The organism is Burkholderia sp. LK4 (assembly GCF_001043615.1).
GTDB classification, from domain to species: Bacteria; Pseudomonadota; Gammaproteobacteria; order Burkholderiales; family Burkholderiaceae; genus Burkholderia; species Burkholderia cepacia.
In genome coordinates this window covers 1-57,671 of record NZ_LDUL01000017.1, presented here as the reverse complement: position 1 = coordinate 57,671, position 57,671 = coordinate 1, and the positions used below count along the sequence as shown (strand labels likewise).

Annotated in this window: 47 protein-coding genes; 39 read left to right on the top strand and 8 right to left on the bottom strand. The window is 65.2% G+C overall.

Going from position 1 to position 57,671, the window contains the following annotated elements; translation table 11 throughout:
- The first annotated feature begins 276 nt into the window (after nt 1-276).
- The 16 genes from VK92_RS09730 to VK92_RS41620 all read left to right on the top strand — a co-directional run bounded on the left by VK92_RS09730 (nt 277) and on the right by VK92_RS41620 (nt 18,581).
- A complete protein-coding gene (locus tag VK92_RS09730; protein WP_021160319.1) occupies nt 277-573 on the top strand; it encodes a cupin domain-containing protein in 297 nt (98 codons plus the stop codon).
- Nucleotides 574-1,190: 617 nt separating this feature from the next.
- The gene (locus VK92_RS09725) at nt 1,191-2,786 is read left to right on the top strand and encodes a DUF2957 domain-containing protein (RefSeq protein WP_048026401.1); all 1,596 of its coding nucleotides are present in this window, start codon (nt 1,191-1,193) and stop codon (nt 2,784-2,786) included.
- A 71-nt stretch (nt 2,787-2,857) separates the two neighbouring features.
- Nucleotides 2,858-4,111 carry a DUF2957 domain-containing protein gene (locus VK92_RS09720; RefSeq protein ID WP_048026403.1) on the top strand — a complete coding sequence of 418 codons (1,254 nt, stop codon included), beginning with the start codon at nt 2,858-2,860 and terminating at the stop codon, nt 4,109-4,111.
- A 74-nt stretch (nt 4,112-4,185) separates the two neighbouring features.
- Nucleotides 4,186-5,010: an OmpW/AlkL family protein gene (locus tag VK92_RS09715; protein WP_048026405.1), complete on the top strand. Its 825-nt coding sequence runs from the start codon at nt 4,186-4,188 to the stop codon at nt 5,008-5,010.
- 121 nt (nt 5,011-5,131) lie between these two features.
- Complete coding sequence (locus VK92_RS09710; RefSeq protein ID WP_021160324.1) at nt 5,132-5,635, top strand: hypothetical protein; 504 nt, start codon at nt 5,132-5,134, stop codon at nt 5,633-5,635.
- Between the two features lie 180 nt (nt 5,636-5,815).
- A complete protein-coding gene (locus VK92_RS42855) occupies nt 5,816-6,322 on the top strand; it encodes a hypothetical protein (RefSeq protein ID WP_042975571.1) in 507 nt (168 codons plus the stop codon).
- A 234-nt stretch (nt 6,323-6,556) separates the two neighbouring features.
- The gene (locus VK92_RS09700; protein ID WP_048026408.1) at nt 6,557-7,639 is read left to right on the top strand and encodes a hypothetical protein; all 1,083 of its coding nucleotides are present in this window, start codon (nt 6,557-6,559) and stop codon (nt 7,637-7,639) included.
- Nucleotides 7,640-8,058: 419 nt separating this feature from the next.
- Nucleotides 8,059-9,201, top strand: a complete 1,143-nt coding sequence (locus tag VK92_RS09695) for a UDP-N-acetylglucosamine--LPS N-acetylglucosamine transferase (protein WP_021160327.1) — start codon at nt 8,059-8,061, stop codon at nt 9,199-9,201.
- On the top strand, nt 9,198-9,692 hold the full coding sequence (locus tag VK92_RS09690; RefSeq protein WP_048026409.1) for a hypothetical protein: 495 nt from the start codon (nt 9,198-9,200) through the stop codon (nt 9,690-9,692). Before VK92_RS09695 ends, VK92_RS09690 begins: the two co-directional genes overlap by 4 nt.
- A gap of 13 nt (nt 9,693-9,705) precedes the next feature.
- Nucleotides 9,706-10,296, top strand: a complete 591-nt coding sequence (locus VK92_RS09685) for a dual specificity protein phosphatase family protein (protein WP_021160329.1) — start codon at nt 9,706-9,708, stop codon at nt 10,294-10,296.
- Between the two features lie 414 nt (nt 10,297-10,710).
- A complete protein-coding gene (locus tag VK92_RS09680) occupies nt 10,711-11,028 on the top strand; it encodes a helix-turn-helix domain-containing protein (protein WP_048026410.1) in 318 nt (105 codons plus the stop codon).
- Between the two features lie 245 nt (nt 11,029-11,273).
- Entirely contained in the window at nt 11,274-12,308 is a 1,035-nt protein-coding gene (locus tag VK92_RS09675) for a type II toxin-antitoxin system HipA family toxin (RefSeq protein ID WP_231600745.1), read from the top strand.
- Between the two features lie 419 nt (nt 12,309-12,727).
- Nucleotides 12,728-13,654: a hypothetical protein gene (locus tag VK92_RS41625; protein ID WP_131723343.1), complete on the top strand. Its 927-nt coding sequence runs from the start codon at nt 12,728-12,730 to the stop codon at nt 13,652-13,654.
- 10 nt (nt 13,655-13,664) lie between these two features.
- Nucleotides 13,665-16,391, top strand: coding sequence for a toxin VasX (locus tag VK92_RS09665; RefSeq protein ID WP_131723344.1), 2,727 nt, complete (start codon nt 13,665-13,667; stop codon nt 16,389-16,391).
- Nucleotides 16,388-17,464 carry a hypothetical protein gene (locus VK92_RS09660; RefSeq protein ID WP_048026415.1) on the top strand — a complete coding sequence of 359 codons (1,077 nt, stop codon included), beginning with the start codon at nt 16,388-16,390 and terminating at the stop codon, nt 17,462-17,464. Before VK92_RS09665 ends, VK92_RS09660 begins: the two co-directional genes overlap by 4 nt.
- Before the next feature lie 28 nt (nt 17,465-17,492).
- Nucleotides 17,493-18,581: a hypothetical protein gene (locus VK92_RS41620; protein ID WP_131723345.1), complete on the top strand. Its 1,089-nt coding sequence runs from the start codon at nt 17,493-17,495 to the stop codon at nt 18,579-18,581.
- A 218-nt stretch (nt 18,582-18,799) separates the two neighbouring features.
- Here VK92_RS41620 and betA read toward each other — a convergent pair whose 3' ends face one another.
- Genes betA through betI form a run of 3 tightly spaced genes read right to left on the bottom strand, consistent with a single transcriptional unit; the run spans nt 18,800 to nt 22,612 of the window.
- A complete protein-coding gene (gene betA / locus VK92_RS09655) occupies nt 18,800-20,500 on the bottom strand; it encodes a choline dehydrogenase (protein ID WP_021160331.1) in 1,701 nt (566 codons plus the stop codon).
- Nucleotides 20,501-20,525: 25 nt separating this feature from the next.
- The gene (gene betB, locus VK92_RS09650) at nt 20,526-21,995 is read right to left on the bottom strand and encodes a betaine-aldehyde dehydrogenase (protein ID WP_048026417.1); all 1,470 of its coding nucleotides are present in this window, start codon (nt 21,993-21,995) and stop codon (nt 20,526-20,528) included.
- Between the two features lie 32 nt (nt 21,996-22,027).
- Nucleotides 22,028-22,612 (bottom strand): transcriptional regulator BetI, encoded by a 585-nt coding sequence (gene betI / locus VK92_RS09645; protein ID WP_021160333.1) that lies wholly within the window; start codon nt 22,610-22,612, stop codon nt 22,028-22,030.
- A 719-nt stretch (nt 22,613-23,331) separates the two neighbouring features.
- Here betI and VK92_RS09640 point away from each other — a divergent pair.
- From VK92_RS09640 to VK92_RS09600, 9 genes are all read left to right on the top strand, one after another.
- Entirely contained in the window at nt 23,332-24,234 is a 903-nt protein-coding gene (locus VK92_RS09640; protein WP_042975590.1) for an alpha/beta fold hydrolase, read from the top strand.
- Nucleotides 24,235-24,301: 67 nt separating this feature from the next.
- Nucleotides 24,302-24,871, top strand: coding sequence for a methyltransferase family protein (locus VK92_RS09635; protein ID WP_021160336.1), 570 nt, complete (start codon nt 24,302-24,304; stop codon nt 24,869-24,871).
- A gap of 17 nt (nt 24,872-24,888) precedes the next feature.
- Complete coding sequence (locus VK92_RS09630) at nt 24,889-26,172, top strand: glycosyltransferase (protein ID WP_048026420.1); 1,284 nt, start codon at nt 24,889-24,891, stop codon at nt 26,170-26,172.
- Entirely contained in the window at nt 26,169-27,770 is a 1,602-nt protein-coding gene (locus tag VK92_RS09625) for a DHA2 family efflux MFS transporter permease subunit (protein ID WP_048026422.1), read from the top strand. Before VK92_RS09630 ends, VK92_RS09625 begins: the two co-directional genes overlap by 4 nt.
- A gap of 10 nt (nt 27,771-27,780) precedes the next feature.
- Nucleotides 27,781-28,731 carry a glycosyltransferase family 2 protein gene (locus tag VK92_RS09620; protein WP_048026423.1) on the top strand — a complete coding sequence of 317 codons (951 nt, stop codon included), beginning with the start codon at nt 27,781-27,783 and terminating at the stop codon, nt 28,729-28,731.
- Between the two features lie 8 nt (nt 28,732-28,739).
- Nucleotides 28,740-30,617 carry an efflux transporter outer membrane subunit gene (locus VK92_RS09615; RefSeq protein ID WP_048026425.1) on the top strand — a complete coding sequence of 626 codons (1,878 nt, stop codon included), beginning with the start codon at nt 28,740-28,742 and terminating at the stop codon, nt 30,615-30,617.
- Nucleotides 30,617-31,807 carry an HlyD family secretion protein gene (locus VK92_RS09610; protein WP_021160621.1) on the top strand — a complete coding sequence of 397 codons (1,191 nt, stop codon included), beginning with the start codon at nt 30,617-30,619 and terminating at the stop codon, nt 31,805-31,807. The genes VK92_RS09615 and VK92_RS09610 overlap by 1 nt, the downstream gene beginning before the upstream one ends.
- Before the next feature lie 254 nt (nt 31,808-32,061).
- Nucleotides 32,062-33,258, top strand: coding sequence for a formaldehyde dehydrogenase, glutathione-independent (gene fdhA / locus VK92_RS09605; protein ID WP_027789739.1), 1,197 nt, complete (start codon nt 32,062-32,064; stop codon nt 33,256-33,258).
- Between the two features lie 221 nt (nt 33,259-33,479).
- The gene (locus VK92_RS09600; RefSeq protein WP_048026426.1) at nt 33,480-34,394 is read left to right on the top strand and encodes a LysR substrate-binding domain-containing protein; all 915 of its coding nucleotides are present in this window, start codon (nt 33,480-33,482) and stop codon (nt 34,392-34,394) included.
- Here the strand turns inward: VK92_RS09600 and VK92_RS09595 are convergent.
- The 3 genes from VK92_RS09595 to VK92_RS09585 all read right to left on the bottom strand — a co-directional run bounded on the left by VK92_RS09595 (nt 34,383) and on the right by VK92_RS09585 (nt 37,894).
- Entirely contained in the window at nt 34,383-35,270 is an 888-nt protein-coding gene (locus tag VK92_RS09595) for a DMT family transporter (protein ID WP_048026451.1), read from the bottom strand. The two genes, VK92_RS09600 and VK92_RS09595, sit on opposite strands and share 12 nt — an antisense overlap.
- Before the next feature lie 170 nt (nt 35,271-35,440).
- Nucleotides 35,441-36,211: a hypothetical protein gene (locus VK92_RS09590; RefSeq protein ID WP_048026428.1), complete on the bottom strand. Its 771-nt coding sequence runs from the start codon at nt 36,209-36,211 to the stop codon at nt 35,441-35,443.
- Nucleotides 36,212-36,475: 264 nt separating this feature from the next.
- Nucleotides 36,476-37,894, bottom strand: a complete 1,419-nt coding sequence (locus VK92_RS09585) for an aminotransferase-like domain-containing protein (protein WP_048026429.1) — start codon at nt 37,892-37,894, stop codon at nt 36,476-36,478.
- A gap of 270 nt (nt 37,895-38,164) precedes the next feature.
- Between VK92_RS09585 and VK92_RS09580 the strand changes: the two genes are divergently transcribed.
- Nucleotides 38,165-39,577, top strand: coding sequence for a discoidin domain-containing protein (locus VK92_RS09580; RefSeq protein ID WP_048026431.1), 1,413 nt, complete (start codon nt 38,165-38,167; stop codon nt 39,575-39,577).
- A gap of 60 nt (nt 39,578-39,637) precedes the next feature.
- On the opposite strand, the gene VK92_RS09575 is transcribed toward VK92_RS09580, so the two are convergent.
- The gene (locus VK92_RS09575) at nt 39,638-40,663 is read right to left on the bottom strand and encodes a GlxA family transcriptional regulator (RefSeq protein WP_048026432.1); all 1,026 of its coding nucleotides are present in this window, start codon (nt 40,661-40,663) and stop codon (nt 39,638-39,640) included.
- Nucleotides 40,664-41,108: 445 nt separating this feature from the next.
- On the opposite strand from VK92_RS09575, the gene VK92_RS09570 reads away from it, so the two are divergent.
- The 13 genes from VK92_RS09570 (at nt 41,109) to VK92_RS09510 (ending at nt 57,356) form a co-directional block, all read left to right on the top strand.
- Entirely contained in the window at nt 41,109-42,383 is a 1,275-nt protein-coding gene (locus VK92_RS09570; protein ID WP_048026434.1) for a serine hydroxymethyltransferase, read from the top strand.
- 31 nt (nt 42,384-42,414) lie between these two features.
- The gene (locus VK92_RS09565) at nt 42,415-43,386 is read left to right on the top strand and encodes a dipeptidase (RefSeq protein WP_021160631.1); all 972 of its coding nucleotides are present in this window, start codon (nt 42,415-42,417) and stop codon (nt 43,384-43,386) included.
- A gap of 142 nt (nt 43,387-43,528) precedes the next feature.
- On the top strand, nt 43,529-44,062 hold the full coding sequence (locus tag VK92_RS09560; RefSeq protein ID WP_021160632.1) for a DUF5943 domain-containing protein: 534 nt from the start codon (nt 43,529-43,531) through the stop codon (nt 44,060-44,062).
- Nucleotides 44,063-44,130: 68 nt separating this feature from the next.
- Nucleotides 44,131-46,194: an NADH:flavin oxidoreductase gene (locus VK92_RS09555; protein ID WP_021160633.1), complete on the top strand. Its 2,064-nt coding sequence runs from the start codon at nt 44,131-44,133 to the stop codon at nt 46,192-46,194.
- A 3-nt stretch (nt 46,195-46,197) separates the two neighbouring features.
- Nucleotides 46,198-48,123: a (Fe-S)-binding protein gene (locus VK92_RS09550; protein WP_048026435.1), complete on the top strand. Its 1,926-nt coding sequence runs from the start codon at nt 46,198-46,200 to the stop codon at nt 48,121-48,123.
- A gap of 4 nt (nt 48,124-48,127) precedes the next feature.
- Nucleotides 48,128-49,297 carry an electron transfer flavoprotein subunit alpha/FixB family protein gene (locus tag VK92_RS09545; RefSeq protein ID WP_048026436.1) on the top strand — a complete coding sequence of 390 codons (1,170 nt, stop codon included), beginning with the start codon at nt 48,128-48,130 and terminating at the stop codon, nt 49,295-49,297.
- Nucleotides 49,294-50,079, top strand: coding sequence for an electron transfer flavoprotein subunit beta/FixA family protein (locus VK92_RS09540; protein WP_048026438.1), 786 nt, complete (start codon nt 49,294-49,296; stop codon nt 50,077-50,079). Before VK92_RS09545 ends, VK92_RS09540 begins: the two co-directional genes overlap by 4 nt.
- Nucleotides 50,080-50,131: 52 nt before the next feature.
- Nucleotides 50,132-51,373 carry an aromatic ring-hydroxylating oxygenase subunit alpha gene (locus VK92_RS09535; RefSeq protein WP_021160637.1) on the top strand — a complete coding sequence of 414 codons (1,242 nt, stop codon included), beginning with the start codon at nt 50,132-50,134 and terminating at the stop codon, nt 51,371-51,373.
- A 26-nt stretch (nt 51,374-51,399) separates the two neighbouring features.
- Nucleotides 51,400-52,548 carry a hybrid-cluster NAD(P)-dependent oxidoreductase gene (locus VK92_RS09530; protein ID WP_021160638.1) on the top strand — a complete coding sequence of 383 codons (1,149 nt, stop codon included), beginning with the start codon at nt 51,400-51,402 and terminating at the stop codon, nt 52,546-52,548.
- Between the two features lie 134 nt (nt 52,549-52,682).
- A complete protein-coding gene (locus tag VK92_RS09525; protein WP_021160639.1) occupies nt 52,683-53,546 on the top strand; it encodes a glycine betaine ABC transporter substrate-binding protein in 864 nt (287 codons plus the stop codon).
- 178 nt (nt 53,547-53,724) lie between these two features.
- Nucleotides 53,725-55,380 carry an APC family permease gene (locus VK92_RS09520; RefSeq protein WP_021160640.1) on the top strand — a complete coding sequence of 552 codons (1,656 nt, stop codon included), beginning with the start codon at nt 53,725-53,727 and terminating at the stop codon, nt 55,378-55,380.
- Between the two features lie 205 nt (nt 55,381-55,585).
- Nucleotides 55,586-56,197: a TetR/AcrR family transcriptional regulator gene (locus VK92_RS09515; protein WP_048026439.1), complete on the top strand. Its 612-nt coding sequence runs from the start codon at nt 55,586-55,588 to the stop codon at nt 56,195-56,197.
- 166 nt (nt 56,198-56,363) lie between these two features.
- Entirely contained in the window at nt 56,364-57,356 is a 993-nt protein-coding gene (locus VK92_RS09510) for a DMT family transporter (RefSeq protein WP_048026440.1), read from the top strand.
- A 21-nt stretch (nt 57,357-57,377) separates the two neighbouring features.
- Here the strand turns inward: VK92_RS09510 and VK92_RS09505 are convergent.
- Nucleotides 57,378-57,671 (bottom strand): formyltransferase family protein (locus VK92_RS09505; RefSeq protein ID WP_048026441.1); only part of this gene is annotated, 294 nt, incomplete at its 5' end.

The following is a 57,671-nucleotide window of genomic DNA, read 5'->3' as shown; positions in this document are numbered from 1 at the left end:
CGACAGATGGAAATGCATTCTCGTGGAAAGGGCGAGCATTACCGGTGCCGGATTGGCGCGAATTGACGGCGCATTACCCAATAACGTGGTGATTTATTTGCGGCTTGCGAACAATGAGCGCCATTTTCCGCGAACAGGGAGGCGATCGCGTGTCCGGCCGGATGCGGCGCGGCCGGCCGGCCGACTGTGCCGCCCGAAGCCCGTCGCGCCGTACCGGGACGGCGTGTGCCGCGCTCGCGATAATGCGTTCCTTTCATCGTTTACGGAGCGAAACGCATGTCTTTGATCGATTTCAAATCCGTGGCGGCCGCACAGGCCGTCGCGTGGAAATCCACGATCGTCGGCGAGGTCGGGCCGGCCAGGATCAAGGTGCTGCGCATGGATGCGCAGGCTTACGAAGCGGAAGTGCACGACTACAACGAGGGGCTGCTGGTGCTCGACGGCCGGATGATGCTCGAGGTCGGGGGCGAGACGGTCGTCGTCGAGGCCGGGCAGATGTACCTGGCGCTCGCCGGCACGCCTCACGCGGTGCTGCCGGGCAGCCACGGCACGCTCGCCATCGTCGACGTATGAGGTTGCGCCGCAGCATGCGGGCGGAGCGTCGAGGGCCGGCCGGCAAGGCAGAGCGTGGGTCGGCCATGGTTATTCAAACGCGTGTTACACAGGCCATGTATTTGTCTGAGCAAATAAATTGAAGGCTGTTTGAAAATCTGTCAAATCCCCGGCACGCACTGCGATTGCGCGGTTTCGGCCGTTTGGAACTCTGCATCCATTTACTTGTAGGAATCGTCCGATCATAGTCTCGTCAAACGACGCATCACGATAACGAATCAAGCGTACGGATGGAGACCAATTGATGAGACGCCTATCCGCGGGGCCAGTCGGACTGCCGTTTCCCGTTTTTTCGCTGAACGCAGGCGCGATGCAGGTCGCGTACCTGCGTTGTCATATCGCCGTGTAGCGGCGAACCACATCCCGTTTCGATTGTTCTCACGGCGCCGTGCCGCATGACGGCGCCGCGGGAGAGCGCTTGCCTGCCGCCGCGGCGCATGCCGCATTTGCCTGACCGGCATCGCGGCAACCTGGCGCACACCGTCATGCGCCGCGCGTTCGTGCCGCGGCGCGATACCAACCGGCGGGCCATGCAGCCTGTCCGGACGAGACTTGTCGTACCTGAAAAGGAGGGGTTGATGATTTGCATTCCTGAATGGCGGAAAGCGATCCTGTCGTGCGCGGTCGTCGCTTTGCCGTTCGTCGCCGGTTGCGGCGGCGGCGACGATCCGGGGCCGATCAACGTGCCGCAGTGCTCGGGGAGCGCATGCGGGCCGAGCGGTTCCGTCACGACGCCGCCCGTCGTCACGAAGCTGTGCCCGGACGCGCTCGATTACACGACGACGTACACGGGTGGCGCAGGCAGCGGCGAGTACGTGAAGGTGAAGTTCGACACGACGAAGATGACTTACCAGATGCAGTTCATCGAATCGTCGGTGCCGACATCGGCAGGGCAGGTCAACAACACGCGCGCAGGCCTGACGATCAGCGGCGCGTTCCATCATCCGACCACGCTCCCGACCGCCGAGCAGAACCGCTGTGCGTTCGTGCTCGACAGCGGCGCGACGAGCGACGGCGCGTATTCGGTGACGATCAACCGTGCGGATCCGCCGATGCTGTTCGTCGGCAATGGCGTGGTGGGCGGCGGGATTCCGGGGGCGACGATTGCGTTCGCCGGTATCCCGCTGCTCCCGGGCATCACGCTCGGCGTCGTACCGTCGCGCACCTTCGATTTCTATCCGTTCATCGGCTTCACCGACACCGAAACCGACTTCACGAAAGTGGCGGGCAACTACAACGAGGTCGGCATCCATCTGTCGCCGATCGGCGGTGATGGTCAGAGCCCGACCGGGCCGGTCGGCTGGGAGCCCGACGTCGTCAACTGGAATCAGACGTTCAATGCGGACGGTTCGTGTTCCATCACGCAGGGCAGCGACTACTCGTGTCAGACGACCGGGACGCCGTGGGCGCAGCGCAAGAACGCGGACGGATCGGCAGACAATGTATTCGTGAGCAATCCGGTGGGACAGGGGTATCCGATCGCGGGGCAGGGCTCGACGCTGATCATTGCACCGAGTCAGGCGAAAGGCATCATGATCGTCGGCAGGCTGAACGGCGTACTTGTGCCGATCGTGATTCGTGTCGGCTATACGCACGTCGATACGGTCAATCTGTTCGCATCGGTCGCCGATGCCGAAGTCGGCATCTCGATGCTGGCGTCGACGAAAGCGATTGCCGCGAACTCCCTGAAGGGGGGATATATCGGTGCGACCAGCGCATCCGCATGCGGCGTTGTGACATCCAGCGGTCAGGCGAACAAGGTGACGTCGCCGGGGCCGAGCTTCAACCCGAACATGCCGCACCCAGACCTGCCCGGTGTCTTCACCAATAACACCTTCTATTCGGTAGCAGGCAGTTGCGATGACGGCACGGCCGTCTCGACGATGGCCGCGAACTATACGTCCACGCTGTTCCAGGGCAGTACCGCGGCGTTCATCGATCCGCAGACGTCGGGGGTGACCTCGCAGTTCGGGCTCGACTACACGCAGGCGACGCCCGGCAAGATCAAGGTCACGGCCACGCAGGACTTCAACGCGAAGGGCGCGAGCGGCAACGTGGCGATCTTCAAGAAGGGCGACACGGGCTGGCTCGTGACGGCCGGGAATGTCTACGCGATGGTCGTCAACAACAGCCAGGTCAACCCGTTCTTCACGGTCGGCGCGTTCGTCCAGTAACCCTGTATTGAACACGTAACACCGGCGGCGCATGCGTCGCCGCCGGCGAATCGAATTTCAAGAGGATTCCTATGAATTTGAAGCAATGGATGGCCGCGGCATCGCTCGCGCCCGTGCTGGCTGCGTGCGGCGGAGACGGCGACCCGCCGCCCGCGCCGGTGGTCCGGCTGTGCCCGCAGACGATCGACTACAACACGGTGTTCATCGGCGGCTCGGGATCGGGCGAACTCGTGAAGGTGCAGCTCGACACGACGAAGATGACGTACCGGATGACCTATCTCGCGTCGCCGGTGCCGACCACGACGGGCACCGTGCAGCCGACGCGCGATACTGCGCCCGCCAATGTGGTCGACGGCACGCTGGCCGACGAGACGGGGCTGCCGACGGTGAAGCTGAACCAGTGCACGTTCCGGATGCAGAACGCGAGCCTCGACCCGAGCCGGCCCGCGCGGCTGTTCCTCGGCGAAGGCGTGCTGGGCGGCGCGATCCCCGGCGCGACGATCCAGTTCGACGGCGTGATCGGCGTCGGCAAGATCCCGAAGACGACGTTCCCGTACTACCCGTTCATCAGCTTCTCGTCGCTGGAAACCGACCTGACGAAGATCGCCGGCAAGTACAACCAGCTCGGCTACCACCAGGTGCCGTCGCAAAGCTTCCAGCCGGTGGCGCTCGACCAGCAGGTGACGATCAACGCGGACGGCAGCTACGTCGAGACCGACAACTTCGGCAAAAAGAACGGCGGGCAGCCGCTCGCGTCGAGCGCGACCGTGAACCAGCCGTTCACGCTGCGTCCGGATGCGCCGGCATTCCAGTCGCTCAACTACCTGCCGCAGATTCCGCCGACGCTCGCGGCGGTCGATCCCGCGAAGGCCGGCAAGGGGATCCTGATCGTCGGCAAGCTGCGCAACCAGCTCGTGCCGATCTTCATCCGCACCGGTGCGGCGAATGCGGACCTGACGCAGGGCTCGCCGAGCGCGGACGACGAATCGGGCATCTCGTTCCTGAGCCCGCAGACGGCGATCACGCAAGGCTCGCAGAACGGCGAGTACACGGGTGTCGACAGCGCGTTCAACTACCGCGCGACCGCGCTCGTCGGCGCGCAGGCCACGCTGCTCGATCCGTTCAATGCGTCGCAGGCCGCGCTCACCCGCGCGCTGAACCTCGATTTCACGCAGAAGGTGCCGGGCGTCGTCACGACCGTGCATGCGGATGCGGCGTCGGGGCCCGCGACCGGCAAGTTCGTGTTCACCGGCGGCGTGTTCGGGTTCCTCGACATGAACGATACGAGCAATCCGTATTTCACGGTCGGCGCGTTCGTGCAGTAAGGCAAGCCCGGATGGAGACACGGCGGCGCCGCGCGAACGGGCGCGGCGCCCGGACAGAACGAGAAGGAGACTTCATGAAGAAGCTGATTGTCGCGGGTGTCGTCGCAGGCATATCGACGCTCGCATCGGCCCAGCAGGCGGGCGACAACGTCGCGACGCTGGGCTGGTTGCACATCATGCCGCAGGATTCGACCAACGGGCTCACGACGAATCTCGCCGGCATGCCGATCAACGGGCCGCTGCGCCTGCCCGGGTCGTTCACGTCGCCCGGCACGAGCCTGACCGTCAACAACGCCGATACGGTCGGCCTGACGCTCACGCACTTCTTCACCGACCACATCGCGGTGACGTCGGTGCTCGGCGTGCCGCCGGAGTTCACGCTGACCGGGCACGGCACGATCAGGCCGCCCGGGCCGTCCGGCGCGCTGGGCAGCGTCAACATGGACAACCCGGCCAACCAGCCGGCCGTGAAGAACGCAAGGCAGTGGAGCCCGACGATCATTCTGCAGTACTACTTCAATTCGCCGACGGCGAAGTTCCGCCCGTTCGTCGGGATCGGCGTGGCCTACAGCTGGTTCAGCAACATCGAACTGAACGGCAACTTTGCGAAGGACATCAACGAAAACCTCGGCAGCGTGCTCGCGGCGGGCGCCGGCAAGCCGGGGCCGACGTCGGTCGAGGGCAAGGCGTCGTCGTCGTTCACGCCGGTCTACAACGTGGGCGCGAGCTACGCGATCGACAAGCACTGGGGGCTGACGGCGACGCTGACGTACATGCCGCTGAAGACCTACTCGTCGCTCGTGATCAAGGCGGCCGACGGTTCGACGCTCGCCACCACGCGCACACGGTTGAAGGCGGATCCGCTGATTACGTTCGTCGGGATTTCCTACAAGTTCTGAGCCGTCCGGCGCGCATGACGTGCACCGGCGGCTTCCTGCGACCGTCGGGCCGGAACGATCCGGCCGGGCGGTCGCGTTCCTGGCGGCGTGCCGCCATTTGTGAAGAGAGGGGGCAGTTCAAATGAGCATTCGCAAAATCGTATCGCTTGTTGCTGCAGTGGCTTTCACCGCGGTTTCCGCCGCGCCTGCTTTCGCAGTCACCGTTTCGCGGGCTGATGGTCAGCCGATGAACCCGAATGGCGAGCCGTTCTCGGCGACCGGGCTCACGAACCTCAGCAAGGGCGCGATCAGCGCAGGCTGTACCGCGACGTTCAACGGCACGATCACGTCGACCGGCATCGTCAACATCACGTCGACGACGTTCTCGGGCGGCGCGACATGCTCGCTGATCAACGGCAGCGCGAGCAGCACGTCGCCGTGGACGGGGCAGGCCGACAGCACGACGCAATTGTCGATCAACAACGTGAAGGTGAACGTCACGCTGCTCGGCACCTGCGGGCCGAGCAAGGTTGTCACGACGTGGAGCGATACGAACTCTTCGCTGACGTTCAATAACGCCACGCTGACGCCGGATTGCACGGTGGGCGGCACGGTGCTGACGTCGCCGAAGTTCCACGTGCAGTAAGCGTCGCGGATCGAAGCGGGTACCCGCCGCGCGCGAGGGCCGTGTGACAGGTGCGGCGGGTATTCGCGGTTTCGATGGGTTTGTGCCGTCGCGTGCATGGGCGCGGCGGACGGATTCATTCGGCAGAGCGGTCGCGTTTCTCGTGTAAGGCCGCCAAATATCAAGAGAGAGGCCGTACAGATGAACATTCGTCAAATTGCATCGCTTGTTGCTGCAGTGGCATTCACCGCGGGTTCGGCCGCGCCTGCTTTTGCTGTGACCGTTTCGCGCGTGGACGGCCAGCCGATGAATCCGAACGGCGAGCCGTTTTCCGCGTCGGGGCTCACGTCGGTCCAGAAGGGAGCGTTCAGTCCGATCTCCTGTACGACGACGGTCAACGGCACGGTCACGCCGACCGGCATCATCAACATCACGTCGACCCAGTTCACCGGCGGCACATTGTGCGTGTTGTTCACCGGTAGCGCGAGCAGTGCGGCGCCATGGACGGGAAACGTGGACAGCACGACGCAAGTGTCGATCGACAACGTGAAGCTGGACATGCGGGTGCTCGGTACTTGTGGACCGAGCAAGGTCACGGTGGCGTGGAGTGATCCGGACTCGCGGCTGACGCTCAACAACGCCGTGCTGACGCCGGATTGCACGGTGAACGGCTGGATCATGACGTCGCCGAAGTTCCACGTGCAGTAAGCGTCGAGAGTCGAAGCGGGGAACTCGCCGTTCACGAAGGCCGTGCGGGATGTACACGGGTTGCCGCTTCGTCGATGCGCTCGAGCCGTCTTCCGTATCAGCGTGACGACAGGCTGGCCGCACGTATCGCGATCCGATGCGTGTGGCGTTGCAGGATCGGTACGGCGTACCGCGCCATCCGATTCGACTGAATTACCACTATTCCAAATTGGCCAGAACTATCCCGGAAGACCCATGCTTACCGATCCAGCAAAGTATGGCGATGCCCGCGGCGCGACGCCTGACCGGCTGCGCACGGCCGCGTGGCTGCAGTACCTGATCGAACATCTCGACGCTGCCGCTTGCGTAGCGATGGCGGCCGATGCCGGCGACACGACCGTCGCCGCGTCGCAGGCGATACGCATGCGGACAGGCGCGAATCTGTCGCGTGACGCAACGGCCGTGCTTCACGGGCTCGCGCCGTGGATCGCATCGGACGGCAGCGCCTGTGCATGCGACCTGACCGACCCGCACGGCGCATGCTCGCATATGCCTTCGATGCAGCAGCTCGCCGAAGCCGAACGCAGTTGTCCAGGCTCGCGTGCCGTGTTCGACACCGCGCACGGCGTGATCGATGCGTGCGCATTCGACGATCCCGATGTCGGCTGGGCCGCACTCGAGCGGATTGCCGGCGGTCTCGAATGCAGCGGGGGGGATGCCGGCACATGCACCGCACATGAGGACGGCGACACGCCGCCTGCGAAGAACCTGAGAGACAGGCTCGCCGTCATCGCGGCGGCGAGCGGAGAAACGTCTACCCGGCCGGGCGCCGTCATCGACGCGATCTTGCTGCGTGTATGCGGGCCGCGCGACGATGCATCGCGCATCGACGAGATGGCTGCGCTCGTGACGTTCTCGGCCGTGCTCGCTGCCGGCAACGGGATCTCCATTGCCGCGTATGGCGGTGAGCACAACCTCGTCGCGCGGGCGATCCGCACGCATCGCGCCGATCTCGCGTCGGTGGACGGGCTGCTCGCGGCGTTATCCGTATGCAGGCTGGATCAACTCGTCGGCGCGGGCAGCTTTTGGGCTTACTACCTGCTGGCGGGTATCGCGATCGCAGCGCCTGACGCCGTGCGGGAAATCGGTCGCCGCTTTCATGGCGACGAGTGGCAGGCGTGCCTCGATCACGTGCTCGCGTGGCCGGCGGTCAGCCGCTTCGGGCCGAAGGAGGACGTCGCGTTCGATCACCTGCGTGGCGCAATGAGCCTGACATCGCGATGGAATCCGATCGTCCGCGGGAAGCGGATGCGGAAGCCGGCCGGTGTAGCGCCCTGATTCCACGAGCAAGGGGGCAAGGCCGGCTGACGCGCCAGCTTTTCCGAAGCCTCTTTCGAGGTAATCCGCAAGGATGCCAAACGATTCGCGTACGCGCATCCTGATTCGCGCGCCATGCGGGACCCCGTTCGCACACGCGAACGGGCATCGGGCGGCAGCGCGCCGAGCCGTCATGCCGTCACCAGTCCACACTGGTCGCACACCGCACCATCCATCCCGCCTGCGCCCCCCGATTCCGGCGCCATCGCCCGAACGCAGTATGATTCCGCAGACGATGCCGGCGACCGCTTCGACGTCACTGCCCGCCCGCGTCGCCGAAGAATTGCCAAGCTTGCTGTAAGCCGGACGCAAACAGCCGCCGTGTGAGAGCGCCGCCGCGAACCCGCGTTCCGACCACCTTCATCGAAACGGTCAGTCAGATGTCAAAGCAAAACAAGAAGATCCTCCTCCTGAGCGTCAGCGCCGGCGCCGGCCATACCCGAGCGGCCGAGGCGATCCGCGCATTCGCCGACCATCATCCCGCCGGCATCGAAGCCACCCACCTTGACGTGATGGATTTCGTGTCCACCGGCTTCCGCAAGCTGTACACCGATCTCTACATCAAGCTCGTCAGCAGCCAGCCGGCGCTGTGGGGCTACCTGTACCAGAAGACGGACGAAGTCGATCCCGCCGCGCCGTCGCAGAAGATCCGGCGTGCGATCGAACGGCTCAATTGCCGGGCGCTGCTCGCGGAGATCGAACGCCAACGCCCGGACGCGATCATCTGCACGCACTTCCTGCCGGCCGAGCTGCTGTCGCGCGAGATCCGCAAGGCGCGCGTCGACACGCCGGTGTGGGTGCAGGTCACGGATTTCGACCTGCACAGCATGTGGGTCGTGCCGAACATGCGCGGTTATTTCGCGGCCAACGACGAGATCGCGTGGCGCATGCATGCGCGCGGCATGGCGCCTGAAACAGTGCACGTCAGCGGCATCCCGATCATGCCGGCGTTCGGCCAGCCGCTCGATCGCGCGGCCTGCGCGGCCGAGTACGGCCTCGATCCCGCGCGCCCGACCTTCCTGATGATGTCCGGCGGCGCGGGCCTCGGCGGGCTCGACGTGCTGGCGGCGCGCCTGCTCGGGATGGACGCCGACTTCCAGCTGATCGCGCTGGCCGGCAAGAACCAGGCGATGCTCGCGTCGCTGCAGGCGCTCGCCGCGCAGCATCCGGGCCGGTTGTTTCCGCAGGGCTTCACGCAGCAGGTCGAGCGCCTGATGGCCTGCGCCGACCTCGTCATCACGAAGCCGGGCGGCCTGACGACGTCCGAATGTCTCGCGATGCAGTTGCCGATGATCGTCAACTCGCCGATTCCGGGCCAGGAAGAGCGCAATGCGGATTTCCTGCTCGAACAGGGTGTCGCGCTGAAGGCGATCGACGACGACGCGCTCGTCTACCGGATCCGCGCGCTGCTGCAGGCGCCGGAGCGTCTCGCCGACATGCGCCGCCGCCTCGCGCCGCTCGGCCGGCCGCTCGCCGGCCGCTTCGTGCTCGATCGCGTGCTGGGCCTGGAGCCCGCCGCATGAGCGTCGCGCGCTTCGTGCCGACGCGCCATACGCTGTTTGTCGTTGCATGGGTCGTGTTGCTCGCGTATTTCTTCGCGAACGTGGAGATCCAGATCGAAGGCAGCGCGGGCTGGGCGGCCAACCTGCCGACGTGGCGCATCGAGCATCACTGGCTGCTCGACATCTTCTGGGGCGGGCGGCCGATGACCGGCTACCACGCGTGGGTGTTCCCGTTCGTCGCGCTGTTCTTTCACTGGCCGGCCGTGTTCAACCGACGGTGGTCGTGGCGCATCGAAGCGCGGATCGTCGCGTGCATCATGGTGTTCTGGCTGACCGAGGATTTCCTGTGGTTCGTGCTGAATCCGGCCTACGGTCTCGCCCGCTTCAATCCCGCCAACGTGCCGTGGCATATCCACTGGTTCGGCGTGGCACCGACCGACTACTGGACGATGAGCGCCGCAGCGATCGTGCTGTTCATTCTTTCCCGCGAGCGCAAGCGCGCGTTTTACTGATCCCCGACCCGACATGAAACTCGCCTTCATCGCCGCGCTCTCCGTCACGCTCGCCGGGCTCGTGCAGCCGGCCCATGCGGACCCGGCCTCCGAGGTGTCCGCCCGGCCGAGGCCGATCAAATGGGCGCAGGGCGTGACCGATGCGCATGTGAACAACCTGCATCGCATCACGCCGACGCTGTACCGCAGTGCGCAGCTGTCGCGCGCGGATGTGCCGGAACTGCAGAAGCTCGGCATTCGCAAGGTCATCAGCTTCCGTTCGTTTCACGCGGACGACAGCATCCTGGCCGGCACGCAGATCAAGATGCAGCGCATCCGGATCAACACCTGGGACATCCGCGACGAAGACATGGTCGCGGCGCTGAAGGCGCTGCGTACGGCCGACCAGGACGGCCCGGTGCTGATCCACTGCCAGCACGGCGCCGATCGTACCGGCCTCGTGTCGGCGTTGTACCGGATGGTGTACCAGGGCTGGACGCGCGAGCAGGCGCTCGACGAGTTGCAGCATGGCGGCTACGGGTTCCATCCGATCTGGCAGAACATCACGAACTACCTGAAGCGCGTGGATGTCGAGCGGTTGCGGCAGGAGGTCAATAGCGGCTGAGCCCGACCTGCGAGGACCAGCTCCCGACGTCACCGTAGCGCTCGGCGCTCGTCTTCGCTGCAGCAGCAGAAAGCCGACTTTCCCGGCATGCAGCCGGCTCTTCACCCACGAGCTGCAGCAAAGCCCAAGCAGCCGGTCGGCTCCGCCACGATCCTCGAAGAGGCGCGAACAAGGCCGTGCACCCGTGCAACACGGAATCCGGCCTTTGCACTGCCCCGGATCGGTCGCGCAGCCGCGGGGCGATCTGATCGACCGCATCTTTGAGGGGAAGCCACTTAAATCCAACATACTGTGGCTAAGCGGGTCATTCTGTCGATAAAACGCAGAATTAAAGAATTAGTCTCCTTGAGCCAAGGTGGCGTTAATTCCATAATTTTGGGTGTTAACCGGCTTGGACAGGGTGTAAGACACACTATGTTGGATTTAAGCTTCAGCAAGCCGAGCGAGGTCGTCAAGCGACTCTGCGAGCGTCTGCGCACCGAGCGTCTGGCTGCGGGCATGACGCAGTCGGATCTTGCCGGGCGTGCCGGCATCGCGACCAACACCGTGTCGAACCTGGAGGCCGGGCGCAATGTCGGCTTCGAGGCCGTGGTTCGGGTGGCGATGGCGCTCGGCCGGATCAAGGAGCTCGAAAGCCTGTTCCAGCCAAAGCTGGACAGCATCGAGGACATTCTGCGCTACGAGAAATCAGCCAAGCGCCTCCGTACGAGGAGGAAGTTCGGCGATGCCTGAACAAGTGAATGTTTTCTATGAGGGCTGGGGGGGAGCGGTGGCTTTGGGGCACGCTGGTCTCCACGACTGCCCTGACCGGTCGCCCGCTGATCGTGTTCGAGTACAGCAACGAGGCGAGGCAGAGGGGCCTGGAGCTGTCTTTGTACACATTGCCGCTGGAGGGCCCCCGGTTGCAGCGAGATTTCCCGGTTCATCAATTGCAACTGCCGGGGCCTGTCTATGACGCGTTGCCGAACGGGTAGGGCATGCTGCTGATGGACCGTATGTTCCGGCGCCGTGGGCTCAACACGGCGCGCATTGGCGCCCTGGAGCGGTTGGCGTATATCGGCAGCAACGCGATGGGGGCCATGGCGTTCGAACCCGTCGCACCCGAAGGGGAAGCGCCGGACGCCCACATCCCGCTGGAACAGCTTGCTGCCGAAATTCAGGACGTGCTCCATGGTGAAGGGGGTGAGTTCCTGCAGACGTTGCTGCGGGTGGGCGGCTCGCCCCAAGGTGCACGGCCCAAGGTCCTGATCTATCGCGATCCGCAAACCGGCGGGTTGACCACGGCCGCCACACCGGGCTTCGAAGCCTGGCTGGTCAAGTTCCCCGCAAGAGACGAGCACGCCGAGGTGTGCGCCATCGAGATGGTCTACGCCGAATGTCTGCGCAGATGTGGCATCGAGACTCCGGACACGCAGTACTTCAGTTTGCCCAATGGGCTGGCGGCGTTCGCCAGCAAGCGCTTTGATCGGCATGAGGGATCGCGTGTCCCCATGCAGAGTCTCGCGGCGTTTACGGGGGCCGATTACCGGCATGCGGGTTCGCTGGACTACCTCAACTTCTTGCGGGCGACCCGGATCTGTACCAACGACGTGCGAGAGATGAGGAGGGCCTTCGAGCGCGCCGTCTTCAACGTCGCGTTCAACAACCGCGACGACCATCCCAAGAACTTCGCCTACGTCATGGCGCCACATGGTCAGTGGAAACTGGCGCCGGCCTACGATGTGACCTTCTGCGAGGGGCCCGGAGGATATCACCAGATGGACGTGATGGGGGAGGCACTGGAGATTTCCCGCACGCACATGCTTCGGTTTGCCGAGGAAGCCGAAGTGCCCCAGGACGTTGCCGGCAGGATGATCGACGACATTTGCGAAGTGGCCGGTCAATTCTCGGGCATGGCCGAGAACATGTACCCGCGGATCATTACTCGAGATACCCTGCGCACGATCCAGGGCCGCATCAACGAGAACGTTGCCCTGCTTCGCCAGGCTCCGGTGGGTCGCGCTCACCGGTGAGGATGCACGTAAAAACGCCGCCGACAATCCCTGTCGGCGGCGCTTCGTCAGTATATTGATGAGCGGGCAGCATGCCCGCCGTCGTCAAACCGTCTCCGGCTGCCGCACGGCCTTCGCGACATTTCTTGCCATCGCCCCGTTCGCGACGAAATAAGGCACGTCGACACGCGCGAGCGGTTGCAAACCTTGTCAAAGATATCGATCGTCAATTCGCGCATCGTTTCACTTCATCCTGGTTTATTTCCCGATGTAAATACCTTGCTGCAGGCTTGTTCATTGGTATGCAGTGCTTGTGAAAATCGCTCGATGAATTTCAGATTCGTCCGATAGACGTTAAGGCGATTGCCCGGTACTTTTGATCCCCGCCCAACAGGTGCCGACGCTATTCCCTATAGCGGGACAGGCAAGGGGGAAACCTGATGATCACAAAGCTTGAACTACAGCATTGGTCTCGCCGGGTAGTGGAAGCACTGCCACATGCAAACTGGACGTCGCTGACACAGGGGCCACGTCCGTGGCTTTGCCTGAGCGGTACTCACAGCGATTCGCTCGAAGAGGAAGTCCAGGCCGTGACTCGGCGGTTCCAGTACCGCTGGGTCTGGCGCGATACCGCCTGGGAGTATGGTGTTCCGGGCTACCGCCAGGGGCCGCTGCTGGTTCCCCTTGACGAACCACTCTATGCACATGCCGTCGAATGCTGGCTACGCCAGCAGGCCGGATTTCTCCTGCTGGGTCCTGACGAAGAAGACGCCTTGGTTTTCCACCTCCAGCGATTGCGTTTGCTTGAGACATCCGACGGCTTTCCGATCAGCATCGGCTTGCATGCCGGGCGACCCCTCGAAGAACTTTGCGAAGGATTGCCGGCGCATCGCCTGTCCGAACTGTTCGGCCCCATCAAACGCTTCATCTGGTATGCGGGCGACGAGCAGGTGGGTGAGTGGCTGTTTGCCGATGTGCCGGCTACCGATCGCCCGACATCAGTGTCCGAAGGGCCCGTCACGTTGACGTTGTACGACGAGATCGCCCTCGATCAGGCCAGCCTTGCGTGGTTTATGCGCGACTGCGCCCGCGCGTTCCGTCAACGCTTTCCGGCCTACGACCATCCGGACAATGAACCGGTGCTTTGGCGGCATCTGGTCCACTTTGCCAACGAAGCGACCGACCAACTGGCGCTCACCACGGAGCGCGACGTGCGCCATTACATGGAACTGCGCTTCCGGTATTCGCATGAACTGTTTGCCAAGGATGCCGCGTTGCGTGACATCTTGATCGAGCGGCAGGTGGATGGGAAGCAGCGGCTGTTCGCAGCCGAAGCGCGGCTCAAGACACTCGCTCCGACGGCGTAAGGAAAGGATGATGGCAACCAGGTACGACAAGGCGTTAGGCCCGAATCACCCCAGCGAAAAGCAAGTCGGCAAAGCCATCTCGCCGCCGCCGTGCGAGCACGGTATCCCTGTCTATCCGTTGAGATATGGCGTGGCGGACGCCCCGTGTCATGCGAGCACCGGATTGAGCAGTCCATACCCGGTACTTTCGGCAGGGAAGCAGCAGGGGCTTCGCATGTTGCGGCCGGGATGCTACCTCTATGTTCGTTACGTCAAGGACGGGCGTATGTGGACGCGGCAATACAGCGTGACTGAAAACGGACGCTTCACCGCCCTGTGGTGGACAGAGAAGGACTATCGGAACGAATTCCCGGGGCGCCATGCGCGAATCGATGGCGGCACCGACCGACCCTATGTGCTCATTCCCAAGGAGCAGGCAAGCGGCCCGGTGTGGCTAATGGTGAGCGACAGCATGCTCAGTCATCGCGCGTTGTGCGAAATGGAGCGTGATTCGGCACGGCGGGATTTGTTGATGCGCAAGATCAACCCGCTAGGCGGCAAGCAAGCCCACTGCTTCGCTGTTGGTCACCTTCCGCAGGCGCTACCGGAGCTTTCCGGGCAGGTCTATCCCTGGAGCGCAAGCTTGCCGAAGAAGGCGGCGGGGCAAGCTGTCGCGGATGCCATGCGGGTTGCCGCGCTTCCTCAGAAGGACGTGGACCTGCTCGCGGTGGCACTGCCTGATCCAGTCGGCATGTTGATGGATCTCAATCAGTTGGTGGGCGCTGCGCTTCAGGATCAAGAACCTTACGTGACGGAGGCTGCACGCAAGCTCCGTGTCTGGGGAATGATCGAGTCGCTGGCCGACGCGGCTCGACAGCGTGCTATCCAGGATGCCGTGACGAGCGTGACGATAGGGGGCGTCAGGACGCACGCCGATTATCCTTATCAGCGCGGCAAGGCCGGCTATGCCAGTCGTATGCGCTTCGCCGACCATCAGGCCTACGACGCGTTCATCAAGGAGCATCCGAAACGGTTGGCCAGTCTTCAGAAAGCGGTGGAAGTGGCAGCGGTGGATTTGTGGGAGGCATTTCAGTCAGTCAAGCCCGCCTATACCACGCTGCTGACGCTTTATGAAAACAAGGACGTCGAGAACTTTATCGACAGGCGTCTGGTCGGTGCCTGCACGTTGACAGGTCTGGTCCACCATCCGAAGGGCGAAGCGTACCTGCAGAAGTACGTGACGACGGATGGGTTGACGGGGTGGCTGCACGACCTCGTTCTTGGCCATCCGCAAGTCGGCGACTGGGTGGACTGGCGCAACAGTGGTGCCGTGGCTGGCGGCCTCATCAACGACGCGGTCATCGAGCGTGCGCAGACGCTGTTGAAGTCGATTCCGGCGGATGCCGCGTCACAGCAGTTGAGCGTCATGATCGGCGCGTTGGTTGCCAGGAGCAAACTGCGCAGCCCGGCGCAGTTCTGGACGAGCGCGTACCGCCCCGCGTTCGAAGCGCTGGATGGTCAATTGGCAGGGGCTGTACCGGTCAAGCTGAAGGACGCGGGCACTTGGGTGCGGGACCAATTGGGGATCGAGGGCGGAGAGGGTTTTCGGCCACGCACCGTCGCCCAAAAAGCCAACGAAATGCTCGTGCTGTACAGGATGCAGGATGTCCAACAAGCGCTGAACGACATGGAAAAGGCACCTGCCGAACTTCGGCGTGCGCATAACACGCGCGTGGGCATCGGCGGGCTCGCCGTTATGGTGTCGACCTATAACGCGGCCGTGGCTTTCAATGCATTGGGCAAAGAGGATGGTTTGACCTTGGCGAACGCATTGGACGCCGGCGGTAGGGTGCTCGGCCTCGGTTCAAGCAGTTTGTTCATGGCGCAGGTGTATCGGAATCGGTTGGCGAATCTTGCGAGGGAAACTGGACAAGGAGCGAAGTCTGATGTGTTGCGGGCTTCGGCAAACAAATTGGAGCTTTGGGCCATTGGATCGGCAGCAATTGCGGCGCTTGTGTTTGCGATCAAAGACGGGATCTTTGGTGCACGTGCTGAAAGTGGTGATTCGGCTGCATGGAGCGTGGTTAGTGGCGCGGTCGCTGGCACGGCAGCCAGCCTAGGTGGCCTCTATGTGCTCGGTAAGGTCGGTCCAAAGTGGCTAACCAAACTCGCTGCGGCCGAGGTTTCGGTTGCCCGCGTTCCATTCACTGTCGCGGGGATGGGATCCGGTTCCCTAGGGTGGACGTTACTTGCGCTTGATGGTCTCTACTCAGTTGCTCGTGCTATTCATGACCGTGTGGCCGCCGAACAGGCGGTGGCTGAGTGGATATCCCGAAGCGTTTGGGGCAATAGACGTGGTGGTATCTTCTTCAATCGCACATCGTTAGTGCCGTACAAGGACGATATCGAGGAATTACATGCGTTTTACACTTTGTTCATCAAACCAACCATTACGACAGACGTGCAGATTCTCAATACCGTCGGGACGTTGACGATTCCCGGTGTGACAGAACTGCGCCGCATTACGATCACTCTTCCGGGGTGGAGGTCGCAGATCAGCAAATTCGAATTGACGCAGGTTCATGGTGCGCTTGGTCGTGTCGCCACTTATAAGGATCCAGCTCTAGTGGTTGAACAGGAGGGAGTAGGGGTCATCACGCTGTCAAGCGATACTTTGATCGGCCAGACGAAAGTCGAGTATTGGCCAAACCACTTCACCGAACCTGATTACAAACTTCCAGCAAGCAACTACCTATGACTACGACTCAGGACGATCCCAGCCTGCAGCCGACGGATGCGGTGGGATTCGAAAAACAGATCGAGGCACTCCGTGCCAAAAGCGACCATATCGGATTGCCAGGCATCACGATAGCGATGTGGCCACCCAGGGTGTGTTTCAGCGATGACGTGTCCGATACACGCATGTTCAACGAGCGCTATATCGAACCGGATTTCATTCGAGGCCAGTGTTCGATGATTATGTACTTTTTCGCATTGGCACATCATCTCACGCTTGCGGCAGTTTTGTATTCACTATTTCAGATAGGAGGTGTTGACGAAAGAATCCATATGGTTGATTTATTTCAGGCGGGCGTGACATACTTAATCTTTCTATTTTTCTATGGAATTATATTTAGGCTGTCAGCTCTAGGTGCAATAGAGCCATCACATCGCTTTAACCGCCAAGCTCAACTCGTACACATTCCATGGGGTGACCAAACATTACATCTGAAGTGGCAAGACGTCAGGCCGTTCACTCAAATTGGACAAACGCTAAACGGCCGCTTTCGTCTTCATCTCTACTTCCCCCATCCACACCTGAAATTCGGTAAGGTATCCAAGGACTTCATACGCAAGATCTACAGTGGGCCATTCGATTTAGAAGGTGATTTTGCCTCACATGACGGCGCAACCTTTTGGGCCAATCTGGATCGCCTCGAATTCATCCGTCGCTACATGGAGTGTGGCCTGGAGGCAATTCAGCCTGATGAACAGATGCGAAGGCTCGGCCGTGTGCGCAAGCCGAGCGGCTTTCTAGGGAACACGCCGAATCCGGATTGGTGGGATCAGTTTGTCAGTCGCCCCTTTGTGCGCCTGCTCTACTGGTGTGCGACCGGACCGCTGATCGACTGGTGGGTGGCACGCAAGCGGGCCGCCTACCGGTGGCCCGAAGAGGTGGAACGCTTGTGTGCCCCGGATGCGGATTTAAGCGCCTTCGACACGACGCCTGTCAAATCCCGAACGGACGTGTTCTACCGCTATGCCGGTGATCGCGGCTACGAACTGGTCGATGCCAAAGGGCTTCCGATCTTGAAAACGAATGCGTCTTGATCGACATGCTGCACGAAAGCAACTACCTATGACTACGACTCAGGACGATCTCAGCCTGCAGCCACCTGATGCTGCGGGCTTCGAGAAACAGGTCGAGGCGCTCCGTACCAAAAGCGACCATATCGGTTTGCCGGGCATCACGATAGCGATGTGGCCACCCAGGGTATGTTTCCGAGACGACGTGTCGGACTTGCACATGTTCAACGAGCGCTATATCGAGCCGGATTTCTGGCGAGGGCGGTGCTCGTTGGTTCTGTACTTCTGTGCGTTGGTACACCACTTTGTTCTTGCCATAGTTGTCTATGGATTTTTTGATGATTCAGTGGTAGCGAACTTATCTCGACGAAACTATCTTGCAGCTCTACTACCTAGTGTTCTTTTCTATGCATTTTTCTCGCTTTTGTTAGGGTATTTCTTTTGGCTTTGTTTCATCGGAGCCACTTCTCCGTCAACACGATTCAACCGACAAGCACAGCTTTTGCACGTTCCATGGGGAGATCAGATACTGCATCTCCGATGGCGTGACGTCAGGCCGTTCACGGAGATTGGCCAGTCACTCAACGGCCGCTTCCGCCTTAAGCTGTGCTTTCCTCAACCGCGTCGAAAATTCGGTAAAGTATCCAATGAATTCATTCGAAAACGCTATGGTGAACCATTCGATTTAGGTGGTTACTTCGCCTCCAGTGACGGCACAACCTTTTGGGCCAATCTGGATCGACTCGAATTCATCCGTCGCTACATGGAGCACGGCCTTGAGGCGATTCAACCTGATGATCACTTGCGAAGACTCGGCCGCGTACACAAACCGAGCGGCTTTCCAGTAAGCACCCCCAACCCGGATTGGTGGGACTTGTATGTCAGTCGTCCCTTTGTACGCTTGCTCTACTGGTGTGCGACCGGACCGCTGATCGACTGGTGGGTGGCACGCAAGCGGGCCGCCTACCGGTGGCCCGAAGAGGTGGAACGCTTGTGTGCCCCGGATGCGGATTTAAGCGCCTTCGACACGACGCCTGTCAAATCCCGAACGGACGTGTTCTACCGCTATGCCGGTGATCGCGGCTACGAACTGGTCGATGCCAAAGGGCGTCCGATCTCGGTGTCAGTCGTGTCGCGATAGGGGCCACCGAAATCCGGCGTCCAACACAACGGATTTCATTGCTCGGAGCGAGAAGCGGGAAGCATTCCGAGGACCGTGTGCTGAATCGGATGCCTGCCCCGCATGAGGCATCAGCAATCACCGTTAACCGGGAACATGCGCGTCACAGAGAATGCAGACCGAGATAGAGCAGACATCATGCGAATCCCGGCCATGCCTTGTATCGGTGTCACGCCCCGTCAAACCGTCTCCGGCTGCCGCACGGCCTTCGCGACATTCCTTGCCATCGCCCCGTTCGCGACGAAATAGGGCACGTCCACGCGCGCGAGCGGTTGCTTGCCACGAATCTTGTCCGCGATTTTCTCCGCGATCATGATCGTCGGCGCATTGAGGTTGCCGGTCGTGATGATCGGCATGATCGACGCATCGACCACACGCAGCCCTTCCAGCCCGTGCACGCGGCCTGCTTCGTCGACCACCGCCATATCGTCGTAACCCATCTTGCACGAGCACGACGGATGGAACGCGGTTTCCGCGCGGGCCCGCACGAACGCGTCGAGTTCCTTGTCGGTCTTGCAGTCCGCGCCCGGGTTCAGCTCGCGGCCGCGATAGCGGTCGAGCGCCGGCTGCCGCATGATTTCACGCGTCGCGCGGATCGCATCGCGGAACTCGCGCCAGTCGAGCGCTTCGGCCATGTAGTTGAACAGGATGCTCGGATGCTGGTTCGGATCGCGCGAGCGCAGCTTTACGCGGCCGCGGCTCGGCGAGCGCATCGAGCCGACGTGTGCCTGGAAGCCGTGCATCTCGATCGCGTTCGAGCCGTTGTAGTTGATCGCCACCGGCAGGAAGTGGTACTGGATGTTCGGCCACAGGTCGTCGTCGCGCGTGCGGATGAAGCCGCCCGCCTCGAAATGGTTGCTCGCGCCGAGGCCCGTACCGTTCAGCATCCATTCGAGGCCGATCTTCGGCTGGTTCCACCACTTCAGCGCCGGGTACAGCGAAACCGGCTCCTTGCACTCGTACTGGATGTACATCTCCAGGTGATCCTGCAGGTTCTGGCCGACGCCGGGCAGGTCGAGCACGACGGGAATGTCGAGCTCCTTCAGCCACGCGCCGGGGCCGACGCCCGAGCGCTGCAGCAGTTGCGGGGACGCGATCGCGCCGCTGCACACGAGCACTTCGCGGCGCGCATGCGCGGTCGCCCGTTCGTTGCCGCGCAGGTACGTGACGCCCGATGCGCGCTTGCCGTCGAACAGGATGCGGTCGGCGAGCGCATGCGTGACGATCTCGAGGTTCGGCCGTGCACGCGCCTGGTCGAGATAGCCGCGCGCGGTGCTCGCCCGGCGGCCCTTCGGCGTGACGGTGCGGTCCATCGGGCCGAAGCCTTCCTGCTGATAGCCGTTCAGGTCGTCGGTGCGCGGATAACCGGCCTGCACGCCCGCGTCGACCATCGCCTCGAACAGCGGGTTCACGCCCGGCTTGCTGGTCGTGACCGATACCGGGCCGCTGCCGCCGTGATAGTCGTTCGGGCCGACGTCGCGCGTCTCGGCTTTCTTGAAGTACGGCAGGCAGTCGAGATACGTCCAGTTCTCGAGGCCCTTGTGCGTCGACCAGTTGTCGTAGTCGAGCGCGTTGCCGCGGATGTAGCACATCCCGTTGATCAGCGACGAGCCGCCGAGCCCCTTGCCGCGCCCGCATTCCATCCGGCGGTTGTCCATGTGCGGCTCGGGGTCGGTTTCGTACGCCCAGTTGTAGCGGCGGCCCTGCAGCGGATAGGCGAGCGCCGCCGGCATCTGCGTGCGGAAGTCGAAGCGGTAGTCGGGGCCGCCCGCTTCGAGCAGCAGCACCGTCACGTCCGGATCTTCCGTCAGGCGCGTTGCGAGCACGTTGCCCGCGGAACCCGCGCCGCAGATGATGTAGTCGTATTCGCGTGTCGTCATGACGGTCAATCTCCTTTCGTGATCCTTAAAACACCGGGTTGTAGCGGCCGAGCTCGACCTGCACCGACTTGATTCGAGTGTAGTGCTCGAGCGTCGTGATGCCGTTCTCGCGTCCGACACCGGATTGCTTGTATCCGCCAACCGGCATCTCGGCCGGCGATTCGCCCCACGTGTTGATCCAGCAGATGCCGGCTTCGAGGCGATGGATCGTGCGGTGCGCGCGCGACAGGTTCTCCGTCACGACGCCGGCGGCGAGCCCGTAGTGCGTGTCGTTCGCGCGGGCGATCACTTCGTCTTCCGATTCGAAATCGAGGATGCTCATCACCGGCCCGAAGATTTCCTCGCGGACGATCTTCATGTCGTCGCGGCAATCGCCGAACACGGTCGGCGCGACGTACTGGCCGCCGCCGAAGTGGCCGTCCGTCAGGCGCGTGCCGCCCGCGAGCAGCTTCGCGCCTTCGGCCTTGCCGCTTTCGATGAAGCCGAGCACCTTGTCGAGCTGCGCGGCCGATACGAGCGGGCCGAAGTTGGTGTCGGCGTCGGTCGGCTTGCCCACGCGGATGCGCTTCACGCGTTCGAGCACCTTCTGCGTGAACGCGTCCTTGACCGAACGGTGCACGAACACGCGCGTGCCGTTCGTGCAGACCTGGCCCGAGCTGAAGAAGTTGGCGGTGACCGCGATGTCGGCCGCGCGGTCGAGATCCGCATCATCGAACACGATCAGCGGCGACTTGCCGCCGAGCTCCATCGTCACTTCCTTCAGCGACGATGCGCCGGCCAGCGACATCACCTTCTTGCCCGTCTCGACGCCGCCGGTGAACGACACCTTCGCGATGTCCGGATGGCCCGTCAGCAGCGCGCCGACCGAGCCGTCGCCCTGCACGACGTTGAACACGCCGGCCGGCACACCGGCTTCCGTGTAGATCTCCGCGAGCTTCAGCGCGGTGAGCGGCGTGATTTCGCTCGGCTTGAACACCATCGCGTTGCCGGCCGCGAGCGCGGGCGCCGTCTTCCAGCACGCGATCTGGATCGGGTAGTTCCATGCGCCGATGCCCGCGCATACGCCGAGCGGCTCGCGCCGCGTGTAGACGAACGATTCGGCGCGCAGCGGCACCTGCAGCCCTTCGATCGCGGTGGCGAGGCCCGCGTAGTACTCGATCACGTCCGCGCCGGTGACGATGTCGACCGCAAGCGTCTCGGCGATCGGCTTGCCCGTGTCGCGCGTTTCCAGCGCCGCGAGCTCGTCGTTGCGCTCGCGCAGCAGGTCGACCGCGCGGCGCAGGATGCGCGAGCGCTGCATCGCGGTCATCGCGGCCCATTCACGCTGGCCTTCCTGCGCGGATGCAACCGCGCGATCGACGTCGGCCGCGCTGGCCTGCTGCACCTGCGCGAGCAGTTCGCCGGTGGCGGGGTCGAAGGTGTCGAAAGTCTTGCCGCTCGTGGCGTCGACGTAACCGCCACCGATGTAGAGGCGCTGCAAACCGAATACGGACATGAGGATCTCCTTGAGGGCGACTGCGTCGCGCGTCAGTCGGACGCGAGCAGCAGGTCGATGTAATCGTGGGCGAGCTTCAATGCAGCCCGGGTGTCGATCGGGCCGCCGGCGAGTGCGCCGCGCAGCCACAGGCCGTCGATCAGCGCGGCGAGGCCGCTGGCGGCCTCGCGCGCTTGCGTACGCGGCAACGCCTTCGCGAATTCCGCGCACAGGTTCGAATGGAGGCGCCGCGTGTTGACGTGCTGCAGGCGCTTGAGCATCGGGTCGTGCATGCTCTGCGACCAGAACGCGAGCCACGTCTTCATGACGGGGGCGCTCACCTGTGTGTCGTCGAAGTTCGCGGCGACGATCGCGCGCAGCCGCGAGCGCGGGTCCTTGCGTGCCGCCACGCGGCGGCGCGTGGTGGCCGACCACAGGTCGCGCAGCACGTGCCGCATCGTCGCTTCGAGCAGGCCGTCCTTGTCGCCGAAGTAGTGGCTGACGATACCCGTCGAGATGTTCGCGCGCTGCGCGACGGACGCGAGCGTCGTGCCGGGCAGGCCCGCTTCGTCGATCGAACGCAGCGTGGCGTCGATCAACTGTGCGCGGCGAATCTCCCGCATTCCGACTTTCGGCATCGCGACTCCCTTCGCCCGGACGGGCCGTCCATGGAAGTCGAGAGCTTAGCGGTTTTTTATTGATCGTTCAATCAACAAAAAATCGGGGTCTGACGGTGACGACGGGGGCCGGGCAGACGAAAGAGCAGTCGATCGTGCGTTGTGCAGGTGCGGAAAAATAATCGAAAGATGGTTAAGAAAACAGAAGTTTGTTTAAAACGCTTTCTGAAGTCGGCAATCAATCCGGTTAATCGTTGCGGGTGTCGAAGCGATTACGGAATGAAAGAATATTGAGCTATGTGATATTCGGTGAAATATCGAAGTCGGACGAAGAAACGACGTCACGATTCATTCATGAAAATCCGTTTGAAATAAGTGAATGAAACGGATCAAGTTATTGATTTGCAATGAATAATGCATGGTAAGGCGGGCTTGGGCCGGCGCTCCGCAAACGATTGCGGTCACCCTCGAAAGGATTCCGCTTACCATAAAAAATGACGGAATAATTTGAAGCGGCGGTATTTCCTGACAGAGTAGAGGGTATCGTTGGAATGACTTGAGTCAGTAATATTGTCCGTATTAGTATGGCGCCGCACTACGAGGAATGAATCGATGCCGCCGGTATTGCCGCGGTGCATTGGCCAACCGCGCGATTCGGATTGCGCGCGAAAACCGGCGCAGCCATTGCGCACCTGCAGCATGCCGCGACGTCGAGACGCCGCATCCACCGGAGAACGACGATGCTGACCGAAAAACACGTGGTCCCGCTACCGAATGGTCTGAAGGTCTACGTCGAACGGAACGTGTTCGACCCGGCGTTCGACACGGCGATGCTCGTCAACGGCGCGCTCGCGACGACCGCGTCGTTCGGGCAGACCGTCCAGTATCTCGGCGAGCGGATGAACACGATCTGCTTCGACCTGCCGTACGCGGGGCAGTCGCGCCAGCACAACCCGGGCTGCTTCATCCTGACGAAAGACGACGAAGCCGCGATCCTGCAGTATCTGGTCGAGCGTTTCGCGCCGGCCTACCTCGTGTCGGTGTCGTGGGGCGGCGTGGCGTCGCTGTTCGCGCTCGCGCGCGGCTGCCCGAGCGTGCGGCGCGCGGCGATCTGCTCGTTCTCGCCGTTCCTGAACGACGCGATGGTCGACTACGTGACGCGCGCCCGCGACCACATCGCGGCTGGCGAGAACCTGAAGGCCGCGCAGTTGCTGAACGACACCGTCGGCCGTTATCTGCCGCGCATCATGAAGCTGTACAACTACCGCTATCTCACGCGCCTGCCGCGCGACGAGCAGGACCAGGTCGCGTTCCACGTCGACCAGATCCTGTCGCTGCAGCCCGAGCGCTACCTCAGCGAGTTCTCGAACATCGGCTGCGAGCTGCTGTTCCTGAACGGCGAGCGTGACGAATACACGACGCCCGCCGACGTGCGCCAGCTCGGCGCGCACGTGCCGCGCGCGCGGTTCGCGACGGTGCCGGACGCCGGCCACTTCCTCGACATCGAAGGCCGCGCGCAGCGCGAATACACGCGTGCGGCGCTGCTCGACTTTTTCTGTGGCGAGTCGTCGCTCGCCTCCGGCATCGCGCTCGCCGCCGCGCAGGCGTGCGTGCCCGCGCCGATGCACGCGCTGTCGTCGTGACGCCGCGCGCCGTGCGTCCGGTACGCAACGCGCATCCGAATTCCCATCCCAACGAGGCAGGCCAGCCGTGAATATCGTTCAGACCATCGCCATCGTCGTTCCGTGGGCCGCGTGGCTCGCCTACTGGATCGCCACTTCGCAAGGCGTGAAGGCGACCGTGCGCAAGGAAGCGTCGCGCTCGCGCACGCTGCAGTCGATTCCGCTGATCGTCGGCGGCGCGCTGATCATCCTGCCCGATCCGTCGTGGCAGGCACTCGTGCCCGACTGGCAGCGCTTCGGCCTGCAGGCGCAGTGCGGGCTCGCGGTGCTGGTCGCGGGCCTGCTGTTCTCGGTGTGGGCGCGGTTGCATCTCGGCACGAACTGGAGCGTGTCGGTCACGCTGAAGGAAGACCATGAACTCGTGCGCACCGGGCCGTACGCGCTCGTGCGTCACCCGATCTATACGGGCTGCCTGATCGCGCTCGCCGGTGCCGCGCTGATCGGCGGCGAATGGCGCGGCGCGATCGGCGTGCTGCTCGTGTTCGCGTCGCTCGCGTACAAGGTGCGTGTCGAGGAAAGCTGGCTGACCGGGTATTTCGGGCCGGCATACACGCAGTACCGCCGCGAGGTCGCGGCGCTGATTCCCGGCTTCTACTGATCCCCGCGAGGCGCGCGATGGCGAAGATGATCGTGACCGCGATCGGCTCGGCGGGCGACGTGCATCCGCTGCTCGGCGTCGCGCGCACGCTCGCGGCGCGCGGTCACGACGTCGTGTTCTGCACGCACGCGCCGTTCGAGGCGCCCGTGCGCCATTGCGGATTCGAATTCGTGCCGATCGGCACCGCGGCCGAATACGAGGCCGCGATGGCGAACCCCGCGCTGTGGGATTCGCGCACGTCGTTTCGCACGCTGTGGCAGGTGATCGCACCGACGCTGCGCCCGCACTACGACGCGCTGCGTGCACTGGCCGACGGCGACACGGTGCTCGTCGGCACGCTGTGGGCGTTCTCCGCGCGCTTCATGCAGGAGCTGCACGGCACGCCGTATGTGTCGGTGCAGGTGTCGCCGTCGACGCTGCTGTCCGCGCATGCGCCGCCGACCCACCCGCGCCTGACGATACCCGCGCGTTGGCCGCTGCCCGTGAAGACGGCGCTGATGACGCTGATCGAGCGCCAGGTGCTCGATCGCACATGCGGCCCCGCGCTCAACGCGGTGCGCCGCGAGCTCGGGCTCGCGCCCGCGCGGCGCGTACTGGGCCGCTGGCTGCATTCCACCGACGGCGTGCTGTGCCTGTTTCCCGGCTGGTTCGCGCCGCCGCAGCCGGACTGGCCGTCGAATCATCTGCAAAGCGGTTTTCCGCTGTTCAACGATATCGCGGTGCCTGACGACGATGCGGAACTCGATGCGTTTCTTGCGGCCGGCGAGCCACCCGTCGTGTTCACGGCCGGCTCGACGCTCGTCGATCACGCGGCGTATGCGCGCGCGGTGGCGGACGCGCTGCGCGCGACCGGCGCGCGCGGGATCCTGCTGACGCCGCACGATGCGGCGCCGGACGGCAACCGGTTGCTGGTGCGCCGCTTCGTGCCGATGCGCACGCTGCTGCCGCGCTGCCGCGCGCTCGTGCATCACGGCGGGATCGGCACGGCGGCGCTCGCGTTCGAAGCCGGGATCGTCCAGGTCGTCACGCCGTTCGCGCACGACCAGTTCGACAACGCGCAACGCGTCGTGGCGAGCGGCTGCGGCGTGCGCGTAGACGGCCCGATCGACGGCGCGCGTCTCGGCGCGGCGCTTGCGCACGTGCTCGACGAACCCGCGTTCGCGGTGCATGCGGAGCGCGCCCGTGCGCTGCTCGCCGCCGCGCCGGACGGCTGTCGTGCGGCCGCCGATTTCATCGAACGGTTCGCGCCGAAGCGCACGCGGGCGACCGCGCGGGCCGCTGTCGCGGCGGCCGGCGCATGAGCACCGCGTCGCCGCTTCAAGGCGAGCCCGTCGCGGCGTCCGCGTTCGATGCGCCGGCCCCGGCGTCGGAACCGTCCGCGCAGCCGGTGCGCGGCATTCGGCTCGCGCTGCTGACGTTCGCGCTGTCGCTCGCGACCTTCATCGAGGTGCTCGACTCGACCGTGACGAACGTCGCGGTGCCGGCCATTTCCGGCAGTCTCGGCGTCTCGAACAGCCAGGGCACGTGGGTGATCAGTTCGTATTCGGTCGCGGCCGCGATCGCGGTGCCGCTGACGGGCTGGCTCGCGCGCCGCGTCGGCGAGCTGCGGCTGTTCGTCGGCGCGGTGCTGCTGTTCACGCTGACGTCGCTGCTGTGCGGGCTCGCGCGCGACCTGCACGTGCTCGTGATCTGCCGCGCGCTGCAGGGGCTGTGCTCGGGGCCGATGGTGCCGCTGTCGCAGACGATCCTGCTGCGCACGTTCCCGCCGGACAAGCGCACGATCGCGCTCGCGCTGTGGGCGATGACGGTGCTGCTCGCGCCGATCTTCGGGCCGGTGGTCGGCGGCTGGATCGTCGACAACTTCTCGTGGCCGTGGATCTTCCTGATCAACCTGCCGATCGGGCTGTTCTCGTTCGCGGTCTGCACCGCGATGCTGCGCCCCGACGCGCAACGCGGCACGGCCGGCCCGATCGACGTGCCGGGCATCGTGCTGCTCGTGATCGGCGTCGGCTCGCTGCAGGCGATGCTCGATCTCGGCCATGATCGCGGCTGGTTCGGTTCACCGCTGATCGTCACGCTGGCGGTGGTCGCGGGGCTCGCGATCGTGTCGCTGCTGATCTGGGAGGCGGGCGAGGCGCATCCCGTCGTCGACCTGAGCCTGTTCCGAGATCGCACGTTCTCGTTCTGCGTGTTGATCATCTCGCTCGGGATGATGAGCTTCTCGGTGGTCGGCGTCGTGTTTCCGCTGTGGATGCAGGCCGTGATGGGCTACAACGCGTTTCACGCGGGGCTCGCGACGGCGTCGCTCGGCGTGCTCGCGCTGGTGTTCTCGATCCTCGTCGGGCTGCACGCGCATCGCTTCGACGCGCGCGTGCTCGCGACCTTCGGCTTCCTCGTGTTCGCTGCCGTGCTCGCGTGGGATGCGCATTTCACGCTGAAGATGACGTTCGCGCAGATCGCCGCGCCCGGGTTGATCCAGGGGATCGGGCTGCCGTGCTTCTTCATTCCGCTGACGGCCGCGACGCTGTCGCGCATTCCGGACGACCGGCTTGCCGCCGCGTCGAGCCTGTCGAACTTCCTGCGCACGCTGTCGGCCGCGTTCGGCACCGCGATGAGCGTGACGCTGTGGGACAACCGCGCGACCTATCACTACGACGTCGTGTCGCAATCCGTCACGCACGCATCGGCGAACACGCAGCGTTTCGTGCACACGCTGAACGCGATGGGCGTGGACGGCGTGCGCGAGCTGACGACGCTGCACCAGGTCGTGATGCAGCAGGCCTACATGATGGCGACCAACGACATGTTCTGGATGGCGAGCATGACGTGTCTCGCACTCGCGGCGATGATGTGGCTGACGCGGCCGAAGCGTGGCGCGGCCGCGTCGTTCGGGCATTGAGGAGAGGAACATGACGACACTCGGCGCACTCGTGATCCTGTATCACCCGAGCGACGCGCAGCTCGACGCGCTCGGCACCTGGCGGCACGCGTGCGACGCGCTGCTCGTCGTCGACAACACGCCGCAGCCCGATGCGCGGGCGCGCGCGCTGTGCGCGCGCGAGGGCATCGCGCTGCTGCATCACGGCAATCGCGGTGGCATTGCCGGCGCGTACAACGCGGGCCTCGCGGCGCTGTTTCGCGACCGCGTCGACGCCGTCGCGCTGTTCGACCAGGATTCGTCCGTGCCCGCCGCGTATTTCCCCGCGATGCGCGACGTCTGCGCAGGGCTCGCGGGGCGTGCGTTCCTGGCCGGCCCGCGCATTTTCGACGAGAACGCGCGCAGTTTCCTGCCCGAACTCTCGACCAACGGGATCGGGCTGCGCCGCTTGCGCATCGAGCCGGGCGCGCCGCTGCAGCGTTGCGCGTTCCTGATTTCGTCGGGCTGCGTCGTGTCGCGCGATGCGTTCGACGTGCTCGGCCGCTTCGACGAGACGCTGTTCATCGATCACGTCGACACCGAGTACAGCTTTCGCGCACTGGCGCGCAACGTGCCGCTTTATGTCGTGCCGTCGCTGGTGCTGCCGCACCGGATCGGCGCGAAGCAGCGCCACGCGATCGGCCCGTTCGAAATGACGTCGATGAATCACTCGTGGCAACGGCGCTACTACAGCGCACGCAATGCGGTGCAGCTCGGGATGCAGTACGGGCTGCGCTTTCCGGTGGCGATCGTGCCGAACCTGCTGACGGTGTGGCAGGTCGTGCAGATCGCGCTCGTCGAACGCGACAAGCGCGCGAAGCTCGCCGGCATCCTGTTCGGCATCGCGGACGGCCTGTTCGGCCGGCTCGGCCCGCTCGAGCGCACGCGGCCGCGGCTGGCCGAGCGTGCGCGGCGCGTCGAGCAGCGCATTCAGCAGGGGTGAGGAGCGAGATGCGGCGGGTGAAACAAGCGGCGGGTTGGGCGCATCGCATGAAGGGCGGCGCGGCGATCGGTGCCGCGGCGGTGTCGCTGGCATTGGGCGGATGCGTGCCGACGGGCTTCCTGCCGTCGCTGTCGTTGCACGTGCCGGCCGACGATGCGCTCGCGCAGACGGCCGGCCCCGGCGTGAACGGCGCATGGCCCGCGCCTGACTGGGTGAAGCAGTTGCAGGATCCGCAGCTCGACGCGCTGGTCGCCGAGGCGTCGCAGAACAACCCCGACCTGCAGGTTGCGCAGGCGCGGCTGCGGATCGCGCAGGCGCAGCTTCAGCAGTTCGATTCGTTGACGGGGCTGACGGGCACGGCCGGCGCAACGGTCAGCCGCGCACGGATGCCGAAGCCGGGCGACGACGTCGCCAACGTGTCGGTCGGCGGCTACCGCGTGCCGGTCGAGATCTTCGGCGATCCGAACGTATCGCCGTCGTCGGTGTTCGTCGGGCTCAACTACCAGCTCGATCTGTGGGGCAAGAACCGCGCCGCGACGAAGAGCCTGATGTCGCTGCGTGAAGCGGCGCGGGTCGAGGCCGAGCAGGTGCGGCTCACGCTGGCGGTCGCGATCGTCACCGTGTACTGCCAGCTCGACCAGGCGTACGCGATGCAGGAACTGCTGCAGCAGAAGCTGAAGGTGAGCCAGCGCGTGACGACCGTGCTGCGCGAGCGCACCGCGCGCGGGCTCGACAACGCATACGACGCGAGCGATGCCTCGATCAAGCGCAGCAAGCTGCTCGCGCAGATCGCGCAGAACGACGAGCAGATCAAGCTCGCGCAACTGCAGCTCGGCGTGCTGTCGGGCCGCGGCCCGGAGCGCGGGCTCGCGCTGCAGCGGCCGCGCGTCGGCGCATTTGCCGGCGGCGTGCTGCCCGCGCGGCTGCCGGCCGGTCTCCTCGGCCGCCGGCCCGACATCGTCGCCGCGCGGTTGCGCGTCGAAGCCGCGTTCGCGAATGCCGATTCGACGCGCGCGCAGTTCTATCCGGACGTGAACCTCGTCGCGCTCGGCGGCGTGTTCGCGCTGACGCCCGCGTCGCTGTTCTCGCGCGACGCGCTCGCCGGTTCGGTCGGCCCGGCGATCTCGCTGCCGGTCTTCGATCGCGGCCGGCTGAAGGCGAAGCTCGGGGCGGACGTCGCGCAGGCCGACGTGGCGATCGGGCTGTACAACAAGACCGTCGACGATGCGCTCGGGCAGGTCGCGCAGCTCGTCACGTCGCTGCAGACGTCGCAGACGCTCGTCGCGCAACAGCAGGATGCGGTCGCGGCCGCGCAAAAGATCGTGCAGATCGCGACCGACCGCCATCGGCGCGGTGTGCTGATGCAGAAGGACGTGGATGTCGCGGATCTCACGCTGATCGACGAGCGCGCGCAGTTGATCGCGCTGCTCGGCCGGCAGCGCACGCTGCGTGTCGGGCTGGTCGGTGCGTTGGGCGGCGGGTTCGATGCGGGCGCGATGGTCGCGCAGGCGCCGGCCGCGCATCGCGCGCGTAGCGGGGCGGCGAAACGAGGTGCGTCGACCGTCGCACCGGCAGCGCCCGCAGCACGCGCGATGGCGGCTGCGACCGCCACGACCGCATCCGCCGCGAACGCGGGCACATCGGCGGCAGGGCCGTCGGCCGATGCGCGTGCGCGGAGCGTGGCCGTCCCGCAGGTCGTCGCCGCATCGGATACCGGTGCCGCACGACGCGACGACGCGGCACGCACGCCGGCCGTCGGCGCGACGCCTCGCGGCACCGCCGTTCCCGCGCGCACGGCGGCTGCGACTCCGGCACCGAGCCAGTCGGTCATGCCGCCGATCCCCCTGTTCCAGCACGATCGTCTGATCGTTACGCAAAGCGACTGATGCACCACGACAACCTACATACCGCCGCGCCGCCGGCCGCACTGAACGATCCGGCACTCGACGCGCGCCGCGCGACGCGTCGCAAGCGCTTCATCGTGTTCTTCGCGGTCGTGCTGGTGGCCGCGCTTGCATGGATCGCATACTGGTTGCTGAGCGATCGTTATTACGAAGACACCGACGACGCGTACGTGGCCGGCAGCATCGTGCAGGTCGCCGCGCAGATCCCGGGATCGGTGACCGATGTCGTGGTCGCCGATACGCAGGCCGTGCGCGCCGGCCAGACGCTCGTGAAGCTCGATGACACCGAGGCGTCCGTTGCGTTCGCGCAGGCGAAGGCGCAGCTCGCACAGGCCGTGCGGCAGGTCGCGAACGCGAAGATCTCGAACACGATGTACGTCGAGGCCGTGAACGCGCGGCGCGCCGACCTGTCGCTCGCGCAGCGTGCGTTTGCCGCGCGCTCCGGCGCATCGGTCGAGATCGTCGCCCCCGAGGAACTCGCACGTGCACGGGCGGCGGTCGCCGGTGCGCAGGCGAATCTCGCGGCCGCGCAGGCGCAGCTCGACGCGGCGCGCGCGCTCGGCACCAGGCTGCCCGTCGACGAAAACCCGGCCGTCGTGCAGGCGGCCGCGCAGTTCAAGCTCGCGTACCGCAACCTGAAGCGCACGACGATCGTCGCGCCCGTCGACGGCACGATCGGGCAGCGTTCGGTGCAGGTCGGCCAGCAGGTCGGGCCCGGCGTGCCGCTGATGTCGATCGTGCAGCTCAACCAGCTGTGGATCGAGGCGAACTTCAAGGAAGGGCAGATTCGCCACATGCGCATCGGGCAGCCGGTCGAGGTCGTGTCGGATCTCTACGGCTCGCGCGTGACCTATCGCGGCCGTGTGCAGGGCTTCTCGGCGGGTACGGGCAGCGCGTTCTCGATGCTGCCGTCGCAGAACGCGGCCGGCAACTGGATCAAGGTCGTGCAGCGCGTGCCGGTCGTCATTGCGCTCGAGCCGCGCGATCTCGCCGCGCATCCGCTGCGCGTCGGGCTGTCGATGCGCGCAACGGTCGACACGCACGACCGCAACGGCCATGCGCTCGACAGCGAGCCGCCGACGCCGGCCGTCAGCACGCGCGTGCACGACGGGGTGGCGAGCGACGCGGAAGCGGCGGCGGCCGCGATCATTCGCGAGAATCAGGGCGGGTAGCGCCTGCCCGGAAGAGGGGCGGCCGATCGCGACGACCGACCCGCCTCGGTGCGTCACGCCGCCCGCGAAACCTTTCCATCGGTTCCCGCCCGACTTTCGTATTTCCGCCATCGATGTCGGCGTCGTTCAAACGCGTGTCGCGTTTGAGACATCGGCGCCCCTGCCTCCGGGACTACTCTCGAACAGCACGTTGCGCGTGCGCCGGATGGCGCCGGCGCGCCGCGGCGCCACCAACGAGACATGGAGACAATACGATGAGCAGCAATCGAGGTGTCGTCTATCTTGGACCGGGCCAGGTCGAAGTCCAGAAAATCGATTATCCGAAGATGGTCGATCCGAGCGGCCGCGCGATCGGCCACGGTGTGATCCTGAAAGTGGTCAGCACGAACATCTGCGGTTCCGACCAGCACATGGTGCGCGGCCGCACGACCGCGCCGGTCGGCCTCGTGCTCGGTCACGAAATCACGGGCGAGGTGGTCGAGATCGGCCGCGACGTCGAAACGCTGAAGCTCGGCGATCTCGTGTCGGTGCCGTTCAACGTCGCTTGCGGCCGCTGCGCGATGTGCAAGGACACGCATACGGGCGTGTGCCTGAACGTGAACCCGTCGCGTGCCGGCGGCGCCTATGGCTACGTCGACATGGGCGGCTGGATCGGCGGCCAGGCCGAGTACGTGCTCGTGCCGTATGCCGATTTCAACCTGCTGAAATTCCCCGACCGCGACCAGGCGATGGCGAAGATCCGCGACCTGACCTGCCTGTCCGACATTCTGCCGACCGGCTATCACGGCGCGGTGAGCGCGGGCGTGAAGCCGGGCTCGACGGTCTATATCGCGGGCGCGGGCCCGGTCGGGATGGCGGCGGCCGCATCGGCACGCCTGCTCGGCGCGGCCGTGACGATCGTCGGCGACATGAACGCGGAACGCCTCGCGCACGCGAAGGCGATGGGTTTCGAGACGGTCGACCTGTCGAAGGACGCGTCGCTCGGCGAGCAGATCGAGCAGATTCTCGGCGTGCCCGAGATCGACTGCGCGGTCGACTGCGTCGGCTTCGAGGCGCACGGCCACGGCTCGTCGGGCCACGCTGAAGAGGCACCGGCCACGGTGCTGAACTCGCTGATGGAAATCACGCGGCCGGCCGGCGCGATCGGCATCCCGGGCCTGTACGTGACGGACGATCCGGGCGCGAAGGACAAGGCCGCGCAGCACGGCAGCCTGAGCATCCGTTTCGGCCTCGGCTGGGCGAAGTCGCACTCGTTCTTCACGGGGCAGACGCCGGTGCTGAAGTACAACCGCAACCTGATGCAGGCGATCCTGTTCGACCGGCTGCCGATCGCAAAGATCGTCAACGTCGAAGTGATTTCGCTCGATCAGGCGCCGGAAGGCTACAAGAAGTTCGACGGCGGCGCGCCGCGCAAATTCGTCATCGACCCGCACGGGTTGCTGGCCGCGTGATGCGCTAGCGTCCGACGCGCGCAGCGCGTCACGCAAAACGGGCGGCACCGGAAACGGGTCGCCCGTTTTTGCTGAGGAAGCACAGAGAAGGGCAGGTTGCGCGTGGGTATCGCGCGGGCCGGAACGCTTGCGCACCACCGATCCCGGCCGCACGGAATTGCTGCGATAATCGTCGCCCGTTCCCGACCCATCGCCGCCGCCGCCCGGCGCCGCATCCACGAATGGCCAAGTCACTTCCCCTCGCCGCGTTGCACACGTTCGTCGAAGTGGCGCGCTGCGGCAGCATGAAGCAGGCGGCCGACCAGCTCTGCATTTCGCCGGGCGCCGTCAGCCAGCACGTCCGCAATCTCGAGGATCGCCTCGCCGTGCGCCTGTTCGAGCGCACCGGCCGCGAGCTCGAGCTGACCGGCACGGGCCGCGCGCTGTTCGATCAGCTCGCCGGCGGCTTCAACGAGATCGAGGCCGCATGGGCGAACGTGCACGGTGCCCATCGGCGCATCGTCCGACTCGCCGTGACGACCACCGCCTCCTTCGCGAACACGTGGCTCGTGCAGCGCCTCGGCGCGTTCAATGCCGCATACCCCGAAATCGAAATCACCGTCGAAACACGCGCGCAACTGGTCGACCTGCGTCGCGACTATGTCGACGTCGCGATCCGGCACGGGTTGGGCCATTATCCCGGGCACGCATCGTTCCGCATCTGGACACCCGAGCTGTGGCCCGTCTGCAGCCCGCAACTGCTCGATCCCGCCCGCCCGATCGCCACGCCCGCCGACTGCCTGTCGTATCCGCTGCTGCAGGACGCGGACCGCGCCGACTGGGCGCTGTGGCTGCGCGCGCAGGGAATCGAGGATGCCCGTGCGCCGCGCGGCGCGAGCTTCAGCGAGGATGCGCTGCTGATCAAGGCGGCGGTCGCCGGGCAGGGCATGGCGCTGGTGCGCGACATCTATGCGCGGGACGAAGTCGCGGCCGGCCGGCTGGTGCGCGTGCTCGCGCGGCCCTGGCCGACCGAACTGTCCTATTACGTCGTGTGCAGCGAAGCGCGCCGGCACGAGTGGAAGATCGCCGCGTTCCGCGACTGGCTCGCGAGCGAGATCGGCAGTGGCGACGACGGCCCGCGCGATCTACTGGCGTGACCCGCGCACGGCGGCGGTTGCGAACCCCTTGAGCTTGCCGGTCGCGAGCGCGGTGCCGAGCAGGATGATCGCGCAGCCGGCGACCGTCTGCACGGTGATCGTCTCGTGCAGGAAGATCGCGCCCCATACGACACCGAAGATCGGGATCAGGAACGTGACCGACGCCGCATATTGCGCGCCCGCGTTGCGGATCAGCCCGAAATACAGCAGATAGGCGACGGCCGTGCAGATCGCGCCGAGCAGCACCACCGCGATCCATGCGGACACGTGAACGGGGCCGTGCGGCCACATCGGCAGCGCGAGCGGCACGAGTGCGACCGCCGCGAACAACTGGCTGCCGAACGCCGACACGAACGGCCTGACATTCGCCAGCTTGCGCTTCGAGTAATGCGCGGCGAACCCGTACGACAGCGTCGCGAGCATCGCGGCGGCGATCGCGCGCGGTGCGCCGGGCGTGCCGGCGCCGACCGCGGAACCGGCGAGCACGACGACACCGGCAAAGCCCAGCGCGAGGCCGATCGCCTGGGGTCTCGTCAGCGGTGTACGCAGCCATGCGAATGCGACGATCGCGGTCCACAACGGCGTCGTCGCATTCAGGATCGAATCGGTGCCGGCCGTCACGAACAGCGCCGCGTAGGTCAGCAGGCAGAACGGCAGCGCCGAGTTCGCGATGCCGACGACGAACAGCGGCACGAGGTGCGAGCGGAATTCCTGTCGCGCTTGCGCGTTGCGCAGCACCGGCGACAACAGCACGGCCGCGATCGCGACGCGCAGCGCGATCAGCGGAACCACGCCGAATTCCGGCGCACCCATGCGCATGAACAGGAAGGACGCGCCCCAGATGGCAGCAAGGGTCACGAGCTGTAGTGCATTCATCGACGGCTCCGTTCGGTGGATCGGGTGAGCGGCCGGAACGCGATACGCGCCGGCGCGGGCGAATGACCCATTGAACGTCACGCATGCGTCGCGGCGCAAACGAGGTTTTGCGAGGGGCGGTTTAGAAAAATGAATCGACGCAAGCGTGCGCACGGATTGCGCGTACGCGCTCAGTGGCCGCGATAGAGCTGGGCGAGTTGCGTATTGCTGGCGGTGGTGGTGCGTCGCGCACGCGCGGTGTGTGCGGTGTGCGCGCTCACTCGGTGGAAAACGCGGGCGCGATGCGCGGCATTGCGACCGGCTTTCAGGTCGGCCACCCGAACCGTGGCGGCGGCATGCGGACGATCGGGTGCACGGTTGGCCGGCGCGGCCCGCGCGACCGTGGTTCGTCCGGCGGCTTCGCCGACGTCCGGGCTGCGCTGTCGCGCGGCCGCCACCTGGGTTCCATCAGTCGAATGAAACGGATAGGCGGGCGCCGGCAGGACCGGCAGCACGGGATCGTTCGACACGTACGCACCCGCATCGCTCGTCGCCGCGCCCGATATCTTCGAGCCGCGACAGACCGGATCGGCATTGCACGCCCGGTCGACCATCACGTAGCCGCCGACCAGCAGCACGAGCGTCAGGATGCTCAGGATCGGCGCGCTCGATGCGCGCGGCCGCCGGAACGCCGCGTTGCGAAGCGTCCGCGTGACGCGCGACGACCACGTATCGAAGCGCTGCACCGCGTGCGGGGTGCGCGCGTCGCCCGGCGTGCGGCGAACCGGATCGAACGGCCAGTCCCACTGGCCGCAAACGGGGCAGTGCTCGAGCGCGCGGAAGGCCACGAAGCCGCATTCCCTGCAGCGGCAGCGGGCAGTGCGCCGCGCGTCGGCTCGTGCGTTCAGGATCGCGCGCCAGTCGTCGCGTGCGCGGAACGTCCGGTTGGGCAGGACTCGCATTGCCGGAAGCGGGCAGGCGCCGTCAACGAGGCGAACGTTCGCCGGTCGACATGACGCTGTCCTGCAAGGCAACCGATCGGCCCGAGCCGGAATCCGGCGGCGCGTGCATCGCCGACGGTCGTGCACATGCGGTGCTCATGGGATTCTCCGTGACGTCGGGTGGGCGGAGCACGTTCTTCCGCGGTTGCCTTCCGCTTCATTCTTGGCTGCCTGCGCGTGAAACGCAATGCGCAAAATGGAGCATCGCGACGTGCACGTTTCGTGCTATCCGTCCTGCCGCCGGGCCGCGAGCGTCCCGATGGTCTCCATCGCGTGCTCGACGGCCGGTGTCCACGGCCGGCCGTAATTGAGCCGAAGAAAGCGGCGGAATCCGCCGGTTGCGGAAAAGATCGGCCCCGGCGCGATGCTGACGCCGTTTTCCATCGCATCGTCGAACAGGTGCATCGCATCGACGCGCGGCGGCAGTTCGATCCACAGGAAATACCCGCCGCGCGGCGCGAACACTTCGGTGCCGTCCGGAAAATACGTCCGCACGGCCGCCAGCATCTGCGCCTGGTGCGCGGCGAGATTGCGGCGCAGCTTGCGCAGGAAGCGGTCGTACGCGCCGTCGCGCAGGTAGTTCGAAAGCGCCATCTGCGCGGGCACGTCGGCCGCCGGCGCGCTCACGCCTCTTGCCTGACGGATCTGCCGCACGTAGCGTCCGGCCGCGACCCAGCCGATCCGGAACCCGGGCGCGAGGCATTTCGAGAACGAACCGCAATGCAGGACGAGCCCGCTGTCGTCATACAGTTTGGCCGGGCGCGTGGGTGCCGTTCCGAAATGCAGCTCGCCATAGACGTCATCCTCGATCAGCGGTACGCCGCGCGCCGTGAGCAGGTCGATCAGCTCGCGCTTGCGCTCGTCGGTCAGCGTCGCGCCGGTCGGGTTGTGGAACGACGTCATGAACCAGCATGCCCGCACCGGATGCGTGTCGAGCGCCGTTTCGAGCGCATCGAGATCGAGGCCGGTGCGCGGGTCGACCGGAATCTCGACGGCCTTCAGGTGCAGGCGCTGCACGGCGTCGAGGGCCGCGTGGAATGCCGGACGCTCGATCGCGACGATATCGCCCGGGCGGGTCAGTGCCTGCAGGCTGAGCGTCAGCGCTTCGAGCGCGCCGGTCGTGATGACGATCTCGTCCATCGGCAACGCCGCGCCTGCGTTCAGGTAGCGCAGCGCGATCTGGCGGCGCAGCGTGTCGTAGCCGGGCGGCAAGCCGGACAGCAGCGCCGTGCGATCCATGTTGCGGGCCGCCGACGCCATCGCGCGCCACAGGCTGCTCATCGGGAACAGGGAATAACTGGCGAAGGCCGAGCCGAGCGGAACGATCTCGTCGCGTTTGAGCGAGTCGAGCAGGCGGAACAGCACATCGTCGCCGCCGGTTGGCTCGGCGGCCGGCTTGCGCGGCGGATCGCGGGCGAACCGCACGTGCTTGTCTTCGAGGTTCGCAACGAAATAACCGGAGCGCGCCCGCGCGACGATCAGGCCCTCGCCTTCGAGCGCGTAATACGCGCGAAACACGGTGGACGGGCTCACGCCATACACGCGGCAGGCCATGCGCACGGTGGGGATGCGCGCACCGGGCGGCAGGTCGCCGCGGTGGATTGCGTCGGCGATCGTTCGTGCGAGCACAGCGTATCGCTTCATGCCAGCCCTCCGCCCGATCGGGGCCTTGCCGAAAAAAGAGTAGCACGGCACCCGTCGCGTGCAAGCGCGCCCCCAATTGCTGATCCGCATGTTTTTGCCGGGCTCTGATTCTTTTCTTTCGTCTGACAAGCCGGCATGCTCTCGAGCAATCCGCGTTCCCGATGTCCGACCGACCGGAATCGACGCTGCCCGACGGCGGACTCCTGGCCCGCGCACATCCTGCGCGGGATCTTTTCTGCGGCGTCACAACCTTGCCCGGAAACATTCAGCGTGAAATTGAAGACTCTCGTCGCCGGCCTCGCGGCCGGCATCGCCCTCAACCTGTCGAGCGGCATCGCAACGGCCGCCTGCATCAGCAATCCCGCCGCCCAGCCGAACGCGACGTTCCCCGCGGCACTGACCGGCAAGCTCGTCTACCACAGCTACGTGAAGTACGGCGACGGCACGAGCCAGCTGTTCCTCTACGACTTCTCGGCCCATACGCTGACGCAACTGAGCAAGAGCACGTGGGGTATCACCGATCCGATGAACGGCGTGTTCAGCCCCGACGGCAAGTGGCTCGCGTTCATGGGTATCAGCAACGGCGCATGGAACGTGTTCATGCTGCAGCTCGGCGCCGGCACGCCGCCCGTCAACCTGACGAACAGCACGGGTGCCACGCGCAACGAGGATCCGAAGTTCAGCGCCGACGGCAAGACGCTCGTGTTCAAGCAGAACGGCGACGTCAAGCAGGCGACGCTGTCGTACACGAGCGCGGGCCCGGTGTTCACGTCGGTCGTGAGCCTGACGAACGCACCGGCCGGCGCCGAGTATTCGATGCCGTATCTCGCGCCCGATTCGAGCGCCGTGTACTACGCGACGGGCACCGGCGCGAACATGGGGCTGATGAAGCGCACGCTCGCGACCGGCGCGACCGCGACGTTCGACAATCCGGCCGGGCTGCAGACGTACTACCCGATCGTGCGTGCGGACGGCATGGTGTTCTACGCGCGCTGGAAAGACAGCGGCCAGGCCGACCAGATCTATACGAAGACCGCCGACCCGGCATCGACGCCGAATGCATTGCCGATCAACGACTGCGTGAGCAACAACTCGGATCCGGCTCCGGTGAACGGCACGAACTACGTGTTCTTCTCGTCGACGACGGCGGGCGGTTATCAGCTCTACGTCGGCGACGTGACGACCGGCCAGCGCTGGAGCCTGTCGCAATTCGGCGTGAATGCCGACACGACGAAGGCCAAGCTCGGGGCGAGCTATTACGGCGGCCCGGCCGGCGCGCAGCCGGTGCTGCTGTCGCAGGGGCATCCGGCCGCCGCGTCGGCGAGCTACAACGCGTCGCTTACGGCGGACAAGGCGTTCGACGGCAACACCACGGGCACGCGCTGGGATTCGCCGGAAGGCGCCGGTGCCGGTTCGCAATGGATCTCCGTGGATCTCGGCGCGGTGAAGCGCATCGATCACGTGGATCTGTACTGGGATGCGGGCGCGCTCGTTTATCAGATCCAGACGTCGAACGACAACGTCAACTGGACGACGATCTATTCGACGAGCAACGGCGGTTCATATACCCACGTCACGCTGCCGAATCTCAACGGCAGCGGTCGTTACGTGCGGATGCTCGGCACGAAACGCGCAACGCAGTGGGGTTACTCGCTGTACGAAATGCAGGTGTGGGGATCGTAAGCGCAAGAAAAAAACGGCCTTTTCAGGCCGTTTTTTTTCATGCGTCAATCGCAGCGACGCTCACGCATGCAGCACGTGCGCCGGAAAGGCGGGGCTGGCGCTCGCCGCACCTTGCGCGAGCGGCGCGACCTGCTTGCGGCGTTCGCGGGTCGGCGCGACGCCGAACGCGTCGCGATAGCTCTTGCTGAAATGGCACGCCGACTGGAACCCGCACGCCATCGTGATGTGCATGATCGACATGTCGGTCTGCAGCAGCAGTTCGCGCGCGCGGCGCAGCCGCAGCGTCAGGTAGTAGTGTGTCGGCGTCATGCCGAGGTGTTCGCGGAACAGGCGCTGCAGTTGCCGCTGCGACATGTTCGCGAGCCGCGCGAGCTCCTCGCGCGACAGCGGCTCCTCGATGTTGTTCTCCATCAGCGAGATCACTTCGAACAGCGACTTGTTCGCCGAGCCGAGGCGCGCGACGAGCGGCATGCGTTGCTGCGCGCTCGTGTCGCGCACGTGTTCGACGATGAACTGCTCGGCGATCTGCGTGACGCGCGCGGTGCCCACGCGCGCGGCGATCAGGTTCAGCATCATGTCGAGCGGCGCGACGCCGCCCGTGCACGTGATGCGGTCGCGGTCGATCACGAACAGTTCCTTCAGGAAGCGCGTATCCGGAAACTCCTCCTTCAGCGCCGACATGTTCTCCCAGTGGATCGCGCATGCGTAGCCCGCGAGCAGCCCCGACTTCGCGAGCGCATAGGTGCCCGTGCACAGGCTGCCGAGCGGGATGCCCGCGCGTGCGAAGCGGCGCAGCGTCGACAGATGGGCGGGCGTGGTCGCGCGTTGCACGTCGACGCCGCCGCACACGAACACGATGTCGGGCTGCCCCACGCACTCGGCCGGGCCCGTATCGACCGTCAGTCCGTTGCTCGCGGTGACCGCGCCGCCTTCCGGGCTGATGACCGACCAGCGGTAGAGCGGCTGGCCGCTCAGGTAGTTCGCCATCCGAAGCACCTCGATCGCATTGGTGAACGCGATCATCGTGAAATTCGGTAACGGCATGAACGCGAAGTGGGACAGCGACGCTGTGCGGTCGGGGGACATGGGGAGCTTCCTGAAATCTCTAATAGCTATAGGCCCGGGGCACGGATCGGGCTGCGGTATTGTGTGAGCCAGCGCAACAAGCGTGCCATACGGCTAAACCCTAGCTCCATACGTTGTATGGCTGAAAGCCGCATGCTGCACTGCACCGTATTCGTGACGGAGTGCACCCCGACCGGGCGGCAATCGCACCGACGGCGTGCCTGTTCATAGGTGAACCGTCGACGGCGATTTGCTTGGTCATCCGAAAAAGCACGACCGGTCACTTGTATAAAACGGACGCGGATGGCGGAAAAGGCAAAGAACGCGTCTAAATTCATCAATCCGCCGAAAATCCGAACGACAAGAATAGAGCCGTCGGCAGCCTTGTACGGGACGAGCGGGAAACCCAGGCAGGGCGGGCCTTGAGCTTCGGTTTCAGCCCCTTATTCTTCGTCACGGACGCACTATGTCGAACACCCAGCCTTTCTTCTCGCAGTCCCTTGCCGAGCGCGACGCGCCGGTGCGCAGCGCCATCCTGAAGGAACTCGAGCGTCAGCAGTCGCAGGTCGAGCTGATCGCGTCGGAAAACATCGTGTCGCGAGCCGTGCTCGAGGCGCAGGGCTCGGTGCTGACCAACAAGTACGCGGAAGGCTATCCCGGCAAGCGCTACTACGGTGGCTGCGAGTTCGCGGACGAAGTCGAGGCGCTGGCGATCGAGCGCGTCAAGCAGATCTTCAATGCCGGTTATGCGAACGTGCAGCCGCACTCGGGCGCGCAGGCGAACGGTTCGGTCATGCTCGCGCTGGCGAAGCCGGGCGACACGGTGCTCGGCATGTCGCTGGATGCCGGCGGCCACCTGACGCACGGCGCGAAGCCGGCGCTGTCGGGCAAGTGGTTCAACGCGGTCCAGTACGGCGTGAACCGCGACACGATGCTGATCGACTACGACCAGGTCGAAGCGCTCGCACACGAGCACAAGCCGAACCTGATCATCGCCGGCTTCTCGGCATACCCGCGCGCGCTCGACTTCGCGCGCTTCCGCGCGATCGCCGACAGCGTCGGCGCGAAGCTGATGGTCGACATGGCGCACATCGCCGGCGTGATCGCCGCGGGCCGCCACGCGAACCCGGTCGAGCATGCGCACGTCGTCACGTCGACCACCCACAAGACGCTGCGCGGCCCGCGCGGCGGCTTCGTGCTGACCAACGACGAGGACATCGCGAAGAAGATCAACTCGGCCGTGTTCCCCGGCCTGCAGGGCGGCCCGCTGATGCACGTGATCGCCGGCAAGGCGGTGGCGTTCGGCGAAGTGCTGCACGCGGACTTCAAGACCTACATCGACAACGTGCTCGCGAACGCCCAGGCGCTCGGCGAAGTGCTGAAGGCGGGCGGGGTCGATCTCGTCACCGGCGGCACCGACAACCACCTGCTGCTGGTCGACCTGCGTCCGAAGGGCCTGAAGGGCGCGCCGGTCGAGCAGGCGCTGGAGCGCGCGGGCATCACCTGCAACAAGAACGGCATTCCGTTCGACACCGAGAAGCCGACCGTCACGTCGGGCATCCGCCTCGGCACGCCGGCCGGCACGACGCGCGGCTTCGGCGTCGCGGAGTTCCGCGAGGTGGGCCGCCTGATCCTGGAAGTGTTCGACGCGCTGCGCGCGAACCCGGAAGGCGACCACGCCACCGAACAGCGCGTGCGCCGCGAGATCTTCGCGTTGTGCGAACGCTTCCCGATCTATTGATCCGACCGACCCGACAATACTGGAGCTACTCATGAGCACGCTGCATCAAGACAGCATCATCATCGACGGTCTGAACATCTCGAAGTTCGAGAAGCCGGTGTTCGAAGACATGCGCCGCGGCGGCATCACGGCCGCGAACTGCACGGTGTCGGTCTGGGAGAACTTCACGAAGACCGTCGACAACATCGGCGTGATGAAGAAGAAGATCCGCGACAACAGCGAGCTGCTGACGCTGGTGCGCACGACGGAAGACATCTTCCGCGCGAAGAAGGAAGACAAGACCGGCGTGATCCTCGGCTTCCAGAACGCGCATGCGTTCGAGGACAACATCGGCTACATCGAGGCGTTCGCCGACATGGGCGTGCGCGTCGTGCAGCTCTGCTACAACACGCAGAACCTGGTCGGCACCGGCTGCTACGAGCGTGACGGCGGCCTGTCGGACTTCGGCCGCGAAGTGATCACCGAGATGAACCGCGTCGGCATCATGGTCGACCTGTCGCATGTGGGCGGCAACACGTCGTCGGAAGCGATCGCGTTCTCGAAGAAGCCGGTGTGCTATTCGCACTGCCTGCCGTCGGGCCTGAAGGAGCATCCGCGCAACAAGAGCGACGAACAGCTGAAGGAGATCGCCGACGCGGGCGGCTTCGTCGGCGTGACGATGTTCGCGCCGTTCCTGAAGCGCGGGATCGAGGCGAACATCGACGACTACATCGAGGCGATCGACTACGTCGTGAACCTGATCGGCGAGGACGCAGTCGGCATCGGCACGGATTTCACGCAGGACTACGCGAAGGAATTCTTCGACATGCTGACGCATGACAAGGGTCGTTATCGCCAGCTGACGAACTTCGGCAAGGTGATCAACCCCGACGGCATCCGCACGATCGGCGAATTCCCGAACCTGACTGCCGCGATGGAACGCCACGGCTGGAAGGAGTCGCGCATCCGCAAGATCATGGGCGAGAACTGGGTGCGCGTGTTCAAGGACGTGTGGGGCGCGTAAGCGCCGCGAACGCCGGACCGCCTCACCCGCAGCGATTCAACAACAAAAATCGGGACGTGCCCGCGCAAGCCGCGCGGGCACGCGGACGATGTCGCGCCCGCGCATTGAGCCGCGCGACCCATTTCCTCACGGAGTCTTCACGATGCAACCGCAACTGCCGATCAACGTCGATCCCGATACCGGCGTCTGGACCACCGACGCGCTGCCGATGCTGTACGTGCCGCGCCACTTCTTCACGAACAACCACGTCGCGGTCGAGGAAGCGCTCGGCGTCGAAGCGTATGCCGAGATCCTCTACAAGGCCGGCTACAAGTCCGCTTACCACTGGTGCGACAAGGAAGCGAAGCTGCACGGCCTGACCGGCATGGCCGTGTTCGAGCACTACCTGAAGCGCCTGTCGCAGCGCGGCTGGGGCCTGTTCTCGATCATCGAGGCCGACCCGGCGAGCGCCCGCGCGAAGATCGAACTGCGCCACTCGTCGTTCGTGCTCCAGCAGCCGGGCAAGGAAGGCAAGCTCTGCTACATGTTCGCGGGCTGGTTCGCGGGCGCGATGGACTGGGTCAACGACACGACGCCGGAAGGCAAGGGCGCGCCGCGCGCGTTCTCGAAGGAAGTGCAGTGCGCGGCCGAGCATCACGACCACTGCATCTTCGAAGTGTCGCCGATCGCGCACTGATGCACTGATTCACCGCAACAGAACAACACCCGCAACACGAGACATTCGAACGCCAGAGGTCGCCAGCGATGCGTTATCCCCACCTGTTCAAACCCATGCAGCTGAACCAGCTGACGCTGCGCAACCGGATCGTCAGCACCGCGCATGCGGAGGTGTATGCCGAGCCGGGCGGCCTGCCGGGCGACCGCTATATCCGCTACTACGAAGAGAAGGCGAAGGGTGGCGTCGGCCTCGCGATCTGCGGCGGGTCGAGCCCGGTGTCGATCGACAGCCCGCAGGGCTGGTGGAAATCGGTGAACCTGTCGACCGACAAGATCATCGATCCGCTCACGCGTCTCGCCGACACGATGCACAAGCACGGCGCGAAGATCATGATCCAGGCGACGCACATGGGCCGCCGCTCGTCGTTCCACGGCGAGCACTGGCCGCACCTGATGTCGCCGTCGGGCGTGCGCGAACCCGTGCACCGCGGCAACGCGAAGATCATCGAGATCGAGGAAATCCGCCGCATCATCGGCGATTTCGCGGCGGCCGCGAAGCGCGTGAAGGCGGCCGGCATGGACGGCATCGAAATCTCGGCCGCCCACCAGCACCTGATCGACCAGTTCTGGAGCAAGCGTTCGAACCACCGCACCGACGAATGGGGCGGCAGCCTGGAAAACCGCCTGCGCTTCGGTATCGAAGTGCTGACGGCCGTGCGCGAGGCGGTCGGCAAGGATTTCTGCGTCGGCCTGCGCATGTGCGGCGACGAATTCCACGAGGACGGCCTCGATCACGAAGCGCTGAAGGAAATCGCGCAGGCGATGTCGGAGACGGGCCTGATCGACTACCTGAGCGTGGTCGGCTCGGGCGGCGACACGCACAACACGATCGCGAACTGCATGCCGCCGATGGCACTCCCGCCGGAGCCGTTCGTGCACCTCGCGGCCGGCATCAAGTCGGTCGTGAAGATTCCGGTGATGCATGCGCAGAGCATCCGCGACGCGGGCCAGGCCGAGCGCCTGCTCGCGACCGGCATGATCGACCTGGTCGGCATGACGCGCGCGCAGATCGCCGATCCGCACATGGTGATCAAGATCCGCGACGGCCGCGAAGACGAAATCAAGCAGTGCGTCGGCGCGAACTACTGCATCGACCGCCAGTACAACGGCCTCGACGTGCTGTGCATTCAAAACGCCGCGACGTCGCGCGAAGCGACGATGCCGCACATCATCGAGAAGTCGCGCGGCCCGAAACGAAAGGTCGTGGTGGTCGGCGCGGGCCCGGCGGGCCTCGAGGCGGCGCGTGTCGCGAAGCTGCGCGGCCACGACGTGGTGCTGTTCGAGAAGAACGCCGAAGTGGGCGGCCAGGTGATGATCGCCGCGAAGGCGCCGCAGCGCGAACAGATGTCGGGGATCATCCGCTGGTTCGACATGGAAACGAAGCGCCTCGGCGTCGATCGCCGCCTCGGCGTGGCGGCCGACGAGAAGATGATCATGGCCGAGAAGCCGGACATCGTCGTGCTCGCGACGGGCGGGTCGAGCTTCACGTGGCAGGTGCCGGGCTGGGGCGTGGCCGAGGGCCTCGCCGTCAGCTCGTGGGACATCCTGACCGGCAAGGTCGAGCCGAAGCAGAACGTGCTGCTGTTCGACGGCGTGAGCACGCATGCCGGCGCGGGCGTGGCCGACTTCATGGCGAGCCGCGGCTCGAAGGTCGAGGTCGTCACGCCGGACGTGAAGGTTGCCGACGATTGCGGCGGCACGACGTTCCCGATCTTCTATCGTCGGCTGTATGCGTTCGGCGTGATCCCGACGCCGAACACGATGCTCGATCGCGTCTATGAAGAGGACGGCAAGCTGATCGCCGTGCTGCGCAACGAGTACACGGAAGAACTCGAAGAACGCGCCGTCGACCAGGTGGTGATCGAGAACGGTTCGTCGCCGAACGACGAGCTGTACTGGAAGCTCAAGCCGGAATCGGTGAACCGCGGCCAGATCGATCCGCACACGCTGTTCGCGGCCGAGCCGCAGCCGTGCCTGTCGGAAGAACTCGGCAACGGCCGTTTCCTGCTGTTCCGTGTCGGCGACTGCATCTCGATGCACAACGTCCACGGTGCGATCTACGACTCGCTGCGTCTCGTGAAGGATTTCTAAACGATGAACCCGTCCTTCCTCATTACCGCCCTGTTGTGGCTGTCGGTGGCGGGGCTCGCGTTCGCGGTCGCGAAGCGTTCGTCCTACTGGCGGCTCGGCCGCGCCACGGCGCCCGGCGCGTTCGGCGTCGCGAACCTGTTCGCGATCCCGAAGCGTTATTTCGTCGACCTGCACCACGTGGTCGCCCGCGATCCGTACATCGCGAAGACCCACGTCGCGACGGCCGGCGGCGCGATCGGCGCGCTCGCGCTGGTGTTCATCAACTACGGCCTCGCGATCTACTCGCCGTGGCTCGACAAGCTGATCTTCCTCGCGGCGCTCGCGATGCTGGTCGGTGCGGTGTTCGTGTGGCGCCGGCGCGCGGCGAAGGACGTGCCCGCACGGTTGTCGAAAGGCCCGTGGAATACGCTGCCCTGGCTGCTCGGCTCGTTCGCGCTCGGCCTCGTGCTGTTCATGCTGGTGCCGACCGGCGCGATGTCGGGCGCGTTCGCGGTGCTCTGCGCAGTGCTGATCGGCGTCGGCGCATTCACGATGACGGTCGGCGCCGCGAAGGGTGGCCCGATGAAGCATGCGATCGCCGGCCTGCTGCACCTTGCCTTCCACCCGCGCCAGGAACGCTTCGCGGCCACCCGTGAATCGTTCACCGGCAACGGCACGGCCACGCCGCCGACCGCGCTGAAGCTGCCGGACATCGAGCATCAGGAATACGGCGTCGAGAAGCCGGTCGAATTCCGCTGGAACCAGCTGCTGAGCTTCGACGCGTGCGTGCAGTGCGGCAAGTGCGAAGCCGCGTGCCCCGCGTTCGCGGCGGGCCAGCCGCTGAACCCGAAGAAGCTGATCCAGGACCTCGTCGTCGGGATGGCGGGCGGCACCGATGCGGCATACGCGGGCAGTCCTTCGCCGGGCCTCGCGGTCGGCCAGCATCGCGGCGAGCCGAACGGCCCGATCGTGTCGGGCCTGATCGAGGAGCAGACGCTGTGGTCGTGCACGACCTGCCGCGCATGCGTGCAGGAATGCCCGATGCTGATCGAGCACGTCGACGCGATCGTCGACATGCGCCGCAACCGCACGCTGGTGCACGGCACGGTGCCCGGCAAGGGCCAGGAAGTGCTCGCGAACCTGCGCGAGACGGGCACGATGGGCGGCTACGACACGGCCGCGCGCTACGACTGGTCGGTCGACCTGAGCGCGCCCGTCGCGCAGCCCGGCAAGCCGGTCGACGTGCTGTTCGTCGCGGGTGAGGGCGCGTTCGACATGCGCTACCAGCGCACGCTGCGCGCGTTCGTCAAGGTGCTGAACAAGGCGGGCGTCGACTACGCGGTGCTCGGCTCGACCGAGACCGACACGGGCGACGTCGCACGCCGGCTCGGCGACGAAGCGACGTTCCAGCAGATGGCGAAGCGCCTGATCGGCACGCTCGGCACGCTGTCGTACAAGCAGATCGTGACGGCCGACCCGCACGTGATGCACAGCCTGCGCAACGAATACCGCGCGCTCGGGCTGCGCGTGACGGTCAAGCATCACACGACGTTTCTCGCCGAACTGGCCGACAGCGGCAAGATCGCGCCGAAGGCCGTCGAGGCGCTGCAGGAGAAGCGCACGACCTATCACGATCCGTGCTACCTCGGCCGCTACAACGGCGAGACGGAAGCGCCGCGCAAGCTGCTGAAGACGATCGGCATCCAGGTCGTCGAGATGGAGCGCAACGGCATGCGCGGCCGCTGCTGCGGCGGTGGCGGCGGTGCGCCGCTGACCGACATTCCCGGCAAGCAGCGCATTCCCGACATCCGCATCGCCGACGCGCGCACGATCGGCGCGGACGTGGTCGCGGTTGCCTGCCCGAACTGCACGGCGATGCTCGAAGGCGTCGTGGGCCCGCGCCCCGACGTGCTCGACGTGGCCGAACTCGTCGCCGCCTCGCTGGAGTGAATCGATGAACACGATCAAACGAATCGATCCGCGCCGGCCGTTCATCATCACGGCCGCGGGCCTGAAGCGCATCACGCTCGGCGAGGAAGGCAGCGCCGATGCGAGCGCCGCGCACTGGTCGGCGCACGGACATGGCGCAGCGGCCGCGAAGCCGCGCCGCGCGGTGCAGGACCCGAAGCACGTGATGCTGGTGGTGGCGCACGGTGAACGGGGCGCGCTCGACGATCATTCGCGGCAGGCGATCGCTGCCGCCGCATTGCTCGCCGATGCGCAGACCGAAGTCGCGCTGCTCGCGTTCGGCGAACTGAAGGACGACGTGGCCGAACTGGGCGTCGACAAGCTGCTCGAGTTGACCGGCTTCGATCGCCGCGCGTTCGATCCCGAAAGCGAACTGCAAGCATTGCAGGCCTGTGTGGCCGCACTCGCGCCGAAACACGTGTTCGTGCCCGACAACGCGACAGGCGACGGCGATCTCGGCCGGCGTTATGCGGCGGCCGCCGGCGCGAGCGTCGCGACTCATGTCGTCGAGATCGACGCGAAGCATGTCGGCGCGTATGCGCAGGCCGGGCGCGCCTTCGCCACCCGTGCGCTGCCCGACGTGGTCCTGCTCGCGCAGAACGCGGTCGACGCGAAGCTGCCGTTCGTCGGCGCGGGCGAGCGTCTTGCTGCCGACTTCATCCGCCCGGCCCATGACGCCGCCCAGCCGTATCGCGATCTCGGCCTCGATGAAATCGACGCGGCCCAGGTCGCGCTCGAGGAAGCCGATTTCATCGTGTCGGCCGGCAACGGCGTATCCGACATCGGCGCGTTCGAGCGGCTGGCCGGCGTGTTCGGTGCAGCGATCGGCGCGAGCCGCGTCGCGGTCGACAACGGTCACTTCACGCGCGACAAGCAGGTCGGCGCGACCGGCAAGACGGTCGAGGCGAGCGTGTACATCGCGTTCGGCATCTCGGGCGCGGTGCAGCACCTGCAGGGGATCAAGGACTGCCGTCACGTGATCGCGGTGAACCTCGACGGCAGCGCACCGATCGCGAAACGCGCGAACCTGACGGTGGTGGGCGATGCGCAGGCGACGATCGCCGCGCTGATCGAGCAGGTGCAGGCCGCGCGCGCCGCGCGTGGAGAATCGCCGGCCGCGGTCGGCACCCGTGAACCGGAAGGAGTCGCCGCATGAACGCCCCCCGTCCCTTGCAACGCATCGCGGTGCTCGTGTCCGTCGGCCGTCATCCGGTCAGCGGCGTTGCGCGCTACAGCCGCAACGACGCGGCCGCGCTCGAAACCGGCCGCCAGCTCGCCGAGCAGCATCGCGCGACGCTCGACGTGATCCATGCCGGCGATCCCGCGAACGCGGCGCTTGCCGAATATCTCGCGCTCGGCGCACGGGAGGTCGAGGTGCTGGCCTGCCGCAACGGCGACGATGCCGTCCACGCGCTCGCCGCGCGTATCGACGGCTACGACCTCGTGCTGACCGGCACGCGCGCCGAGGGCGCGTACGACACCGGCATGCTGCCGTATCGCATCGCCGCGGCGCTCGGCTATCCGCTGGTCGGCTCGGCCGTCGACGTGACGGTCGAAGGCGGTCGCGCGGCCGTCCGGCAATTTTTGCCGAAAGGGTTGCGGCGGCGCGTCGATGCCGCGCTGCCGGCCGTGATTGCCGTCCATCCGCTCGCCAATGCCGAGCCGCGCTACGCGTATGCGCGGCTGCGCGCCGGCGCGATCCGGCCCGCGCTCGCGGCGCCCGGCGCGGACGCCGACGCGGCTGCGTGGACGGTCGGCCCGGTCGAGCGTAAACCCGTAAAGCTGGTCGCCGCCGAGAAGCGCTCCGGGCATGCCCGGATGCTGTCCGCGACGACGACCGAAAGCCGTGGCGGCAACGTCGTAAATGAAGGGAGTTCGGTCGAAAAAGCACAAGTGATCCTCGCGTATTTGCGCGAGCATCAGCTCATCGACTACTGATTTTGATGCCTGTCGGCAAGAACCCAGGGATGCAAGGAATCCGGAGCAAACGATGAAAGTATCGGCAGACATTCGTGCATTGATCGAGCGGCGCAAGGAAGGTTACAGCCTCGAAGCGCCGTTCTACACGAGCGAGGACATCTTCGCGCTCGACATGGAGGCGATTTTCCGCCAGCACTGGATCCAGGTGGCGGTCGAGCCGGACATTCCCGAGCCGGGCGACTACGTGACCGTGGAGCTGGGGAGCGATTCGATCCTGATCGTGCGTGACGACGACATGGCGATCCGCGCGTTCCACAACGTGTGCCGTCACCGCGGCGCGCGCCTGTGCAACGAGGACAAGGGCTCGGTCGGCAACATCGTGTGCCCGTACCACAGCTGGACCTACAACCTGACGGGCCAGCTGATGTTCGCCGAGCACATGGGCGAGAAGTTCGACCGCTGCAAGCACAGCCTGAAGTCGGTGCACGTCGAGAACCTCGCGGGCCTGATCTTCATCTGCCTCGCCGACGAGCCGCCGGTCGATTTCGCGCAGCTGCGCGCCGAGATGGAGCCGTACCTGCTGCCGCACGACCTGCCGAACACGAAGATCGCCGCGCAGATCGACATCATCGAGGAAGGCAACTGGAAGCTCACGATGGAGAACAACCGCGAGTGCTATCACTGCGTCGCGAACCATCCGGAGCTCACCATCTCGCTGTACGAATACGGTTTCGGCTACCAGCGTTCCGACGCCAACGCGGAAGGCATGGATGCGTTTGCGGAAACCTGCGTGCGGCGCGGCAAGGAGTGGGCCGAGATGGGCCTGCCGTCCGCCGAGATCGAGAAGCTGCTCGACGTGACGGGTTTCCGCACGCAGCGCCTGCCGCTCGATCGCCACGGCGAATCGCAGACGCTCGACGCGAAGGTCGCGTCGAAGAAGCTGCTCGGCGGCTTCGACAAGGCCGACCTCGGCGGGCTGTCGTTCTGGACGCAGCCGAACTCGTGGCACCACTTCATGAGCGATCACATCGTGACGTTCTCGGTGATCCCGCTGTCGGCCGGCAAGACGCTCGTGCGCACGAAGTGGCTCGTGCACAAGGATGCGAAGGAAGGCATCGACTACGACGTGAAGAACCTCACGGCCGTGTGGAACGCCACGAACGACCAGGATCGCGCGCTCGTCGAGTTCTCGCAGCGCGGCGCAACCAGCAGCGCGTACGAGCCGGGCCCGTATTCGCCGTTCACGGAAGGTCTCGTCGAAAAATTCTCGGCCTGGTACATCGGCCGGCTCGCCGAAAAAACCGGCGCGTAGTACCCAGCACTGAAGCGGAGTTACAGATGATGCGAGATGCGGCCAATTTCGAGCCGGTGGACAGCCGGGTCACACGCCCGGCGTTCTGGAACGCCCTTCCCGAGCGCTGGACGAGCGACGTCGAGGAAACGCTGGTGTGTTGCCATGTGCGGCAGGAAACGCACGACGTGAAGAGTTTCTTCTTCCGTTCGCCGCAGGGCCGCTCGTTCTCGTTCGAGCCCGGGCAGTTCCTCACGCTCGAGCTCGACATCGACGGCGAAACGATCAACCGCTGCTACACGATCTCGTCGTCGCCCGCGCGGCCGCACACGGTGTCGATCACGGTGAAGCGCGTGCCGGGCGGCAAGGTGTCGAACTGGCTGCACGACAACCTGCAGCCGGGTGCGCCGGTGCGCGTACTCGGCCCGGCCGGCGAATTCACGTGCGCACGACATCCGGCGCGCAAGTACCTGTTCCTGTCGGCGGGCTCGGGTGTCACGCCGCTGATGTCGATGAGCCGCGCGCACCACGATCTCGCCGAGGATCGCGACATCCTGTTCGTGCACAGCGCACGCACGCCGGACGACATCATCTTCGCGCGCGAGCTCGACCTGATCGCGTCGAACCACACGAATTTCCGCACATCGTTCGTCGTCGAGCGCGTCGGCGCGCGCACCAACTGGCCGGGCGTCACGGGCTTCCTGACGCTGCCGCTGCTGAAGCTGATCGCACCGGATTTCATGGAGCGCGAGATCTTTACGTGCGGCCCCGCGCCGTACATGAAGGCCGTGCGCGACCTGCTCGACGAAGCCGGCTTCGATCGCAAGCAGTATCACGAGGAGAGCTTCTCGTTCGAAACGCTCGCGCAGACCGCAAGCGACGAGCTGCTCGCCGATCTTGCCCCGCCCGCCGAAGGCGCCGACACCGATACGAAGCAGTACACGGTCAGCTTCGCAAAGAGCAATCGCGAGATTTCATGCGGCTCGGAGCAGCACGTGCTGGATGCGGCGCGCCAGTCCGGCGTGCGGCTGCCGGCCTCGTGCACGCAGGGCATGTGCGGCACCTGCAAGGTGAAGCTCGTGTCGGGGCAGGTTGAAATGAAGCACAACGGCGGTATCCGCCAGCGCGAGATCGACCAGGGGATGGTGCTGCTGTGCTGCAGCAAGCCGCTGTCGGATCTCGTGATCGACAAGTAGTCGAAACTCGCCATTGGCTGTCCGGGCGCGTCGCGTCCGGACAAGCATCCGTCGGAAAACAACGATACCGCGGATTTGTGGTTGAAGAACCTAGAGAGACAACGCGCACGGTGCGCATTTCAAGGAGATCGACCATGAAGCTGTTCGGAAAACTGATGTGGACCGGCGCACTGTCGGCGATGGTGGCACTGAGCGCATCGGCGCTCGCCGATACGAAGCCCACGCTGAAGATCGGTTACGTCGAAGGCTGGGACGACAGCGTGGCGACGTCGAACGTCGCGGCGCGCGTGATCGAGAAGAAACTCGGCTATGAGGTGAAGCTCGTGCCGGTCGCTGCTGGCATCATGTGGCAGGGCGTCGCGCGCGGCGATCTCGATGCGACGCTGTCCGCGTGGCTGCCGGTCACGCACGGCTCGTACTGGGACGAGTACAAGGCCAAGGTCGTCGACCTCGGCGCGAATTTCCCCGACGCGAAGATCGGCCTGATCGTGCCCGCGTACGTGAAGGCGAAGAGCATCGACGACCTGAATGCCGAAAAAAGCAGCTTCGGCGGCCGGATCGTCGGTATCGACGCAGGTGCGGGCGTGATGCGCAAGACCGACGACGCGATCAAGAGCTACGGCCTCAACTACACGCTGATGCCGAGCTCGGGCAGCGCGATGACGGCCGAGCTGTCGCGCTCGGTCGGCGCGAACAAGCCGGTGATCGTGACCGGTTGGGCGCCGCACTGGATGTTCGCGAAGTGGAAGCTGCGCTTCCTCGAGGATCCGAAGAAGGTGTTCGGCGGTGCGGAGCACGTCGACAGTGTCGTGAACCCGCAGCTCGAAACGAAGGCCAAGCCGGTCGTTGCGTTCCTGAAAAAATTCCAGTGGAAGCCGGGCGAGATCGACAGCGTGATGCTCGCGATCCAGAACGGCTCGAAGCCGGAAGCGGCTGCCGATGCATGGATTGCAGCGCATGCGGACCGCGTGAATTCGTGGACGGAAGGCGCGCAATAAGCCGTCACGATTCGCCGCAATAAAAAGACGAAGAGACAGTCCGGGATTGATCGGCAGGATAGCGAAATAATTGCACTGCGATGCGATCATATCCCGGAATTATTTTTTTGATTCTGCAAGAAAGCCGGTATGTTGTTACACTACGGCCCTTGTGCGGAGTCATCACAGGAGGAATTGGATGAGTCAGGCAGGACTGCGTGCGAACAGCACCAGTGATGTTGAGGCAACCATCTCACATGATTCGACGGGCCACACGCTGCATCGTGGCCTGACTTGGAAAGACGCTTTTTGGGTAACGAGCGGCGTGCCGGCAGGCGTGCTGTTCACGATCGGCGGCGTATGCGCGACGATCGGCCAGCCCGCGTGGGCGATCTGGATCGCCGCGATCACGATGGGGCTGATTCAGAGCGCGACTTATGCGGAAATATCGGGGCTATTTCCCCATAAATCGGGCGGCGCGTCCGTATATGGCGCGATCGGCTGGGTCCGTTACAGCAAGCTGATTGCCCCGGTTTCCGTGTGGTGCAACTGGCTCGCGTGGTCGCCGATGCTCGCGCTCGGCTGCGGCCTCGCGGCGAGCTATGCGCTCACGAGTCTCTTTCCCGCCGACGCGGCGGTGCTGCACTGGCAGCTCAAGGTTGCGGATCTCGGGTTCATCAAGCCGGGTCTGTCCCTGCGGATCAATGCGACGTTCATCATCGCAACGATCCTGCTTCTCATCACGTTCAAGCTTCAACACAGCGGTGCATCGAAGGCGGCGCGCACGCAGCGCATTCTCGGCATCGCGTCGCTCACGCCGCTGTTGATCGTCGGCATCGTGCCGTTCGTCACGGGCGACGTGCCGATGTCGAACCTGCTCCCGCTGCTGCCGCTCGGTCACGACGCACAGGGCAATCTCACGACCGCGACGTTCGGCTCGTGGAACGGGCAGGGCGTCACGATGGCGCTCGGCGCGATGTTCATGGCCGGCTGGGCGTCGTATGGTTTCGAGACGGCCGTCTGCTACACGCGCGAATTCCGCGACCCGCGTCGCGATACCGCCAAGGCGATCTTCTGGTCGGGCGCGCTGTGCCTCGTCGTGATGACGCTCGTGCCGATGGCGTTCCAGGGTGCGCTCGGCACGCAGGCGATGCTCGATCCGTCGATCGGCGACGGCACCGGCGTCGCGGCCGCGATGGCGAAGATCGTCGGCGGCGGCGCGTGGGTCGCGAACGCGGTCGTCGTGATGCTGATGCTGTCGATCCTGCTGATCGTGATGACGTCGATGATGGGCTCGTCGCGCACGCTGTACCAGGCATCGGTCGACGGCTGGCTGCCGAAGTACCTGTCGCACGTGAACGAGCACGGCTCGCCCACGCGCGCGATGTGGACCGATCTCGGCTTCAACCTCGTGTTGCTGATGATGTCGGACTACATGACGGTGCTGTCGATCTCGAACGTCTGCTACATGCTGTTCGTATTCCTGAATCTTCAGTCGGGCTGGATCCACCGGATGGACCGCGGCAACTGGGATCGGCCGTTCCGCTGCCCGACATGGCTGCTCGTTGCCGGCTCGATCTGCGGCTACGCGAACCTCGTCTATGTCGGCGCGGGCGCGAACCTGCAGGGCGAAGGCACGCTGCGCAACGGGCTCATCGCGATGCTGCTGATCGTGCCGGTGTTTCTCTATCGCCACTACTGGCAGGATCGCGGCCGGTTCCCCGCGCAGATGCAGCGCGACATGGAACTCGAGGTGCCGAAGCGCGCGATGTGGCTCAACTTGATGCCGTATGCGGCGCTGGTTGGGGCAGGGCTCACGATCTGGTTGTCGTATTACTTTGCGTGGGTGAAGTGACGCGTCAGGCCGTGTAACGGTGCGCGCCCCCGGAAACCGCACACGGGCGGCGTGATCGAGCTTGCGGCATGCAACGAAGCCCGACCGGCTTGCAACCGGTCGGGCTTTTGTTGTTCAGGGCCGGCACCATTGCCGGTGCGAGCGGCGCAAGTACGCGAGCGAGGCCGCTTGATTTTGGGAATGATCGGTTCTAATATCCGGACTCATGAGCCCGACCTCTCCCAGCTCCCGTGACAGGGGCCGCCCACGCGAATTCGACACCGACGAGGTGATCGACGCGGCGGCACGCGTGTTCTGGGAGCAGGGGTATCACGCGACGTCGATCGACGCGTTGTGCGAGGCGACCGGTGTCTTTCGCGGCAGCCTGTACCGCACCTTCGGCGACAAGCACGGGTTGCTGGTCGCCGCGTTCGACCGCTATGCGGAAGGTGCGATCGCACGGCTCAAGGAGCGTCTCGCGGCGGATCTGCCGCCACGGCAGGCACTCAAGGCGGCGCTCCTGTACTACACGGAAATCGGTGCACGCCTGTCGGAGCGGCGCGGCTGCTTCATCACGAATTCGGCCGTCGAACTCCTGCCCGGCGACGACGCGCTGCGCCCGTACATCGAATCGACCCTGCTGCGCATTGGCTCGCAATTCAGCCTGGCTGTCGCGCGAGGCCAGCAGTCGGGCGATTTCGACCGGCATCTCGATCCGGAGGAGGTGGGCCGGTTCCTGTTGTGCCTGATCCAGGGCATGCGTGTGTTGGGCAAGTCGAGTGCATCGGAGGCGGAGCTGGCATCGATCGTCGAAATCGCGATGCGGGCACTGACCTGATTTTTTTGGTTATTTTGAGAATGAATGGTTTCAAATGCGAGGCATACCGAGGCCCCGCATCGAGACCGTGAAGGGCAGGCAAACCTGGTAACGAACGCAATACGACACTGCCGCTGCGCGCAGCCGTACCGGCATCGTTTTTCAATCAATTTGGGAATGATCAGTCATGAATGACGCAACACACGCAATGCCTGCCGCGAACGCGTACGGGAAAGGCGTCGTCGCATGTGTGACCGCAACGATCCTGATGGGCGTGATGTTTCCGGTGATGACCGATGCGTTGCGGTACATCGATCCCTTTACGTTCACGTCACTGCGCTACCTGATCGCCGGGATGTGCTTCCTCGTGTTGCTGCGGGTCATCGAAGGGCCCGGTGCGTTTCGTTCCGCCGGAGAACCCGTGGCGCTCGCATGGCTGCTCGGATCGGTCGGCTTCTGCGGATTCGGGTCGTTCGTATTCCTGGGCCAGCAGCTGGCCGGCGACGAGGGCGCGCTGACCGCATCGATCATGATGGCCACGCAGCCGATGATGGGGCTGCTGCTCAACGCACTGGTGCGGCGCGTCGCGCCCGCGCCGGTGTCGGTGCTGTTCGTTGTCCTGTCCTTTACCGGCGTCGCGCTCGTCATCACGCGCGGCGACGTGATCGCCGCACTGCACGAACCGCAGCACTACGCGGCCAACGCGCTGATCGTCGTCGGCGCGTTGTGCTGGGTCGTCTATACGTTCGGCGCAGCGCGGTTCACGAAATGGTCGGCACTGAAATACACGACCTTCACGACGTGGCTTGGACTGACCACGATCGTCGCAGTCAACCTGATGCTGATCGCGACGCACCGGATCGCGGCACCGTCACTCGCCGCGGTGCATGCGGTGCTGCCGCATCTCGCGTACATGGGGCCGGTGGCCGGCTTCGGCGCGATCCTGCTGTGGATGACGGGCAACCGGAACCTCGGGCCGATGAACGGCGTGCTGTTCATGGACATCGTGCCCATCACGGCATTCATCGTATCCGCGGTCACGGGCGTCGTGCCCAACCGCGCGCAGGTCCTGGGCGCCGCGCTGACGGGCGCGGCGCTGATCCTCAACAACCTCTATCTGCGACACCGGGCACGACGAATAGGCACGACGCGTGCGCGCGTGCCGTCGGCTTCCGCGTGACGGACGGCGAAGCCCGCCCGCTTACGAAAACACCACCGTCCGGTCGCCGTTCAGGAACACCCTGCGTTCGATGAACGCCTTCACCGCACGCGCGAGCGTGATGCATTCGACGTCGCGCCCCACCGCGAGCAACTGCTCCGGACGCAGCGCATGATCGACGCGCTCGACGACCTGCTCGATGATCGGGCCTTCATCGAGATCGTCGGTGACGAAGTGCGCGGTCGCGCCGATCAGCTTCACGCCGCGCGCATGCGCCTGGTGATACGGCTTCGCGCCCTTGAAACCGGGCAGGAACGAATGGTGGATGTTGATCGC

What these genes read in the sequence shown, in the direction of transcription:
- VK92_RS09730 (WP_021160319.1), top strand. Translation starts at nt 277, where the DNA reads ATGTCTTTGATCGATTTCAAATCCGTGGCGGCCGCACAGGCCGTCGCG.
- VK92_RS09725 (WP_048026401.1), top strand. Translation starts at nt 1,191, where the DNA reads ATGATTTGCATTCCTGAATGGCGGAAAGCGATCCTGTCGTGCGCGGTC.
- VK92_RS09720 (WP_048026403.1), top strand. Translation starts at nt 2,858, where the DNA reads ATGAATTTGAAGCAATGGATGGCCGCGGCATCGCTCGCGCCCGTGCTG.
- VK92_RS09715 (WP_048026405.1), top strand. Translation starts at nt 4,186, where the DNA reads ATGAAGAAGCTGATTGTCGCGGGTGTCGTCGCAGGCATATCGACGCTC.
- VK92_RS09710 (WP_021160324.1), top strand. Translation starts at nt 5,132, where the DNA reads ATGAGCATTCGCAAAATCGTATCGCTTGTTGCTGCAGTGGCTTTCACC.
- VK92_RS42855 (WP_042975571.1), top strand. Translation starts at nt 5,816, where the DNA reads ATGAACATTCGTCAAATTGCATCGCTTGTTGCTGCAGTGGCATTCACC.
- VK92_RS09700 (WP_048026408.1), top strand. Translation starts at nt 6,557, where the DNA reads ATGCTTACCGATCCAGCAAAGTATGGCGATGCCCGCGGCGCGACGCCT.
- VK92_RS09695 (WP_021160327.1), top strand. Translation starts at nt 8,059, where the DNA reads ATGTCAAAGCAAAACAAGAAGATCCTCCTCCTGAGCGTCAGCGCCGGC.
- VK92_RS09690 (WP_048026409.1), top strand. Translation starts at nt 9,198, where the DNA reads ATGAGCGTCGCGCGCTTCGTGCCGACGCGCCATACGCTGTTTGTCGTT.
- VK92_RS09685 (WP_021160329.1), top strand. Translation starts at nt 9,706, where the DNA reads ATGAAACTCGCCTTCATCGCCGCGCTCTCCGTCACGCTCGCCGGGCTC.
- VK92_RS09680 (WP_048026410.1), top strand. Translation starts at nt 10,711, where the DNA reads ATGTTGGATTTAAGCTTCAGCAAGCCGAGCGAGGTCGTCAAGCGACTC.
- VK92_RS09675 (WP_231600745.1), top strand. Translation starts at nt 11,274, where the DNA reads ATGCTGCTGATGGACCGTATGTTCCGGCGCCGTGGGCTCAACACGGCG.
- VK92_RS41625 (WP_131723343.1), top strand. Translation starts at nt 12,728, where the DNA reads ATGATCACAAAGCTTGAACTACAGCATTGGTCTCGCCGGGTAGTGGAA.
- VK92_RS09665 (WP_131723344.1), top strand. Translation starts at nt 13,665, where the DNA reads ATGGCAACCAGGTACGACAAGGCGTTAGGCCCGAATCACCCCAGCGAA.
- VK92_RS09660 (WP_048026415.1), top strand. Translation starts at nt 16,388, where the DNA reads ATGACTACGACTCAGGACGATCCCAGCCTGCAGCCGACGGATGCGGTG.
- VK92_RS41620 (WP_131723345.1), top strand. Translation starts at nt 17,493, where the DNA reads ATGACTACGACTCAGGACGATCTCAGCCTGCAGCCACCTGATGCTGCG.
- betA (WP_021160331.1), bottom strand. Translation starts at nt 20,500, where the DNA reads ATGACGACACGCGAATACGACTACATCATCTGCGGCGCGGGTTCCGCG.
- betB (WP_048026417.1), bottom strand. Translation starts at nt 21,995, where the DNA reads ATGTCCGTATTCGGTTTGCAGCGCCTCTACATCGGTGGCGGTTACGTC.
- betI (WP_021160333.1), bottom strand. Translation starts at nt 22,612, where the DNA reads ATGCCGAAAGTCGGAATGCGGGAGATTCGCCGCGCACAGTTGATCGAC.
- VK92_RS09640 (WP_042975590.1), top strand. Translation starts at nt 23,332, where the DNA reads ATGCTGACCGAAAAACACGTGGTCCCGCTACCGAATGGTCTGAAGGTC.
- VK92_RS09630 (WP_048026420.1), top strand. Translation starts at nt 24,889, where the DNA reads ATGGCGAAGATGATCGTGACCGCGATCGGCTCGGCGGGCGACGTGCAT.
- VK92_RS09625 (WP_048026422.1), top strand. Translation starts at nt 26,169, where the DNA reads ATGAGCACCGCGTCGCCGCTTCAAGGCGAGCCCGTCGCGGCGTCCGCG.
- VK92_RS09620 (WP_048026423.1), top strand. Translation starts at nt 27,781, where the DNA reads ATGACGACACTCGGCGCACTCGTGATCCTGTATCACCCGAGCGACGCG.
- VK92_RS09615 (WP_048026425.1), top strand. Translation starts at nt 28,740, where the DNA reads ATGCGGCGGGTGAAACAAGCGGCGGGTTGGGCGCATCGCATGAAGGGC.
- VK92_RS09610 (WP_021160621.1), top strand. Translation starts at nt 30,617, where the DNA reads ATGCACCACGACAACCTACATACCGCCGCGCCGCCGGCCGCACTGAAC.
- fdhA (WP_027789739.1), top strand. Translation starts at nt 32,062, where the DNA reads ATGAGCAGCAATCGAGGTGTCGTCTATCTTGGACCGGGCCAGGTCGAA.
- VK92_RS09600 (WP_048026426.1), top strand. Translation starts at nt 33,480, where the DNA reads ATGGCCAAGTCACTTCCCCTCGCCGCGTTGCACACGTTCGTCGAAGTG.
- VK92_RS09595 (WP_048026451.1), bottom strand. Translation starts at nt 35,270, where the DNA reads ATGAATGCACTACAGCTCGTGACCCTTGCTGCCATCTGGGGCGCGTCC.
- VK92_RS09590 (WP_048026428.1), bottom strand. Translation starts at nt 36,211, where the DNA reads ATGCGAGTCCTGCCCAACCGGACGTTCCGCGCACGCGACGACTGGCGC.
- VK92_RS09585 (WP_048026429.1), bottom strand. Translation starts at nt 37,894, where the DNA reads ATGAAGCGATACGCTGTGCTCGCACGAACGATCGCCGACGCAATCCAC.
- VK92_RS09575 (WP_048026432.1), bottom strand. Translation starts at nt 40,663, where the DNA reads ATGTCCCCCGACCGCACAGCGTCGCTGTCCCACTTCGCGTTCATGCCG.
- VK92_RS09570 (WP_048026434.1), top strand. Translation starts at nt 41,109, where the DNA reads ATGTCGAACACCCAGCCTTTCTTCTCGCAGTCCCTTGCCGAGCGCGAC.
- VK92_RS09565 (WP_021160631.1), top strand. Translation starts at nt 42,415, where the DNA reads ATGAGCACGCTGCATCAAGACAGCATCATCATCGACGGTCTGAACATC.
- VK92_RS09560 (WP_021160632.1), top strand. Translation starts at nt 43,529, where the DNA reads ATGCAACCGCAACTGCCGATCAACGTCGATCCCGATACCGGCGTCTGG.
- VK92_RS09555 (WP_021160633.1), top strand. Translation starts at nt 44,131, where the DNA reads ATGCGTTATCCCCACCTGTTCAAACCCATGCAGCTGAACCAGCTGACG.
- VK92_RS09550 (WP_048026435.1), top strand. Translation starts at nt 46,198, where the DNA reads ATGAACCCGTCCTTCCTCATTACCGCCCTGTTGTGGCTGTCGGTGGCG.
- VK92_RS09545 (WP_048026436.1), top strand. Translation starts at nt 48,128, where the DNA reads ATGAACACGATCAAACGAATCGATCCGCGCCGGCCGTTCATCATCACG.
- VK92_RS09540 (WP_048026438.1), top strand. Translation starts at nt 49,294, where the DNA reads ATGAACGCCCCCCGTCCCTTGCAACGCATCGCGGTGCTCGTGTCCGTC.
- VK92_RS09535 (WP_021160637.1), top strand. Translation starts at nt 50,132, where the DNA reads ATGAAAGTATCGGCAGACATTCGTGCATTGATCGAGCGGCGCAAGGAA.
- VK92_RS09530 (WP_021160638.1), top strand. Translation starts at nt 51,400, where the DNA reads ATGATGCGAGATGCGGCCAATTTCGAGCCGGTGGACAGCCGGGTCACA.
- VK92_RS09525 (WP_021160639.1), top strand. Translation starts at nt 52,683, where the DNA reads ATGAAGCTGTTCGGAAAACTGATGTGGACCGGCGCACTGTCGGCGATG.
- VK92_RS09520 (WP_021160640.1), top strand. Translation starts at nt 53,725, where the DNA reads ATGAGTCAGGCAGGACTGCGTGCGAACAGCACCAGTGATGTTGAGGCA.
- VK92_RS09515 (WP_048026439.1), top strand. Translation starts at nt 55,586, where the DNA reads ATGAGCCCGACCTCTCCCAGCTCCCGTGACAGGGGCCGCCCACGCGAA.
- VK92_RS09510 (WP_048026440.1), top strand. Translation starts at nt 56,364, where the DNA reads ATGAATGACGCAACACACGCAATGCCTGCCGCGAACGCGTACGGGAAA.